At 46.2% G+C, this 56,226-nt stretch carries 62 protein-coding genes (1 of these 62 only partly in view); 37 read left to right on the plus strand and 25 right to left on the minus strand.

All coding sequences use genetic code 11. From position 1 onward, the window contains the following. The 3 genes from purU to ppnP all read left to right on the plus strand — a co-directional run. Positions 1 to 274: the final stretch of a formyltetrahydrofolate deformylase gene (gene purU, locus QFZ77_RS09755; RefSeq protein WP_307438908.1), read on the plus strand. It extends 626 nt beyond the left edge of the window; only the last 274 of its 900 coding nucleotides appear in the window; its start codon lies beyond the left edge, outside the window; it ends in the stop codon at positions 272 to 274. A gap of 189 nt (positions 275 to 463) precedes the next feature. Beyond that, positions 464 to 2,485, plus strand: a complete 2,022-nt coding sequence (gene tkt / locus QFZ77_RS09760) for a transketolase (protein WP_307438910.1) — start codon at positions 464 to 466, stop codon at positions 2,483 to 2,485. 80 nt (positions 2,486 to 2,565) lie between these two features. Then, positions 2,566 to 2,883, plus strand: coding sequence for a pyrimidine/purine nucleoside phosphorylase (gene ppnP, locus QFZ77_RS09765; protein ID WP_029199427.1), 318 nt, complete (start codon positions 2,566 to 2,568; stop codon positions 2,881 to 2,883). An 85-nt stretch (positions 2,884 to 2,968) separates the two neighbouring features. On the opposite strand, the gene QFZ77_RS09770 is transcribed toward ppnP, so the two are convergent. From QFZ77_RS09770 to QFZ77_RS09780, 3 genes are all read right to left on the minus strand, one after another. Next, complete coding sequence (locus tag QFZ77_RS09770; RefSeq protein ID WP_307438913.1) at positions 2,969 to 3,346, minus strand: hypothetical protein; 378 nt, start codon at positions 3,344 to 3,346, stop codon at positions 2,969 to 2,971. Then, positions 3,339 to 3,863 carry an ImmA/IrrE family metallo-endopeptidase gene (locus QFZ77_RS09775; RefSeq protein WP_307438915.1) on the minus strand — a complete coding sequence of 175 codons (525 nt, stop codon included), beginning with the start codon at positions 3,861 to 3,863 and terminating at the stop codon, positions 3,339 to 3,341. Before QFZ77_RS09775 ends, QFZ77_RS09770 begins: the two co-directional genes overlap by 8 nt. Positions 3,864 to 4,068: 205 nt before the next feature. Next, positions 4,069 to 4,476: a helix-turn-helix domain-containing protein gene (locus QFZ77_RS09780; protein WP_307438917.1), complete on the minus strand. Its 408-nt coding sequence runs from the start codon at positions 4,474 to 4,476 to the stop codon at positions 4,069 to 4,071. 165 nt (positions 4,477 to 4,641) lie between these two features. Between QFZ77_RS09780 and QFZ77_RS09785 the strand changes: the two genes are divergently transcribed. The 5 genes from QFZ77_RS09785 to QFZ77_RS09805 all read left to right on the plus strand — a co-directional run bounded on the left by QFZ77_RS09785 (position 4,642) and on the right by QFZ77_RS09805 (position 7,451). After that, positions 4,642 to 5,061, plus strand: coding sequence for an ArpU family phage packaging/lysis transcriptional regulator (locus tag QFZ77_RS09785; RefSeq protein ID WP_307438919.1), 420 nt, complete (start codon positions 4,642 to 4,644; stop codon positions 5,059 to 5,061). Positions 5,062 to 5,593: 532 nt separating this feature from the next. Then, the gene (locus tag QFZ77_RS09790) at positions 5,594 to 6,418 is read left to right on the plus strand and encodes a minor capsid protein (protein ID WP_307438920.1); all 825 of its coding nucleotides are present in this window, start codon (positions 5,594 to 5,596) and stop codon (positions 6,416 to 6,418) included. A 57-nt stretch (positions 6,419 to 6,475) separates the two neighbouring features. After that, the gene (locus tag QFZ77_RS09795) at positions 6,476 to 6,874 is read left to right on the plus strand and encodes a phage holin family protein (RefSeq protein WP_307438921.1); all 399 of its coding nucleotides are present in this window, start codon (positions 6,476 to 6,478) and stop codon (positions 6,872 to 6,874) included. Then, a complete protein-coding gene (locus QFZ77_RS09800; RefSeq protein WP_307438923.1) occupies positions 6,871 to 7,059 on the plus strand; it encodes a glucosaminidase domain-containing protein in 189 nt (62 codons plus the stop codon). The genes QFZ77_RS09795 and QFZ77_RS09800 overlap by 4 nt, the downstream gene beginning before the upstream one ends. Before the next feature lie 20 nt (positions 7,060 to 7,079). Further along, on the plus strand, positions 7,080 to 7,451 hold the full coding sequence (locus tag QFZ77_RS09805; RefSeq protein WP_307438925.1) for a glucosaminidase domain-containing protein: 372 nt from the start codon (positions 7,080 to 7,082) through the stop codon (positions 7,449 to 7,451). Between the two features lie 332 nt (positions 7,452 to 7,783). Here the strand turns inward: QFZ77_RS09805 and QFZ77_RS09810 are convergent, their stop codons facing one another. Together QFZ77_RS09810 and QFZ77_RS09815 are read right to left on the minus strand one after the other, a co-directional pair. Continuing rightward, complete coding sequence (locus QFZ77_RS09810; RefSeq protein WP_307438926.1) at positions 7,784 to 8,449, minus strand: DNA-binding response regulator; 666 nt, start codon at positions 8,447 to 8,449, stop codon at positions 7,784 to 7,786. 93 nt (positions 8,450 to 8,542) lie between these two features. Continuing rightward, positions 8,543 to 9,826 (minus strand): NAD(P)-binding domain-containing protein, encoded by a 1,284-nt coding sequence (locus QFZ77_RS09815; RefSeq protein WP_307438929.1) that lies wholly within the window; start codon positions 9,824 to 9,826, stop codon positions 8,543 to 8,545. Positions 9,827 to 10,028: 202 nt separating this feature from the next. On the opposite strand from QFZ77_RS09815, the gene QFZ77_RS09820 reads away from it, so the two are divergent. The 7 genes from QFZ77_RS09820 (at position 10,029) to QFZ77_RS09850 (ending at position 14,531) form a co-directional block, all read left to right on the plus strand. Beyond that, positions 10,029 to 11,384, plus strand: coding sequence for a glucose-6-phosphate isomerase (locus tag QFZ77_RS09820; RefSeq protein WP_307438931.1), 1,356 nt, complete (start codon positions 10,029 to 10,031; stop codon positions 11,382 to 11,384). A 169-nt stretch (positions 11,385 to 11,553) separates the two neighbouring features. Next, complete coding sequence (locus tag QFZ77_RS09825) at positions 11,554 to 12,195, plus strand: YigZ family protein (protein ID WP_307438934.1); 642 nt, start codon at positions 11,554 to 11,556, stop codon at positions 12,193 to 12,195. A 61-nt stretch (positions 12,196 to 12,256) separates the two neighbouring features. Then, entirely contained in the window at positions 12,257 to 12,898 is a 642-nt protein-coding gene (locus QFZ77_RS09830; RefSeq protein WP_307438936.1) for a TetR/AcrR family transcriptional regulator, read from the plus strand. Between the two features lie 209 nt (positions 12,899 to 13,107). After that, the gene (locus QFZ77_RS09835; protein WP_307438938.1) at positions 13,108 to 13,332 is read left to right on the plus strand and encodes a DUF1128 domain-containing protein; all 225 of its coding nucleotides are present in this window, start codon (positions 13,108 to 13,110) and stop codon (positions 13,330 to 13,332) included. Positions 13,333 to 13,522: 190 nt separating this feature from the next. Further along, positions 13,523 to 13,843, plus strand: coding sequence for a hypothetical protein (locus QFZ77_RS09840; protein ID WP_307438940.1), 321 nt, complete (start codon positions 13,523 to 13,525; stop codon positions 13,841 to 13,843). 165 nt (positions 13,844 to 14,008) lie between these two features. After that, entirely contained in the window at positions 14,009 to 14,251 is a 243-nt protein-coding gene (locus tag QFZ77_RS09845) for a spore germination protein (RefSeq protein ID WP_063860172.1), read from the plus strand. A 19-nt stretch (positions 14,252 to 14,270) separates the two neighbouring features. After that, positions 14,271 to 14,531 (plus strand): hypothetical protein, encoded by a 261-nt coding sequence (locus tag QFZ77_RS09850; protein ID WP_307438943.1) that lies wholly within the window; start codon positions 14,271 to 14,273, stop codon positions 14,529 to 14,531. Positions 14,532 to 14,553: 22 nt separating this feature from the next. On the opposite strand, the gene QFZ77_RS09855 is transcribed toward QFZ77_RS09850, so the two are convergent. From QFZ77_RS09855 to QFZ77_RS09885, 7 genes are all read right to left on the minus strand, one after another. Beyond that, entirely contained in the window at positions 14,554 to 14,889 is a 336-nt protein-coding gene (locus QFZ77_RS09855) for a hypothetical protein (RefSeq protein ID WP_307438944.1), read from the minus strand. Positions 14,890 to 14,915: 26 nt separating this feature from the next. Further along, the gene (locus tag QFZ77_RS09860; protein ID WP_307438946.1) at positions 14,916 to 15,446 is read right to left on the minus strand and encodes a hypothetical protein; all 531 of its coding nucleotides are present in this window, start codon (positions 15,444 to 15,446) and stop codon (positions 14,916 to 14,918) included. An 8-nt stretch (positions 15,447 to 15,454) separates the two neighbouring features. Further along, the gene (locus tag QFZ77_RS09865) at positions 15,455 to 15,673 is read right to left on the minus strand and encodes a hypothetical protein (protein ID WP_047681240.1); all 219 of its coding nucleotides are present in this window, start codon (positions 15,671 to 15,673) and stop codon (positions 15,455 to 15,457) included. Positions 15,674 to 15,847: 174 nt separating this feature from the next. Then, positions 15,848 to 16,291, minus strand: a complete 444-nt coding sequence (locus QFZ77_RS09870; protein ID WP_307438948.1) for an Hsp20/alpha crystallin family protein — start codon at positions 16,289 to 16,291, stop codon at positions 15,848 to 15,850. Positions 16,292 to 16,391: 100 nt separating this feature from the next. After that, a complete protein-coding gene (locus QFZ77_RS09875; RefSeq protein ID WP_029199178.1) occupies positions 16,392 to 16,685 on the minus strand; it encodes an alpha/beta-type small acid-soluble spore protein in 294 nt (97 codons plus the stop codon). A 20-nt stretch (positions 16,686 to 16,705) separates the two neighbouring features. Beyond that, positions 16,706 to 17,152 (minus strand): GtrA family protein, encoded by a 447-nt coding sequence (locus QFZ77_RS09880; protein WP_307438952.1) that lies wholly within the window; start codon positions 17,150 to 17,152, stop codon positions 16,706 to 16,708. A gap of 7 nt (positions 17,153 to 17,159) precedes the next feature. Further along, positions 17,160 to 18,182: a glycosyltransferase family 2 protein gene (locus tag QFZ77_RS09885; protein ID WP_307438956.1), complete on the minus strand. Its 1,023-nt coding sequence runs from the start codon at positions 18,180 to 18,182 to the stop codon at positions 17,160 to 17,162. Between the two features lie 206 nt (positions 18,183 to 18,388). Here QFZ77_RS09885 and QFZ77_RS09890 point away from each other — a divergent pair, with 206 nt between their 5' ends. Then, entirely contained in the window at positions 18,389 to 19,654 is a 1,266-nt protein-coding gene (locus QFZ77_RS09890) for a mannosyltransferase family protein (RefSeq protein ID WP_307438958.1), read from the plus strand. Between the two features lie 137 nt (positions 19,655 to 19,791). Continuing rightward, positions 19,792 to 20,145 (plus strand): VOC family protein, encoded by a 354-nt coding sequence (locus QFZ77_RS09895; protein ID WP_307449377.1) that lies wholly within the window; start codon positions 19,792 to 19,794, stop codon positions 20,143 to 20,145. Positions 20,146 to 20,221: 76 nt separating this feature from the next. Here QFZ77_RS09895 and QFZ77_RS09900 read toward each other — a convergent pair whose 3' ends face one another. Next, a complete protein-coding gene (locus QFZ77_RS09900; RefSeq protein WP_307438959.1) occupies positions 20,222 to 20,836 on the minus strand; it encodes a DUF2087 domain-containing protein in 615 nt (204 codons plus the stop codon). A gap of 196 nt (positions 20,837 to 21,032) precedes the next feature. On the opposite strand from QFZ77_RS09900, the gene QFZ77_RS09905 reads away from it, so the two are divergent. The 3 genes from QFZ77_RS09905 (at position 21,033) to QFZ77_RS09915 (ending at position 24,144) form a co-directional block, all read left to right on the plus strand. Next, positions 21,033 to 22,571, plus strand: a complete 1,539-nt coding sequence (locus QFZ77_RS09905) for a multicopper oxidase family protein (protein ID WP_307438961.1) — start codon at positions 21,033 to 21,035, stop codon at positions 22,569 to 22,571. Between the two features lie 66 nt (positions 22,572 to 22,637). Next, entirely contained in the window at positions 22,638 to 23,276 is a 639-nt protein-coding gene (locus tag QFZ77_RS09910) for a futalosine hydrolase (RefSeq protein ID WP_307438962.1), read from the plus strand. Between the two features lies 1 nt (position 23,277). Next, positions 23,278 to 24,144: a 1,4-dihydroxy-6-naphtoate synthase gene (locus tag QFZ77_RS09915; protein ID WP_307438964.1), complete on the plus strand. Its 867-nt coding sequence runs from the start codon at positions 23,278 to 23,280 to the stop codon at positions 24,142 to 24,144. A gap of 467 nt (positions 24,145 to 24,611) precedes the next feature. Here the strand turns inward: QFZ77_RS09915 and QFZ77_RS09920 are convergent, their stop codons facing one another. From QFZ77_RS09920 to QFZ77_RS09930, 3 genes are all read right to left on the minus strand, one after another. Further along, positions 24,612 to 25,568 (minus strand): D-2-hydroxyacid dehydrogenase, encoded by a 957-nt coding sequence (locus tag QFZ77_RS09920; protein WP_307438966.1) that lies wholly within the window; start codon positions 25,566 to 25,568, stop codon positions 24,612 to 24,614. 22 nt (positions 25,569 to 25,590) lie between these two features. Then, positions 25,591 to 26,484 carry an RluA family pseudouridine synthase gene (locus tag QFZ77_RS09925; RefSeq protein WP_307449379.1) on the minus strand — a complete coding sequence of 298 codons (894 nt, stop codon included), beginning with the start codon at positions 26,482 to 26,484 and terminating at the stop codon, positions 25,591 to 25,593. Between the two features lie 269 nt (positions 26,485 to 26,753). Continuing rightward, complete coding sequence (locus QFZ77_RS09930) at positions 26,754 to 27,791, minus strand: LacI family DNA-binding transcriptional regulator (RefSeq protein ID WP_307438967.1); 1,038 nt, start codon at positions 27,789 to 27,791, stop codon at positions 26,754 to 26,756. Positions 27,792 to 27,931: 140 nt separating this feature from the next. On the opposite strand from QFZ77_RS09930, the gene QFZ77_RS09935 reads away from it, so the two are divergent. The 4 genes from QFZ77_RS09935 (at position 27,932) to QFZ77_RS09950 (ending at position 33,309) form a co-directional block, all read left to right on the plus strand. Beyond that, entirely contained in the window at positions 27,932 to 29,275 is a 1,344-nt protein-coding gene (locus QFZ77_RS09935) for an FAD-dependent oxidoreductase (RefSeq protein WP_307438968.1), read from the plus strand. Between the two features lie 155 nt (positions 29,276 to 29,430). Next, a complete protein-coding gene (locus QFZ77_RS09940; protein WP_307438970.1) occupies positions 29,431 to 29,655 on the plus strand; it encodes a hypothetical protein in 225 nt (74 codons plus the stop codon). A 91-nt stretch (positions 29,656 to 29,746) separates the two neighbouring features. Then, the gene (locus QFZ77_RS09945) at positions 29,747 to 31,510 is read left to right on the plus strand and encodes a B12-binding domain-containing radical SAM protein (protein ID WP_307438972.1); all 1,764 of its coding nucleotides are present in this window, start codon (positions 29,747 to 29,749) and stop codon (positions 31,508 to 31,510) included. A 299-nt stretch (positions 31,511 to 31,809) separates the two neighbouring features. Further along, on the plus strand, positions 31,810 to 33,309 hold the full coding sequence (locus QFZ77_RS09950; protein WP_307438974.1) for an IMP dehydrogenase: 1,500 nt from the start codon (positions 31,810 to 31,812) through the stop codon (positions 33,307 to 33,309). 714 nt (positions 33,310 to 34,023) lie between these two features. Here the strand turns inward: QFZ77_RS09950 and QFZ77_RS09955 are convergent. The 4 genes from QFZ77_RS09955 to mnmL form a co-directional block, all read right to left on the minus strand. Continuing rightward, positions 34,024 to 34,989 (minus strand): type I phosphomannose isomerase catalytic subunit, encoded by a 966-nt coding sequence (locus tag QFZ77_RS09955; RefSeq protein WP_307438976.1) that lies wholly within the window; start codon positions 34,987 to 34,989, stop codon positions 34,024 to 34,026. Between the two features lie 75 nt (positions 34,990 to 35,064). Then, positions 35,065 to 35,643, minus strand: coding sequence for a tRNA 5-(aminomethyl)-2-thiouridylate-methyltransferase MnmM (mnmM, locus tag QFZ77_RS09960; RefSeq protein WP_307438977.1), 579 nt, complete (start codon positions 35,641 to 35,643; stop codon positions 35,065 to 35,067). Between the two features lie 31 nt (positions 35,644 to 35,674). Further along, on the minus strand, positions 35,675 to 36,262 hold the full coding sequence (locus QFZ77_RS09965) for a c-type cytochrome (RefSeq protein WP_307438979.1): 588 nt from the start codon (positions 36,260 to 36,262) through the stop codon (positions 35,675 to 35,677). 81 nt (positions 36,263 to 36,343) lie between these two features. After that, the gene (mnmL, locus tag QFZ77_RS09970) at positions 36,344 to 37,315 is read right to left on the minus strand and encodes a tRNA modification radical SAM protein MnmL/YtqA (protein WP_307438981.1); all 972 of its coding nucleotides are present in this window, start codon (positions 37,313 to 37,315) and stop codon (positions 36,344 to 36,346) included. Positions 37,316 to 37,464: 149 nt separating this feature from the next. On the opposite strand from mnmL, the gene QFZ77_RS09975 reads away from it, so the two are divergent. The 3 genes from QFZ77_RS09975 (at position 37,465) to trmB (ending at position 39,108) form a co-directional block, all read left to right on the plus strand. Then, a complete protein-coding gene (locus tag QFZ77_RS09975) occupies positions 37,465 to 37,968 on the plus strand; it encodes a WGxxGxxG-CTERM domain-containing protein (RefSeq protein ID WP_307438983.1) in 504 nt (167 codons plus the stop codon). A 102-nt stretch (positions 37,969 to 38,070) separates the two neighbouring features. Continuing rightward, positions 38,071 to 38,301 (plus strand): hypothetical protein, encoded by a 231-nt coding sequence (locus QFZ77_RS09980; protein WP_307438985.1) that lies wholly within the window; start codon positions 38,071 to 38,073, stop codon positions 38,299 to 38,301. A gap of 75 nt (positions 38,302 to 38,376) precedes the next feature. After that, complete coding sequence (gene trmB / locus QFZ77_RS09985) at positions 38,377 to 39,108, plus strand: tRNA (guanosine(46)-N7)-methyltransferase TrmB (RefSeq protein ID WP_307438986.1); 732 nt, start codon at positions 38,377 to 38,379, stop codon at positions 39,106 to 39,108. Between the two features lie 71 nt (positions 39,109 to 39,179). On the opposite strand, the gene QFZ77_RS09990 is transcribed toward trmB, so the two are convergent. Further along, the gene (locus tag QFZ77_RS09990) at positions 39,180 to 40,310 is read right to left on the minus strand and encodes an MGDG synthase family glycosyltransferase (RefSeq protein WP_307438988.1); all 1,131 of its coding nucleotides are present in this window, start codon (positions 40,308 to 40,310) and stop codon (positions 39,180 to 39,182) included. Between the two features lie 4 nt (positions 40,311 to 40,314). After that, the gene (locus QFZ77_RS09995) at positions 40,315 to 40,842 is read right to left on the minus strand and encodes a phosphatase PAP2 family protein (protein ID WP_307438990.1); all 528 of its coding nucleotides are present in this window, start codon (positions 40,840 to 40,842) and stop codon (positions 40,315 to 40,317) included. Between the two features lie 188 nt (positions 40,843 to 41,030). Here QFZ77_RS09995 and QFZ77_RS10000 point away from each other — a divergent pair, with 188 nt between their 5' ends. The 5 genes from QFZ77_RS10000 to rplT all read left to right on the plus strand — a co-directional run bounded on the left by QFZ77_RS10000 (position 41,031) and on the right by rplT (position 45,163). Further along, entirely contained in the window at positions 41,031 to 42,215 is a 1,185-nt protein-coding gene (locus QFZ77_RS10000) for a glycosyltransferase family 4 protein (RefSeq protein WP_373462581.1), read from the plus strand. Positions 42,216 to 42,564: 349 nt separating this feature from the next. Then, positions 42,565 to 43,800, plus strand: a complete 1,236-nt coding sequence (locus QFZ77_RS10005) for a glycosyltransferase family 2 protein (RefSeq protein WP_307438994.1) — start codon at positions 42,565 to 42,567, stop codon at positions 43,798 to 43,800. A 226-nt stretch (positions 43,801 to 44,026) separates the two neighbouring features. Continuing rightward, positions 44,027 to 44,527 (plus strand): translation initiation factor IF-3, encoded by a 501-nt coding sequence (infC, locus tag QFZ77_RS10010; protein WP_047681158.1) that lies wholly within the window; start codon positions 44,027 to 44,029, stop codon positions 44,525 to 44,527. A gap of 32 nt (positions 44,528 to 44,559) precedes the next feature. After that, on the plus strand, positions 44,560 to 44,763 hold the full coding sequence (gene rpmI, locus QFZ77_RS10015; RefSeq protein WP_171692578.1) for a 50S ribosomal protein L35: 204 nt from the start codon (positions 44,560 to 44,562) through the stop codon (positions 44,761 to 44,763). Positions 44,764 to 44,803: 40 nt separating this feature from the next. Further along, complete coding sequence (rplT, locus tag QFZ77_RS10020) at positions 44,804 to 45,163, plus strand: 50S ribosomal protein L20 (RefSeq protein ID WP_028553998.1); 360 nt, start codon at positions 44,804 to 44,806, stop codon at positions 45,161 to 45,163. Positions 45,164 to 45,227: 64 nt separating this feature from the next. Here rplT and QFZ77_RS10025 read toward each other — a convergent pair whose 3' ends face one another. Genes QFZ77_RS10025 through QFZ77_RS10035 form a run of 3 tightly spaced genes read right to left on the minus strand, consistent with a single transcriptional unit; the run spans position 45,228 to position 49,141 of the window. After that, positions 45,228 to 46,328, minus strand: coding sequence for a GerAB/ArcD/ProY family transporter (locus QFZ77_RS10025; protein ID WP_307439003.1), 1,101 nt, complete (start codon positions 46,326 to 46,328; stop codon positions 45,228 to 45,230). Between the two features lie 23 nt (positions 46,329 to 46,351). Then, positions 46,352 to 47,599, minus strand: a complete 1,248-nt coding sequence (locus tag QFZ77_RS10030) for a Ger(x)C family spore germination protein (protein ID WP_307439005.1) — start codon at positions 47,597 to 47,599, stop codon at positions 46,352 to 46,354. Between the two features lie 15 nt (positions 47,600 to 47,614). Then, positions 47,615 to 49,141 (minus strand): spore germination protein, encoded by a 1,527-nt coding sequence (locus QFZ77_RS10035; RefSeq protein ID WP_307439007.1) that lies wholly within the window; start codon positions 49,139 to 49,141, stop codon positions 47,615 to 47,617. A 517-nt stretch (positions 49,142 to 49,658) separates the two neighbouring features. Here QFZ77_RS10035 and ilvB point away from each other — a divergent pair. The 5 genes from ilvB to QFZ77_RS10060 all read left to right on the plus strand — a co-directional run bounded on the left by ilvB (position 49,659) and on the right by QFZ77_RS10060 (position 56,194). Beyond that, positions 49,659 to 51,404 (plus strand): biosynthetic-type acetolactate synthase large subunit, encoded by a 1,746-nt coding sequence (gene ilvB / locus QFZ77_RS10040; RefSeq protein ID WP_047681146.1) that lies wholly within the window; start codon positions 49,659 to 49,661, stop codon positions 51,402 to 51,404. Beyond that, positions 51,401 to 51,889, plus strand: a complete 489-nt coding sequence (gene ilvN, locus QFZ77_RS10045; RefSeq protein WP_057305082.1) for an acetolactate synthase small subunit — start codon at positions 51,401 to 51,403, stop codon at positions 51,887 to 51,889. The genes ilvB and ilvN overlap by 4 nt, the downstream gene beginning before the upstream one ends. Positions 51,890 to 52,043: 154 nt before the next feature. Further along, positions 52,044 to 53,036 (plus strand): ketol-acid reductoisomerase, encoded by a 993-nt coding sequence (gene ilvC, locus QFZ77_RS10050; protein WP_047681140.1) that lies wholly within the window; start codon positions 52,044 to 52,046, stop codon positions 53,034 to 53,036. A 317-nt stretch (positions 53,037 to 53,353) separates the two neighbouring features. Continuing rightward, complete coding sequence (locus tag QFZ77_RS10055; RefSeq protein WP_307449384.1) at positions 53,354 to 54,901, plus strand: 2-isopropylmalate synthase; 1,548 nt, start codon at positions 53,354 to 53,356, stop codon at positions 54,899 to 54,901. A gap of 96 nt (positions 54,902 to 54,997) precedes the next feature. Then, complete coding sequence (locus QFZ77_RS10060; protein ID WP_307439013.1) at positions 54,998 to 56,194, plus strand: aminotransferase-like domain-containing protein; 1,197 nt, start codon at positions 54,998 to 55,000, stop codon at positions 56,192 to 56,194. The last annotated feature ends 32 nt before the right edge of the window (positions 56,195 to 56,226 follow it).

The following is a 56,226-nucleotide window of genomic DNA, read 5'->3' on the forward strand; positions in this document are numbered from 1 at the left end:
CTTCTTGCCTGCCTTTGTCGGCGGGAAGCCTTATGCGCAAGCCCATAATCGTGGGGTAAAAATCATTGGCGCTACTGCACATTATGTGACGGATGAATTGGATGGCGGCCCGATTATTGAACAGGACGTTCAAAGGGTTAGCCACCGTGATAACGTCGAAGATTTGAAAAGAATCGGTCGGCATATTGAACGGATCGTCCTTGCTAGAGCGGTAGCATGGCATGTAGAAGATCGAATTATTGTGCATAATAACAAGACAGTTGTATTTAATTAGGCTAGATTAGGCTGTGTCCATTACTGGATGCAGCCTATTTGCTAGTAACTGCTTAGGCTGATGATGTTTTAGCGGGTTATTGTGGCAAAGCCTTAAAGCAAATGGTACAATAATGCAAGCGAGAAAAGTCACTTGTATGTACAAGTCATTGATTGACGAAAATACAGAAATATAGGAGGGAATTTTCGAATGACAGTAACAAACAAAACAATTGAACAATTAGCGGTCGACACGATCCGTACTTTGGGTATCGACGCCGTTGAGAAAGCCAAATCAGGTCACCCAGGTATGGTTATGGGGGCTGCGCCAATGGCTTACGTGCTGTGGAAGCAGCATATGAAGCATAATCCATCTAATCCTAAATGGGTCAATCGTGACCGTTTCGTGCTTTCAGCCGGCCACGGATCCATGCTGCTATACAGCCTTCTTCACCTTTGCGGATATGATCTGCCAATGGAAGAAATCAAAAACTTCCGCCAATGGGGAAGCAAAACACCAGGACATCCGGAATACGGTCATACAGCAGGTGTTGACGCGACTACGGGTCCACTTGGACAAGGTATTGGTATGGCAGTTGGTATGGCCATGGCGGAAGCTCATCTGAGAGAGACTTACAATAAAGAGAATTTCCCTGTAATCGACCACTATACATACGCAATCTGTGGTGATGGCGATATGATGGAAGGCGTTTCATCTGAAGCGGTTTCCTTGGCAGCTCACCTTAAATTGGGCAAACTAATCATGTTGTACGATTCCAATGATATCTCGCTGGATGGCGAGCTTAACATGGCATTTTCCGAGAACGTTGAGAAGCGTTTTGAAGCTTATGGCTGGCAAGTGCTGCGCGTAGAAGAGCAAAATGATCTTGCTGCAATTTCCAAAGCAATTGCTGAAGCGAAAGCTGATACAACACGCCCAACACTGATTGAAGTGAAAACGACCATCGGTTTCGGCAGCCCGAACAAAGGCGGCAAAGGCGGACACGTTGGACCTCACGGATCTCCGCTTGGCGGCGAAGAAGTGAAGCTGACGAAGCAAGCTTATGGCTGGCCTGAAGAGCCGGACTTCTTAGTTCCGGACGAAGTTAGAGCGCACTATGCAGAAATTCAAAAAGAAGGCGCTGCAGCTGAACAAGCTTGGAGCAGCCTGTTGAATGACTACATTAAGGCATATCCAGAACTCGGCAACCAGTTCAGCGCGGCAGTGAGCAATGAATTGCCAGCAGGCTGGGACGCAGATCTTCCGGTTTACAGCACTTCAGACAAGCCTATGGCTACTCGTGTTGCATCCGGTAATGCGATTAATGCGATTGCACCTAAATTGCCGCAATTGATCGGCGGTTCCGCGGATCTGGCAAGCTCGAACAACACCATGATCAAAGGCGAATCCAATTACAGTGCCAGCAACTATGCAGGCCGCAATTTATGGTTTGGTGTTCGTGAGTTCGGTATGGGTACAGCGATGAACGGTATGGCTCTACATGGTGGAGTTAAAATATACGGGGCTACATTCTTCGTATTCTCTGATTACCTACGCGCATCGATTCGTCTTGCTGCTCTTATGCAGCTTCCGGTTATCTACGTTCTAACACATGACAGTATCGCTGTTGGTGAAGATGGACCGACGCATGAGCCGGTAGAGCAATTGCCTGCGCTTCGTGTCATTCCGGGTATCACTGTTATTCGCCCTGCAGACGGAAATGAAACATCAGAAGCCTGGCGTTACGCGATTTCTGAGGCTAAAGGGCCAGTTGCTCTCGTATTGACTCGCCAAAACCTGCCGATTCTCGAAGGAACTGTCCAAGGTGCGAAAGAAAACCTAAGCAAAGGCGGCTATGTTGTATCCGATGCTACAAATGGCAAGCCAGTTGCACAGATTCTGGCAACAGGCTCCGAAGTACAATTGGCTGTCGCGGCGCAAAAGCTTCTTGAAGCCGAAGGCATTAACGTTCGTGTCGTAAGCTTGCCAAGCTTGGAGCTGTTCGAGAAACAGTCCAAAGAATATAAAGACTCCGTCATTCTGCCGGAAGTGAAGAAACGTCTAGCTGTTGAGATGGCTTACCCGCTTGGTTGGGAACGTTATGTTGGCGACCAAGGATCCATCCTTGGTATCTCTACATTTGGAGCATCCGCACCAGGGGATTTGGTTCTCAAAGAGTACGGCTTCTACCCAGAGAACGTAGCAGCTAGAGTGAAAGCTCTATTGTCTTAATTAATTGAAAGCAGCCACTGCCCACCCCCGCGTGGGCTTTGGCCTTATTCTTAGTTATTTTTGAGGGGGAACTATTCATCATGTCCAGCTTTGAAAATGTAACTGTATTAACGAAAGCCAACGTTTATTTCGATGGTAAAGTGACTAGCCGCACAGTTCAATTCGCCGATGGCACCAAAAAAACACTCGGCATTTTGCTACCGGGTGAGTACGAATTCGGAACAGATGTTAAAGAAATCATGGAAATCCAAGCTGGTGAGCTGAACGTTTTGCTTCCAGGCAGCAGCGAATGGATTACCATCAGTGGCCAAGGTGAATTCACTGTTCCCGCTAATGCAAAATTCAAGCTCGAAGTGAAAACAGTTAGCGATTATATTTGCTCTTATATTCATGAGTAATTAAATAGGGAAGAGATATCCCTTCAGATCCCATACATCTATCGGACAAAGTGCCCGATAATGTACGGGATTTTTGCGTCTGGATTTATTTGGATGACCAGGGGTAGAGGGAGCGGATATTCATATGCAGCACTTCCTCAATATCGCTCATGCGTATCCATAGCTGTTGGATGCTTTGTAGAATATCAGTTGGAAGCGCCAAATGTCGCTGTTGAATTCTGGAGATGCTGATACCGATGCATTGGGGGTGTCCTAGATTGACGACAAGGTCATCCAGCAAAACAGTGATTCCAGCCTCTAAGTCGGGGATTTCTTCCATCTTTAGCTTCTGAAACGGAGCGTCTAATGGCACGTACATCGAAGTTTTGTTCCAATCTAGCTCGTGAGGTCGAAAATGCAGCGACATGAGAAAGGGCTGGATGCGCTCTTCATGGAAGTCATAAAAAACAGTAAACTTAGCCATCAGAGGGCGCCCCTTTTTGCTTCAGATGCTCCAGCTTGTCCATGATAAGGCGAGTTGCATCGGACCAATTGGCTGGATTGTATTTGCTAGCTTGACTTTGTGTAAATAGCTGATATTCATGATCCATAATGCCTTGCAGGACACGTCGCTGAATTTGCTCTATGCGAGCTGCTGCAAGCCGATGGGTTACTTGAAATTCTTCGGATAGAAGGGCAATCATTTCGTTCTTTTGCTCGGGCAGCGGCAGTTTCTTAAGCATAGAAATGGGTATTGCCGCGTAGAGCTGGAAGGCCGATGCATCCTGCTCCTGCCAATCGACATAGCGATCTGGCATAATCATTTGGTTGCCGGAATGGCGAAGCACATGACATAGCTCGTGAAGGAAGTCTTCCCACTGCTCTTTGGCAGATAATCGACGGTCTACGTTGATGCTGAATTGTCCGTTATTTTCAACAGCCATGCTGCTCATATCCATCGCATAAACCCAAATATGCAGTTTAGCAGCCAAATTGGTCATGCTAAGCTGAGATGGCTCTTTGATATCATGTTGGAGATATAAAGCTTCGACCCATTGTTCCAGAGGGGTGGTTTGGTAGTGAGTGAACAGGACAAACACCTCATTATAGGAATATATGTTCGTTCATTTAAGGTAAAGAAAAGCCCATTAGGGCTTGGCTTTATTGTAAAAGGATAAGTTCATCAAGATGGCGCTTAAGCCACTGTTACTGCTGACTATCTGGTTTGCGGGTCATCTGCTGCTCTTTGATGAAGTTCCAGAAGCGGAGCATTTCGTCCCGGCGCTCTTTGGGCGCATTTTTGAAATCTTTGAAAAATAAGCTGACTTCAGGATCATCGACTTCCACGGAACTGCTCGGTCCAAATGGTCCTTCTAGCGCCTCTTCTTCCGTTGGAGCAAATCCGGCGAGCAGTAGAAGCTCGTCCTTATCAGCACTTCTAAGCGCATCGGCTAAGGCGATAACCGTTTCCCTGGATGGATTGAAGCGGTTATTTTCTATGGAGTTAATAAACGAATAACTGACACCGGATCTTTCTCCGAGTTCTCTAAGGGAGAAATTGTTCTGCTGACGCAAATGCCGGATTCGAATGCCGAATTGCACCATATCTTTCATCGCTTCATCACCTGTTTCTATTGTAAAGGGTTGGTGGTACAAAAAACAAGAGGGTTCGGAAAGAAGGTTTTGATTTTCAAAACATTTTGTGTTGAATTTTAAAACAAGAAGACGTATGATTTGTTTAGAAATTCAAAACGACAAATTTTAGGAGATGGTCGGAGAATGGTGGAACGTATTTTACACATAGTGCAAGAACAAATTGATCGGCGGGCAACGCGCAAGCGGGTGGAAGAAGTGCTCGAAACGGTTCGTATGTACCGGTTGATCGGGGATGTGCGGAGAGAGAGAGGAGCGATTACGGGCTCGAATCAGTTGCTCAAGGTGAAGGAGCGGACAGCTGTGTACCAGGCAGACACGGAGGAACAACTGGTTGGTTTATGCGCTGAGGTAGAGCAAGCGTTGTTGCTGCTTGATGAACTTGAACAGGAAATGATCAGCAAACGTTATTTGCAAAGGGACAAGTTGTTCGATTTCTTACTGTTCCATGAGCTGAATTTGAGCGAGCGCACGTATCGCCGGGTGAAGGCTAAGGCGATAGCTAAGCTGGCTTACATGCTGCGGCTAGAGGTAATACTTTCTTAATAAATAATGTTGATATGGGGCTTGGGGCTATGGGATGTAGGAAGCAAAGGTATATAAGAGTCGTACAAACAGCTAAGGGATTGTGACCGTAAGTTGGCCGCTTGTTGGCAGTTCGTTAGATTGGGACCGTGGTAAGATCGTTGTGTAGAGTAGTAAGGGAGGTGATTATGCTGAACAGGGCGCATGGGATAATGTCCGGATCGAGCAGATCTAATAGGGCTGCTTACGGGACAATTGGAAGGAGTGAAACGAGTGTTAGTTAGGTCTTTTAGGCAGCGACCGTTTTGAAAAGAAAAAAATGTTTTGAATTTCAAAACACTTAATACCAACACTCAACACTTTAAGACTTAGTGGTAAGCGAGAACGTTGGAGTGAAGTGCTTTAACGATGTTTTACATCGTTACGGTGGGCTCCAGCGGTGATATCGTCGCTGAGACGATATAAACCATGCTTACAAATGAGACAAGAGGCGGAAACGACAGGATGAAGTGTTGTAACGATGATATACACAAGAAGGAGGTGAGAGAAGCGAATGATTAACATGGCAAATCAACTAGCGTTATATCTTAAGTCCGAAGGTATGGGAGCACTCGGGAGAGACATGTTCGTGGATGGTGTTCCATATACCCCCGATGAGGCCATCTGGCTCAGTCACGTTGGTGGCAGCGCAGAGTTCAAGCTGGACACGCCGAGTAGCTGGCGCAAGCTGAGTTTGAACGTGAGAAGCACAACGTCGGCGGGGGCGCAGGATCGCATCTGGAGCGCTATTAACAAGCTGCTCGATCCAGATGACGGTGTCATCGAAGTGGACGGGCAAATCTACACGGTGCAAATTACCGCGCTTCCTGCTGTGCAGGACAAGGATGGGGCAGGCAGGTGTCTCATGAAATCTGTCCTGATCCTTCGGCAAGTAAAGCCTGTTCTAGAAACTTGGCTGAAAGCTATATCCGTATTTACGGAAGCGGCTTTAGGCTCGCAGTGGCGTGTATACCGTGGATTCAACGGTACGTGTCGACCTAGTGTCTCATGGCAGTGTTTGAGCGTACAGAGTGCGTCGGCGTCAAGAGGTGCTTGCCAGCTTACGAAACAATTCGTTGGACAGATTGCTGCGAGGTCGGCAAATGAATATCAGTTGGCCGCTCAAATATTACTGCTGGGACTGGCTGAACAAGCTAAATTGCCAATGGGAGGCGCTGAAAGCAGGTGGTTAACGGTGATTAATTCCAGCGCAACGCTGCGCTCGGGGGATTTGTCCACGGGAATACTGACCGTTATCTTAATGGGAGCCGCTTCAGTTCCGCAAGGTACGTTATCTCTCATGGCTGGCGTACACACAGTATCACAAATTCATAATTGAGGTTTCTTAATCCCTACAGCCTCCCCAACCAATCTCAACAGAAAGGAGCAAAAACGAATGAACCAAATCGGTTTTAACCTGATTTCTGCCACGCTCGGAGGGTTCGCAACCTATGCCTTCGGCGAGTGGAACGAACTTCTTAGCCTATTTCTAATGGCGATACTCGTCGATTATGTAACGGGCATTGCCGCCTCGATGAGGGAGCAGCGTGGACTTAATAGCCAAGTTGGCTACTGGGGACTTGCCCGCAAAGGGCTAATGCTGCTCGTGATTATGCTGGCTCATCGCATGGATATTCTGATGGATACAGACCTGATGATGACGGGAGCGATTTATTTTTACTTGGCGAATGAGTTTATTTCCATTACAGAAAATTACGGACGATTAGGGCTGCCGTTGCCCAGCTTTTTGAAGCAGATGATTCAAGTGCTGCGAGGCAAGGAGGAAGGGTTATGAGCAAAGAAAGCTTTATTGATCAATTAGCTCCAGCCGCACAAGCGGATATGCGGGAGTTTGGTATTTTAGCTAGTGTCACGATCGCTCAGGCTATTCTGGAAAGTGGCTGGGGTCGATCTGCTCCCGGTAACAATTTGTTTGGGATCAAGGAAGAGATCAGCAGCAAGTTACGCAGGAATCCATAAAAGGCAAGTGGATACAAATTGTGGACGGCTTTCGAGTATACGACAACTGGCGCGATAGCGTTCGCGAACATTCGCTGCTGCTTGCTCACAATCCCAGATACGCAAATGTACTACATGAAAGAGACTACAGGTGCGCTAGTCAAGAGCTGCAGTGCGCAGGTTATGCAACAGAACCGCAATACACGGACAAGCTGATTCGGATTATTGAAGGGAGCGAGCTAACTTGTTTTGATCAGATAGAGGAGAAAAGGGGGTATATGATGAGTTCTGATGATGCATATAAGATTATTAACTTCTTATCCGCTGCTTGGATGAGCACAGAGGATGTAGAAGCTAGAGTGGAGTTACACCATTTGGCTGACGAGCTTCGGAAAGCGTCTGGGCAGCAATAGGCTTCTGATACTCAGCAAAGGTCCGATAATCATCATGTTGCTGACTTAACACGTAAAATGCCAATAACGCTTCAGCTCGAACCAAAATAAGAGTCCCTGGGGACTCTTATTTTGGCACTTTCTCTTCACTTGAGGTAAATAGAAGCCTCCAAAGACTCTTATTTGCGTAGATATTCCAATCTGGTGCCGCTTTTTTAACAAATAGAAGTCTTTAAAAGCTTCTATTTTCACTTAAACTCTAGAATTAGCACAAATAGAAGTCCCAAAAGACTTCTATTCTGGGTTCCGTGGGAGCACCAACCAATTTTGGCCGTAACCCCCTCAATATTAGCCTAAACGAACAATTTCCGCCCTGCAGGGTCCAGAATGTAAGAGCGAATTCTCTGCTCTCCACTGGCCGGCTTTATTATCCCTTTCCTGTGCAGGCTATGAAGCCACTTTCTTGCGTGTTCAACTCGGATGCCCAGATGGTCAGCAACTACATGCGGTTTAAGCGGATCTATGGTACTTGCGGCCAGCCGAGCGATTTCTTTTTCTCGATGAGTGAGTGATATAAGTTGAGTTTGATCGCCATACCATCGCGCCATGATGTTGAGGACGACTTGTTGGCAGCGTCGCGGATGCTGGGTGATATCATCAAGTGAGAACCGAAAAACCTTCCATTCGTCCAAAACCAACTGATTCTGCCGCATCAGGTTATCCCCGAAACGAGAGCGGTCAACATCCCGAGCATGCGGACCGTAACCGTCGATCTCGAAACAAATCCGATGTGGCGGACGGAGATGTACAAAGTCGACAAATCTGGTGTTGTCCTGAAAATCCCTAACTTCATATTCCGGATGAAGATGGAGAAAATGTCCAATGAGCGGCCACCAGATTTGCTGCATAAACTGTTTTTCAGCGTAGCCATGTCCCTCTCTTAATCGGCGCAGACGCTCTCCTGTTCGTTTCTCCTCATGGAACCTAACGAAATTTTCATGTTCTCTAAGAAAATCCATTGCGCCAACCTCCCTGGAAATCAAAATACCGCCTCTCCCAAAAGGGAAAGACGGCATGTTCTTCACGCGTCATTTTATGTAAATTATTATCTCCTACAAAGCATACTCAATATGATCCTCAATATACTGCTCCAGCTTGATCCGCACATAAGGCGGCAAGGCGGAGAGCATGCAGCCATAACGGAAGTTGCGGCCGTCAGGGTCAATGCGAATCACGCGAGCGGTGATTGGAGGCAGCTCCGCTTCTTGCGGGAAGTGGATGACGATGAACATGTCCGGCGCAAGCGGGGCGGCAGATGTGATCTGCAGTCCGCTCTCGGACAAGTCGAAGAGGGTGCCGTCGATGTTTTGGCCGGAGAAGGAACCTTCCTGCTCCCATTGGTAAATGGACAGCTTCAGGTTGATGTCCAGCTTCACGCGCGTGTTCCGGCGGCGTTCGCGGCCAGAAAGCGGCGATGCCGGCCTCTCTGCAGCAACGATAGGCTCGCTCGGTCTAATGACCTGCTGACCCATCCAGTCTTCATAACACTGAATGACGGAACTCAAGTCTTCCTCGCCTAGTCCTTTGCTTAGGCCAATCTGGAATAGGCTTGTAGCTGATTGAAGCATAGGCGTCGGCAGCTGGAACTTGCCCGTAATTTCCTGAGCAAGCTGCAGATCCTTCAGCATCAGCTTCAGGGAGAATTGATTGCTGAAATCGCGATCGATCATTTTATCGCCTTTTAGCTCAACTTGCTTGCTGTTCGCTCCGCCGAAGCGAACAATCTCTAAGAATTGAGCAGGGTTCACCCCTGCTTTAACCGCAATCGATAAGCCTTCGGCTAAGCCGGCTAAATTAATGCCCACCATCGTGTTGTGGGCAAGCTTGGCGTACGAGCCGGAACCGCTCGGCCCGAGGTAAAGTGCTTTGCTGCCAAGTGCGAGGAATACATCGTGATGCTCATCGAACACTTCTTGGCTGCCGCCGACCATGAAAGTTAGCGTGCCTGCTTCGGCAGCAGGTTTACTGCCAGTGACAGGCGCGTCGAGGAAGTCGACGAAATGTGCCGCGAGTTCCTCAGCCAGCTTTTGACTTGTTTGTGGGGCTACGGTACTGGAGTCTATAATCGTGAGTGCTGGATGAATGCCACTCAGAATGCCCTGCTCACTGTAGAACGTTTCTAATAGTGAAGCATCATTGCTAAGCATTGTAATCAGAACATCCGAGCTGCGAGCTACATCAGCAGGGGACAACCCCACTTCAGCACCAAGACGGGCCAGCTCGTCCGCTTTTTCAGCAGTCCGATTATATACAGTTACCATAAAACCTTTTTGAATAAGGTTAGCAGCCATGGGTTTGCCCATAGTGCCAAGTCCAATAAAGCCGATACGTTTCATGATCCTTCACCTCTAGATTCATTTTATCATGGTAAATATAACCTGTGAATTCTTTTATAGGGATCTTTGGTCGGAGACCAAAGTCTCTCCACTTACGCGATCGCTCATTGAATGTCATCCAATATATGATCGCTTACTTGCTTTTGGACAGGCAAATAAGTATGCTAGGAAAAGGAAAAAAATAGAGATGGAGGCGAACATAGTGAGTAAGAAACTACAATTTGATTACAGTAAAGCACTATCCTTTTTATCCCAGCATGAGGTTGATTATTTGGCGGCTCAAGTAGAGCTAGCGCATGAACAGCTGCATAACAAAACGGGTGCAGGTTCCGATTATTTAGGATGGGTTGATCTTCCTGAGAATTATAATCGTGAGGAATTTGCTCGTATTCAGGCTTCCGCTAAGCAAATTCAATCCGACTCCGAGGCGCTTGTTGTTATCGGTATCGGCGGTTCCTATTTGGGAGCACGCGCGGCGCTGGAGATGTTGTCTCATTCTTTTTATAACATTTTGCCAAAAGATAAACGTAAGACGCCTGAGATTTATTTCGTTGGAAATAACATCAGCTCTACATATGTTACGCATTTGCTTCAACTGCTTGAAGGCAAAGATTTCTCAGTAAATGTGATTTCGAAGTCCGGTACGACAACAGAGCCAGCGATTGCTTTCCGTATTTTCCGTGAATTGTTAGAGAAGAAATATGGTAAAGAAGCTGCGCGCAAACGTATCTATGCTACAACGGATCAAGAGAAGGGTGCTCTCAAAACACTCGCTACAGCAGAAGGTTACGAAACCTTTGTCATTCCAGATGATGTAGGCGGACGTTATTCGGTATTAACTGCTGTTGGTTTACTGCCAATCGCGACAGCTGGTATTGATGTGGAAGCGATTATGAAAGGCGCGGCGGATGCGCAGCATGAGTTCTCTAATCCGAAGTTGAGTGAGAATCAAGCCTATCAATACGCTGCTGTTCGAAATTCGCTCTACCGCAAAGGGAAAACGATCGAAATTCTCGTTAACTACGAGCCTTCCTTGCATTTCGTATCGGAATGGTGGAAGCAGCTGTTCGGTGAAAGCGAAGGAAAAGATTACAAAGGTATTTATCCAGCATCGGTGGACTTCTCGACGGATTTGCACTCCATGGGTCAGTTCGTTCAAGATGGCAACCGGATTCTGTTTGAAACGGTCATTCAAGTTGATCAAGTGGCTGATCATATTACAATTGGCACAGATCCTGATGATTTGGACGGACTCAACTTCCTGAGCGGGAAAACGATGGATTTCGTGAACAAGAAAGCTTTCCAAGGCACAATGCTTGCTCACACGGACGGTAACGTACCGAACCTGATCGTGACGCTGCCGGATATGACGCCATACTCCTTCGGATATATGGTGTATTTCTTCGAAAAAGCATGCGGTATCAGCGGTTACCTGATGGGTGTGAATCCATTTGACCAACCAGGCGTTGAAGCGTATAAAAAGAACATGTTTGCCCTCTTAGGCAAACCGGGTTATGAGAAGGAAAAAGCTGAGTTGGAAGCACGCTTGCAGAAGTAATTCAATGAATGCCAAGCAGAGAAACGATCAATCCTATCGGATTGGTCGTTTTTTCCATTGAAAATTTCCATTATTTATGTGGTAAATTTTCTTTCTATATTGTCGAAGTCAAAGGATGTGTGTAGAATATAATGAAACAGATGTTTCCTTCTACCAAGAAAGGTCGGCTATGCTAGCACATTTCAAAACTATCCAATCGTACGGATCGTCGGAAATCATCATCAAGAAGTCGCGTTTCATCGGTCATGCCAAACCGGTAGAGTCAGAAGAAGAAGCTACCCTATTTATTGAAGCTATCAAGAAGGAACACAGGTCGGCCACACATAACTGCAGCGCTTATGTCATCGGAGAAAAGGATCAGATTCAGAAGCAATCTGATGATGGGGAACCGAGTGGTACAGCAGGAAAGCCGATTCTGGAAGTGATTAAGCATCAAGGACTTAAGAATATCGTTATCGTCGTTACCCGTTATTTCGGCGGCATTATGCTTGGCGCGGGCGGACTCATTCGGGCTTATACGGATGGAGCCGTGGTAGGCATTGAAGCAGGACTTCCAATTTATAAAGTCAATCATCAGCAAGTGTTGATTGAGGTGGATTATACGTGGTATGGCAAACTCGAGAACGAACTGAGAAGTCAGGGGATGCTCCTAGGGGACATTCAGTTTACGGATAAAGTGACTGTAGCATGTTATCCTTTGGCAGCGGCAGCGGAAGCATTTATCAACTGGGCAACAGATTTTACACAAGGTCAAGGCATTGTTATCGCAGGAGAGAACGAATACATGGTTCATAAGAGCTTGCCGGAATAGGCAGGCTTGGGGTACAAGGCACAACTAATTTCATAGAAGCTAAGGATGCGGAGGGATAGGAATGGCTAGGAAAGCAGTCGCGCAAGAGCTTAGCAGAGAACGAATACTTGCGGAAGCGCGGGAATTATTCGCAACTTTCGGCTATCGTGCTTTAACGATGCGCAGCATCGCAAAAGCAATGGGGTACAGCCATGGTGCGTTATATTACCATTTTAACGAGAAAGCTGAACTGTTTTATGCGTTAATTAAGGAAGATTTCTCCGAATTAGTACAGCGTCAGCGGGAAATGATCGTTCGTGAGCAAGGATATAGCGTGAATCTGCTTCAAAAGCTAATGATGGAGTTCGTCTGGTTTGGTTTAAACAATCCGCATCACTACGAAATGATGTTCATGATTAACGAGCCAGAGCTGCAGCAATATTCGCGTACCGAGCAAGCACAATCCATGGAAATGTTTGCTATTGTCATCCGCCAAGTGATGGCCGGGCAACCCGGATCCGAGAGCAGGAAGTTTACGCTTCCGTGGAATTTGTTTATGTCCTTACATGGCCTAATTTCGTATTGCATTCAGTTTAAACAATCCTTCGAGGAAGCGCGGAAACTGGCTGAAGAGCATATCCGTCTCATCTGTGTCAGCTTAGATTTAGATTCCTATGAACAACAGCGTCCGCTTGTGACACTTGTCAATACAGAATCTGCATAAATTCACCTAGATATACGCACGAAAAAAGCCCCTGTTTAGTTGCTTCATAGCAACCAAACCAGGGACTTTTTCATTCATTTTGGAACTATACTCAATCCGTCGTAAATGGATTTCATTTTACAACATCCGATAAGTGCTTTAGAATAACAGAAGGGGAGCTTGCTCCTTAATGTGGCACACGCGCTTAGAGGAAGGAAGAACATAAAGCTATGGATTTGAACAATTGGTCGGAAGAAAACGTGGAATATATGTTTGAAGAAATTAAGAGAAAGCTGCGCATGGCTACCGGTGGGTCGATTAAAGCCTCGAACGTCAAGCAGGAAGTATACGAGGACTTGAAGGACTTGTACGACTTGGTCGTCAGCAAAAATAATTTCAGCATTAGCGAAATCGATGCGATTACCACAGAGCTTGGTAAGATTCGTAAAGCATAAGCACTTTTTATCAATAAAATTGTCGTTATCTTGGTCTTAGGGCTGGAGATGCGGCAATTTTTTGCGTTGAACGGAGAGAGGGCAACTGCGTATTTTTACCGGAGAAGGGACAGCTATCCAAGCGATGTTACCTACACAGTCGTACACTGTAGAGCAATGTATCTCTGTTGGCTGAAGGAGGTGGACGTTCGTGGCATCCAAAATTCGTAAAGATGACGTTCGGAAATTGGTCGGGAAAAATATCGTGGCTCTTAAGAAAGACGGAACTCAAGTAACTGGTAAATTGGTGCGAATCAGCGGTAACACGTTGATTGTTGCTCCACAAAAAGGCAAAAAGGTTCAAGTAAAAGCCATTATTCCATTGGTTTTGTTTGATCTGTTAGCGATTGGTACATCACCTTTTGCTTTTGGTGGATTTGGTGGAGGATTTGGCTATGGCGGTGGCTTTGGTGGTTACCCATATGGCGGTAACTTCTATGGCGGTGGCTTCGGTGGTCCAGGATTCTGGTAAAGGAGGACTCTTTCCCAATTAGGGAAAGGGTCTTTTTTTTATGGAACTTGAAGTTAGGCACCATTTCAGCTCTGTATGAATAGGCTAACATACAAGTCTCCGGCCAAAGTCCCTCAAGCTGGGCAGAAGAAGCTGGAAGTTAGCCAAGTATAGGGAGTGAGCAGTGTGCCGAGTTCCATCGTTTTTAACATGATTAATATTAATAACCAGAATACGAATGCAACCATCGGGATCGGTGAGAATGCGCAATCCAGCTGGGATTCACACAGCAAAAATAATTACGGAACCGGTCAATGGATCGGAAATTCCGTCTCTGCCAATATTGTTAATTTCATCTATGACAACGACTTTATTGATTCACCAATTAATGATCAGGATTTTAAACCAGCTGTCACTAACCAAGTATAGTTGAATGGTGGGTGAAACCATGTTGAAATTACCGTGCCCACTAGATCCGCCGCTCATTGAATTCGATTCTATCCATGTTAATTCCATATCCGAGGCATCCGGTATTTTTATTGGCACCAATACACAAGTGAATTGGTCTACAAGTGGGAAAGGGAACCTCGGCCTTGGAGAAATAAACGGTGATTATAATTACGTACTTTATAATATCAACACGGTTTACGATAATGACATCATCGATGCACCTTATACCAAAGGGGACTTGATCATTGGCCGTGTATAAAAAAGAATACTCCGCAGCTGCTTCAATCAGCAGTTTGCGGAGCCTTTGTCGTATGTTCCGCCTGCGGGCTGGTGGGAGCTGAGGTGTAGCCGGATGTCTGAGCCTGGTTGGTAATCATGTCCTGCAGCCAATCGGGCGTTTCGTTATCGCCGATATTGAGCATATCAAGGAAATCGGAGTCGTTGAGCATAGAACGAGTTCCGACTAACTGATTGTTGTCGCCTTCGACAGCGCCAAAGCCTTGGACCGTTTTCTGATTGCTTTGAAAATCGGTCGGCCAATTATTGCCCATATTGATGCAGGACGCGCTTTGTACCGATCCGATGCGGATTGAGCCGATAATGAACGTTGGGGACATGAAGGAGGACACCTTGTATCACCTCTTTACGATTTGGACTGTGGTGGTGTGTATTTATAACCGGTCGAGGTTCGCTCGGTTTTCGGAGTATCAGCAGCTTGTGAAGCAGCTTCTACACCTTCAGCAGCTGTACGAGAATCGGCGGCCTTACTTTCTTTTGACACATGAGCACGTTTAAAAGCTTCATCAACCGGTACACTTTTCTCACTTGGCTTGGCACCGAAATTGTTACCTAAATTCAAAGAACCGCTCAGTTCCTTGATATCGAGTTGATCCAGCCGAAAGGTTAAGTTTTCTAAAACAGGTTGATGGATATGCAGGGTATCTATATGTATCTTCGGGTGTTTGGCAGTGAGATCAGCCAATTCTTCTTCCAATTTGCGAAGACGCCGTTCTAATTGTTGAACATGCTGATCATGAACGGGAGACACGGCTTTAACTTCTGATCTACCTCCAGAACTAGCTTCAGTTCTAGCTGGGGTTGATGCTTTAGCTTTAGCTGTTCCTGTAGTTGGCTGCGTTTTGGGCGGGGACGTTTTCTTTTTTTGAAACCACATGAGTATTCTCAGCTCTTCCGTGTAGATGGTTTAACATCAAAGGTGTCGCCATCTTGGACAGTATGCTTGCCACCCAGAATAACATTATGCTCCCCGCTTATTTCCCCGAGCCCCTGATTAAGCTTCTCGGAATGACGTCTTCCGATGATCCGATTCGTACCCCTATTCACACTGGATGTTTCGGCGATTCCATCAATATGTATAGATTGAAATTGTATGCGCACCACAGTAATCCCTCCAATCCTGCATCTCCTAACGATCTCTTTTATTTATATGGGGACAAAGGGAGATTCATTTCTCTTTTTGGTAAAGATTAATTTTTGGATATGAAAAAGATTACCAACCAATCAGCCAGTAAGGCTGGTTAGAAGGTAATCTTTATTTGGTTTACAGTGTGCTCGTTACGTGAACTGTATAGGGATAACTTTCTCTCCATCCGGAGGAGCAAGCGGGATTCGAATGATGAGCAAACCGTTGTGATACTGCGCCCGCATTTGATCGGTCATAGCGTTACTGGGCAGGCGGAAAACTCTCTCAAATGCTCCAAAGAATCGCTCGGACAACCGCATTTGCTCATCGATTACTTGGTAAGGCCGAACGAGCATCCCGCGCATAAGCAGCGATTGGTCACGGAAAGAAAGCTGAATCTGCTCGGGCGAAGACAATCCGGGAACTTCAGCCACAACAACAAGTTCCTGTGGTGTCTCATACATATCAACTCTTGGCCCGGTTAGCGGGATGATACTGGCAATATCCTGCCAGAATTCGGGGCCCAGCACATCACCAGCTTGCGCCGACAGCCCTTTCCAGTCGGGCTTAGGCGTTCGGTTGCCTGGGGGATTCATCAGCCATCATCACCTGACTTCTACATAGAAAGTAGCGCTGCGAGCAGCTTGCTACTAGTTTATGTACACCCGCGGCGGAATATGGCTGTCTGTCACGAACCTATCGCTGTGGTGGCCGCTGATTCGCGAGCTGCTGCTGCGCCATTCGCACAAGCTCACGCACCATTGCCCCGCCAATTGGACCACCGACCTTGCCCGCGTCTTCCGAGCTAAGCTGTCCGTTGTAGCCTTGCTGAAGGGGAACGCCAAGCGTTCGGGCTACTTCATATTTTACGAGATCAGGTCGTTCTGGGTTGACATTATACCCCTGATTCTTCATGACTTGCGCCTTGAGCAGTCCCAGGCCGTGTTCCGATCCGGGCACGATGGCCCGGTTGCTTCTTCTTCGTGCCATTAGGCATCACCTCTTGGTGATTAGGATGCCCTAGGGTTGCTCGTACCATGAGTACGGAATGTAAAATATTTATGTCCCAAATAATTTCCAATCGTATACAAGCCATTTCCAACCAAAATGGCAGCATTGTGCAGCCAATCTGCCCGCACGGATGGCATGACAGAGCTTGCTGCTTCTGCAAGCACCCAACTTAAACCATAAGAGACGCCATAACAGCTCAAGATAACAACAGCAAATTTCCACCAACTGCTGCCGACGCTGACATTGGAACGAAACGTAAATGTACGATTCAGCGTGTAGCTTACTATAGCGCCTAGGGTATTTCCTGCGAAAGTGGAAACCCAATAATTTAGGTGAAGCAGATTAAAGAATGCAAAACTGGCTGACAGGCCAACCAACGTATTGAACAGACCGACAAGTAAGAAGCGCGCGAAGCTGCTAGTCAACAAAGCTTTTATCCGGTTCATCGTATGATCACCGTGTGGAGCTTACTTGGGTGGATGGCGTATGGACCGCTTCCTGATCTTGTCCAGTTGCTGTCAAATCTTTCTCAATGACGAAAAGCGGTCGCTGCTTCACTTCTTTATATATTTTACCTATGTATTCACCAATTAAGCCGAGAGCGAGAAGCTGAACGCCTCCAATGAACCAAACCGAAAGAATAAGCGATGTCCAACCGGTAACGTTCGCTCCGAGGATTTTGCCTACAATTGCGTATAAGCCGGCAACGACACTCAGCGCGAATAGGAGGAAACCCATCAAGGTGACGAAGCGAATAGGGGTTACACTGAACGACGTGATGCCATCGAAGGCGAATGCGAGCATTTTGCGAAGCGGATATTTGGATTCTCCGGCAAAGCGTTCTTTACGGTCGTAATAAACCTGAGTGGATGGGAAGCCAAGTAATGGCACCATACCGCGAAGAAATAAATTGACCTCTTGAAATTTCTCCAAATTTTCGAGGGTACGCTTGCTCATTAAACGGAAATCCGCATGATTGTAATGAATTTTCACACCAAGCGATGTCATTAATCTATAAAAGCCTTGAGCTGTGGCTCGCTTGAAAAACGTATCCGCTGAGCGATCCTGTCGGATGCCGTAAACGATATCGTATCCTTCGTGGAATTTGACGATAAACTCGCGAATCACATTCGTGTCATCTTGCAGATCGGCATCGATGGAAACGACGCAGTCCGAATAGATTTTGGCTTTCATAAGCCCTGCAAGCAAAGCGCTTTGATGGCCGGCATTTTTCGCAAGCTTAAGCCCAGTAATAAAGGGACTGGAGGCGTGGAAGCGTTCAATAAGTGTCCAAGTCGCATCCTTGCTGCCATCGTCGACAAACAGCACTGTGCTTGTGGTAGCAATTAGTTTATCAGAGATGAGAGTTTGTAACACATTGGTAAGTTGGAATACCGTTTCTGGAAGTACTTCTTCTTCGTTATAACAGGGGACCACAATGGTCAAAACGGGATAAACCACAATTCTCGTCTCCATTCTGAAAAGAGGATTAAAAGGTTGATATATGGATTTCATTATATCGTAATGTATGTAAAATATTAATTTTTAACGAAAATTAAACATTTTTAACAAATGAACGTCCATATTAATAAGCTCTTTACGAATCCTTAACTTGGTAAAAGAGGAGGAATCAGGTAAATTTACAGAAAAGATAAATGATGCTCGGATAGGAGAGATGGAGGATGGAACTACTGAAAGAGAAAGCGCCAAAAAGAGGAAAGGTCAATGTGATTCTATCAATTGTTTTGCTTGTCCTTATTTCTCGTGCACTCATGCTATTTACTGGATATATCGGGATGAATTTGTTCAGTAAATCTTCTCAGGTACCGGTATATATGCAGAATGTGCCAGGTACCTTGTCCAAGTGGACGGTGAAGCTTCCTGGAGAACTAGCTTCTACAGAGAAGCCGAAGTTAGAGGATTTTATCAAGTTTGATACGTATTCTTATTTAAAAATAGCCACACAAGGTTATGATAAGTTTCGGATGGACGAACCGCATACGGCCGCGAATTGGGTGTTCTTTCCACTCTTCCCGCTGCTGATTTTCTTGGTTGGTAAAATATTTTGGTTCGAACCTGCGATAGTCGGAATGATCGTTTCAAATCTATGTTTGCTTGGAGCACTTATTTATATCTATTTTATTGCCCTGCAGAGGGGACTCAGTGAGCGTCAGGCGGGAACCGTACTATTGCTAATTGTGATCTATCCATCGTCGCTTTACTATACCCTACCGTACACAGAGAGTCTATTTCTGCTGCTTTCGGCAGCCTCCATCTATTATGCAGGCAGTAAAAAGTATGCAATCGCCTTTATAGCTGCTAGCTTATCCACCGTAACAAGGGTGCCTGGGTTTATCAACCTTGCTTTGGTTATGGGTACCGTGTTTATGGACGAAGGGTTCAAATGGACCTGGCGTTACCTGAAATGGTCGTTATATAGCATTTTGTCCCTTATCCCAATGGGTATTTATCTCCTACATATGAAAAGCGTCACCGGTGATTTCTTGGCACCTTTCCATGAACAGAGCTTGCACTGGTTCCGGTATACAACCATACCATTTATCAATTATTTTGGTTATTTGAAAAGGCCTTACTTCTCCACGCCAGATGGCTGGGATAACGGCTTCATTGCTTTTACCGTATCGACGGCTGTGTTTGTAGTTTTTTTGAGTTACCTCATTGTTCATTTGAAAAAGCTTTTGACAAATAAGCATGAGCTGCTATTTTTCGTTTATGGCTTGCTCCTAATCGTCATCCCATTTTCAAGTCAACCCTTATTTCTCGTAAGCGTCGTACGCTATATGATGGTGAGTATACCGCTTTATTTCTACTTAGTGAAGTTAACCGAAAAGTGGGAAAATGCCCGGATTTTCTATATGATGCTGTTTATGATTCTACAGGTTTTCGTGACGATTGGCTTTTTTAATGGGTATTATTTTGTTATCTAAACAGGGGTGAATACGAAAAGCGGCCGGAACATGAATCATCGTCCCAGCCGCTTATTACTTCATTACCATCCAAATCCGAAAGTACTAAGAACGATAACCAAGAGGATGTATAAAACGAGGACTACAGATGTGCCTGTATAAGGTACAGCAGGACCGCAACCACAACTCATGTCAATCCTTCCCTTCACTTTTGGACCGAAAAAGTTGGATTTGAAGTCGTTCGTGAAACGCCAATGGGTCCTAATTCCTTCTGGTTAGAGGTAGCGCCGCAAGGAGCGGAGTCCGCACTAGTCATTTATCCGAAGAGCATGATGAAAAATTATGCCGAACTGAAGCCTTCTGTCGTCTTTGTAACGGATAATATTCAGACGACCTACGCGAACATGAAGTCCAAAGGCGTTGAATTCGAAGGAGAACTATCAGAGATGCAGTGGGGAACTTTTGCCACATTTAAGGATGAGGATGGTAATACGTTTCTTTTAAAAGGATAAGGATTTAAAGGAAGGACGAGTTCTTAGGTCGTGTAATCGACTGGGAACCGTCCTTTTTTTACAGATCCAATCTGAATTAGGATAAATTCTCCCATTTGGCCCACATCTCCGCTGGATTGAGTTCGTATATCTCGTTCTCGCGAAACATGAACTGGTGCATAATGAATTCTCGTCGAATCGTTGCGAAATCAGGGTGGTATTTCTTAATAAATGCATTCAGTTCCTTCTCTGTGTAGGTGCGTCCTTTTTCGAGCTGCTCTACTAGATGTTCTAGGACGATAAGTTTTTTCTTGAGCTGAGCAGGGATATGCTTGAGTTTGCCATCTAAGGTTATAAAGTTTCGAATGACAGATTGCTTGAGGTTCTGATTTCGGTCTTTAAGGTCTTCATCCTTCATAGGTTCTGTATCTCCCTTCTTATTTTTGAAAATGAGATCAGCCGTCGCGGTGGCATTACTGCGAATGAAATACTCATTTAAAGTGAAGTAAATGGTGTTCTTGTCTCTACGCTCATTGATCAGACTGGCTTCGCGAAGCTTAGAGGCGTGATGGGTAATGGTTGCTGGGGTAACACCCAGTTTCTCCGCAAGAACTTGACCGTTCAGCTCTCCATCGGCTAGTAAAATGAGCATGCGTATACGTGTTGCATCGGCGAGGGCCTTGTGATAGGTAATGATTTTATCTAATTGCATGGCGGGTACACCTCCTTAGAAGAATATCTGATTTGATTAATGTCTAATTAGATACTAATTAAATTAGATGAGATTGTCAACACGATGATCCCCAATCTTAAAGAGGCAGTGGCACTGGCAAGGATTTACTAACATAATGAACAAGTTCACATTCATAAACTTACTCAGTTGATCCTAACAATGGGGAGGATTTCTTATGCCTGAGAAGATAAAGTTGCAAAAATTCGTGGATGAACTGCCTATTCCAAACACGATATCTCCCAAACTGCGAAGTTATCATAGCTCATATTACGAAGTGACCATGACGGAGTTTTCTCAGAAGCTGCACAGAGACCTCGGACCAACCCGTTTATGGGGTTATGAAGGAACATTTCCGGGTCCTACGATCGAAGTGATGAGGAATGAAACCGTGTTTGTTAAATGGATGAATGATCTACCCAACAAGCACTTTCTTCCAGTTGATACAACGATTCATGGTTCCGAAATAACGCTTCCAGAGGGTAGAAGCGTTGTACATTTACACGGTGGAAGAACGCCTGCCCATAGTGATGGTTACCCTGAAGCATGGTTTACGAGGAATTTTGAACAAACGGGACCTTTGTTTGAACGAGAGGTTTATACGTACCCGAACATTGAACGAGCCACCATGTTATGGTATCACGATCACACCGTAGGAATTACAAGATTGAACGTCTACGCGGGACTGGCGGGATTGTATCTCATTCGCGACATGCATGAACAGTCTCTTAATCTTCCAAAAGGGAAATATGAAATCCCTCTTTTAATTGTGGACCGCTCATTCAACGCAGACGGATCACTTTACTACCCCAGCAAACCTGATCAAAATGATGCTGGTCTTCCTCATCCGTCTCTTGTCCCACCTTTTGATGCGGATACGATTCTGGTAAACGGGATGGTTTATCCATTTTTGGATGTAGAGCCAAGAAAATACCGGTTTCGAATTTTAAACGCATCAAACAGTCGAATCCTTACGTTAAAATTGGAATCCAATCAGCCTTTTTATCAAATTGGTACGGATGGCGGTTTTCTTGAGACAACGATAAAAATAAATGAATTCATACTTATGAGTGCTGAGCGTGTAGATGTGATCATTGATTTTTCTCAATACTACGGTCAAACCATTGTTCTCAAAAATGTCACCAAGAGTGCAACGCCCGAAACAACAGCCGTCATGCAATTCAGAGTAACCGTTCCGTTAAAAAGTGCAGATACCAGCTCCCTTCCTTTTTATTTAGGAGGAATCAACCGACTCCAAAGAAGTATGGCAAATAGAACAAGAGATTTAACACTCATCAGAATCAAGGATCAATATGGTCGATCTTTGAATTTATTAGATGGAAAAATGTGGATGGATCGAATATCCGAAAGAATTGAACTACATACCGTTGAAGTTTGGCGAATCATCAATCTGATCGATGATGATCCTCACCCCATCCATATCCATTTGGTTGACTTTCAAATTCTTGATCGCCAGCCCTTTGATGTGTCTCATTTTCAAAAAACAGGAAACCTTATTTTCACGGGACCTCCCACTCCTCCTGATCCCTATGAAATGGGATTAAAAGATACGGTTCGGACCCCTTTTGGTTACGTTACATCCATTATTGCCCGTTTTGGACCCTTCACCGGGCGTTATGTGTGGCATTGTCACATGCTGGAGCATGAAGATTACGAAATGATGCGTCCCTTTGAGGTTTTTAAAGCACACTGGTGAAGGGGAGCATGGTCATGTAAAATAATCGTATGTAGGTTATTTTAATAAAAGGGGATAGGAACAACGATGCGCGTACTTGTAATGACGGCCGTGGCCCCTGAAAGGGATGCTGTTCAGCGCGGCCTAGGCCATGACAGCAGGTTTGAATTTGCCTTAGCTGGCGTTGGGCTTGCTGCGGCAGCAGTTAACGGAGCAATAGAGCTTGCGAAGGCTGAATATGATTTGGTTGTAATCGCCGGTATTGCCGGCGGATTTGTAGGACAAGCGGAGATAGGATCGCTTGTTGTGTCAAGCGAGATCATCGCCGCTGACCTTGGCGTGGAGCTGCTGGATGGCTTCAGCAGCTTGGACGAGCTTGGCTTCGGCTCGACGCGCGTTAGCGTTGCCGCAGATGTAGCCGAGCGAGTAACGGCGGCGTTGTTAGCCGCTGGTCTGCAGGCACAGATGGCGCCAGTGCTCACGGTGGCAACGGCCACCGGGACGGCAGCAACAGCGGCCGCGCTGGCTGCGCGTGTGCCTGGAGCCGCTGCCGAAGCCATGGAAGGCTTCGGCATTGCGACAGCTGCGCAGCAGCGCGGCGTGCCTGTGCTGGAGATCCGCGCGATCTCCAACGCGATCGGTCCTCGCGACCGTGACGCTTGGCGTATCGGTGATGCCTTGAAGGCTTTAGAAGCAGCAAGTTCAGTCCTAGCGGAGGTGCTTTAATATGAAGATCGCGTACTCACCTTGTCCGAACGATACATTTGTTTTCCATGCTTGGGCGCATGGATTAATCCCAGGTGCCCCCGAGCTGGATGTCTTATATGCCGACATCGACATTACGAACAAGCTAGCTGCCGAAGGCAGCGGGCCGGATGTCCTTAAGATCTCTTACGCAGCACTGCCTTGGGTGCTGAAGGACTACGCCCTGCTGCCCTGCGGCGGCGCCTTGGGCAGAGGCTGTGGGCCGCTGGTGCTGATGAAGAACAGTGGCACAGAGGGAACAGCGGGAATAGAGGGAACAGTGCCAGACCCGGCAATGCTCAGCGGCAGCAGGGTCGCTGTGCCGAGCGAGCGCTCGACCGCGTACTTACTGTTCCGCCTCTGGGCGGCACAGAACGTTCCGGGCGGCGTTGGCGAAATCGTGGTCATGCCGTTCCACGAGATCATGCCCGCCGTGCGGGACGGCCTCATCGATGCCGGCCTCGTCATTCATGAAGCGCGCTTCACTTACCCGTCTTACGGGTTAGCGCTTCTCACAGATCTGGGCAGTTGGTGGGAGTCGGACACCAACCTGCCGATCCCTCTGGGCGCCATTATTGCACGGCGCTCCATGGATCTTGAGGCGCTTGCGGGCTGGGCCCGCGCCTCGGTCGAATACGCGTGGGCGCATCCGGAAGCATCGCGCGACTACGTCATGGAGCACGCGCAGGAGATGGACCCGCAGGTCGCTGGGGCGCACATCGACCTTTACGTGAACGAATTCACCGCTGATCTAGGAGAGAGCGGCTATGGCGCCGTCTTGACCTTGCTCCAGCGGGCTGCGGAGGAAGGGCTTGTGCCACAAATGGATTATGCGGCATTGCTGAAATAACGCTATGAAATCGAAAAACCGCTTAAGTGCGCTAACACTTAAGCGGTCAAAATAACGAGGCTGTGGATACCCGCAGCCCGTATGGTTTTGAACGTAGAGAAGACCACCGTTTAGGGAGTGAACCCTATCACGGTGGTTTTTTCGTCCTTATAAGGCTGATTTCGTTTATGTTTGCGGGGCGCGAGAGCAGGCTAGATCAGCTGGTTGGTTTTCCCAATTCAAGCCCCGTAGCGATGTTTTTCATCGTTAAAGTGTGCATGAATAGGAAAATGAGCTTCGTTAGCGATATAAAACATGCTTAAAACTTCCGTACCCAAGTGAAATGGTCTAATCTGCTCGCTGTAGTGATGCTTTTCGTCGTTAAAGTGTGTACGAGGAGGGAATGTGCTCGGTTAGCGCTGTAAAACATCACTAAATTCACAGCACAACAGGGATACACGGAACGATTCCCAGAAGTCACTCACTCACTACCCAATCACATTTACCGGACGCCCATCTAGATAAGCACATACATTACCGATCGCCGTACCCATCAGTCTAGCTCGTGCTTCTTTTGTAGCCCACGCGATATGCGGGGTAATGATCACATTTCTCGCATGCAGCAAGGGATTGTCAGGCCGTGGCGGTTCTACTGTCAGCACATCGAGCCCAGCTCCTGCTAGTCTGCCTTCGTTCAAAGCATGAGCGACATCCTCCTCGTTGAGAAGACCGCCTCGTGCTGTATTAATTAAAATAGCCGTCGGTTTCATCTGAGCTATCTTTTTAGCATCAATCAGTTGATTCGTTGCCGGTGTCAACGGACAGTGGAGACTAATAACATCAGAGCGCTGCAGCAGCTCGTCGAGCTGTACCCACTCGATACCCTCAACAAGTTGAGGGATATTTCTTCCGCTGCCAGTCGCGATAACCTTCATCCCCATCGCCTGTGCTATCACCGCGGTTTGTTTGCCGATTTGCCCTAAGCCAATCAGTCCCATGGTTTGACCACTTAACTCCACAAGCGGAGATCGGCTGTAGCTGAAATCAATCGACCCAGACCAATCCCCACTAAGCACGCTGTCACTATGCTGCTGCACCCGATGGCAAAACTCCAATAACAAAGCAAAGACCAATTGAGCAACAGAATGCGTGCTGTAAGCAGGAACGTTAGCGACAATGATGCCACTAGCCTTGGCAGCTTGAATATCAACGATATTGAATCCGGTCGAAAGTACGCCAATATAGCGAAGCTTGGGCAGCTTATGAAGTATTTCAGCGGAAAGCGGCGTCTTATTCGTCAACACAATCTCCGCATCAGCAGCGCGCTCAACGATTTGCGACTCAGCAGTTCGATCGTAGACAACAAGATTGCCGAGTGAATCTAATCCGCTCCAGTCCAGATCGCCGGGATTTAGTGTGTAGCCATCAAGTACAACGATTTGCATCTCTTATCGCTCCCCAAGCCAATTATTTCTTCGCAGGTAACTCTTTAAATGGATTCAAAAACAACTTCGGAATATGCGTCTCAAATCGCAATAGCTGACCCGTTGTCGGATGCAAAAATGCAAGCACACGAGCATGAAGTCCAAGACGGCCGATTTCCTTCGTTTTTGAACCGTATTTCTTATCGCCAACAACGGGGTGGCCGATGTCCTGCATATGAACGCGGATTTGATTTTTGCGGCCGGTTTCGAGATTAACCTCTAACAGCGAAAAGCTCTTGTTAGATTGCAGCGTTTTATAATGAGTAACTGCGTGCTGTCCATCATTCGGATACGGAGTCGAAAACATTTTAAGCGACTTCGTATGCTCTTTGAGCCATGAGGAAATGGTCCCTTCGGGCTTTTTCACCATGCCTTCAACCAAGGCAACATAAGTGCGCTCTTTGACACTCTCCTGCCAAGTGTTCTGTAGGTGCTGTTGAGCCTCCTCGTTTTTGGCAAACATCATCACGCCGGATGTATCTCGATCCAGTCTATGTACAACGAAAATCCGAGCCTTCGGATCGTGGTTTCGAACATGTGCCGTTAGCTGACGATAGGCTGTAATCTCATTTTCTTTCGTATTTGTGGCGATAGATAATAGCCCGGCATCCTTTTGAATGACAATCACATCTTCATCTTCGTGCAAAATCGTCATGCCAGCGAGCGGAATATCTTCGACGATTTTATCTTTGTTAATGGTGACCGTTTGCTCTGGCTGCAATGGATAGTTGTAAGCTGTTACGGCTTTGCCATTCACTGCGACTTGTCCACGGGCAAGTATGGCTTTTACCGAATTCCGGCCCAAACTCGAAAGCTTTTCTATTAAAAAAGGAAGAAGCTCAGAGGACTCCTTGACGGTGTACTGGCGAGTGCTCATCTCTTGGTTTCCTTTAGTTGGAGTAGGATTTTGGCTCTGACTCTTATTTTGCTTGAATTTGGGAGTCTGGTTCTGGTTTTTATTTGGACTTTGAAACTTACCTTGCTTCTTTTGCATAAAAAAGACCTCCTATTACGATCGCTTACCTTCCGGTCAGATCATTCACCTTACAATATACCACGTTCGCAAAAGCAAATGAAACGCTGTGAGGGAAGATCCTATATAGCGCGCGATGTTCAAGGTACATCCCAAGGGAAATTACTAATCCGCTACACCTGTCCCGCCAGTTTCTGAATCGTGCTCCCCGCGAAAAATTCTCCCTGTAACCGCACATGTTCAAAGGGTAAATGCGGATTCGCAATTCGCCAAAGCATCCGATCTGCTGCGCGATAGCCGGTTTCTCGAATCGGCAGCTGCGGACGCGAGCACAGTGGAAGCATGTCACTTTGTTCATTGAGCAGTGCGACTAACGAGCATTGCTGTGGAACAGCAACCCCTAAACGGCGCAGCGTGTGATATATAGGCGCAGCTTCCTCATCGATACCGCAAATAACGGCAGTAGGCTTGTGCGTCCTATAGAGCACTCCGAAATTCTGCAGCCACCGATCTGTGCCGTCTCGTTCCGTTGCGTGTTCTTGCGGATCCGCCGCAAACCCGGCTTCTTTCATCGCCTCGCGAAAGGCCTGCCACCGGATAACGAAGCCACGTTGATCCAGGGCATCTCCTACATACATTATCTTCCGATGCCCCATTCGCACAAGTCTTCGAACAGCTTGAAAAACAGCCTCGTATACATCCCAAATCACACTATCCACCTTGGTCTCCGGCGGTGGGAAGTTCAGCAGAATGCGAGGGAGCGGAAGCTCCAACAATTTCAGCTCCAGAAGGTCCAAATTCATCCGCGGCGCAATGAACACACCTTCCGCATACATCAGCTCTTGCTCCTCAGCCCATGCTTCAAATTGCGATGGCCTTAGGTGTGGAGGAATGAGGAGAGGCTGTACTGTGTGGCCGAATTCCATGAATCTTTCGTGCAGTCCTTGCAGCAATAGTCGATTGAAGTTTAAAGACTGTTTATTTTGGACCAGCACAAACCGTCGCTTTACAACAGGATAGGGTGAGATATGATCCAACTGCAGCGTTTGTTTCTGATCTTTGGTCATATAGCCAAGCTCGCGTGCAAGCCGGAACACTTCACTTCTTGTCTGTTCGGACATTCCGGGGAGTCCACGCAGCGCTTTAGACACCGTTTGTATCGTAAGACCGAGCTCAGCGGCCAAAACATGAAGCGTAATTCGTTTGCGCATAGGTCGGTGAATTCCTCATTTCATTTACTTTGTATCTGCAATTTTAAACTAAATTTAAACTTAAAAGAAGGTTAAATTTAAACTACACTAAGGGGGAAGCAAGGAATTCAGAAGAACATAAACAAAGGGAGCGAATACAGATGAACAAAATAATAGAAGCAGATATCGTCGTTGTAGGCGGAGGTCCAGCCGGTGTCAACGCAGCCATTGCGGCAGGACGGAGCGGGGCTAAGACGGTATTGATAGAGAAATACGGCTTTATTGGCGGGATGTCAACCGCTGCGCTTGTTTATCCATGGATGACATTTCATACAACAGATGGCAAGCAAGTCATAAAAGGACTTGCGCAAGAGATAATCGACCGCCTCATAGCAATGAATGCATCCCCCGGCCATCTTCGGGACACGGTGGGCTTTGTTAATACAATTACCCCATATCACGCTGAGATTTATAAAGTGCTTGCTGTTGATATGTTGAAAGAAGCGGGTGTTAAGCTTCTATTCCATAGCTTTGTTGATCATGTAGAGACCGTCGACAACCGTATCCAGTCCGTACAATTAACGTCCAAGTCGGGTAGAATTGATGTGAAGGGCAAAGTATTTATCGATACAACAGGAGATGCGGATCTTGCTTATTTATCAGGAGCACCTTGTTTACAAGGGCGTGACGGTGATAAACTCACTCAACCGATGACGATGAAATTTCGGATGCGCGGTGTGGATTTGGCAGTCGTCAAACAGTACATGATCGACCATCCAGATGAATTTTATAAAAAGACACCGATTGATGAGCTTGCTAATCTGCCTTTATCTGGTGTTTTGGGTTATTACAAGCACTGGAAGGAAGCGAACCTGCCGATTAATCGAGATCAGGTGCTCTTCTTCACAGGTCCTGAAGCCGACGAAGTACTGGTCAACACTACGCGTGTACAAGGGCTCGACGGGACTAATGTTGAGGATTTGACAGAAGCTGAAGAACTGGGTCGTAAGCAGGTATTGATGGTAGCAGAGTTCATGAAGAACAACCTGCCTGGCTTCGAAAAAGCCTCGATTTCATCCGTAGGCGCTCAAATCGGTATTCGTGAGACGCGCCGAATTGATGGTCAGTATGCTCTACAGGTTGACGATGTCGTGCAAGGACGCCATTTTGAAGATGTTATCGCACGCAGCGGCTATCCGATCGACATTCACGACCCATCCGGCAAAGGTGTGACTGCTGCTTGGGTCGAAGGTGACGGAGCATACGACATCCCATACCGCTGCCTGCTGCCGCAAAAAATCGAGAACCTGCTGACCGCAGGGCGCTGTATCTCAACGACGCATGAAGCACTAGCAACAACACGTCTCACTCCAAGCTGTATGGCAACAGGGCAAGCAGCCGGTTCAGCAGCAGGACTTGCTGTTAAGCATGGTATGCAACCTGCGAAAATTGATATTGCGGAGCTGCAATCTGTTCTCGTTCAAGGCGGAGCGGTGTTGAAGTAGCAAAAGGCCTTCTCAGCGAAAGCAGAGTAGCCTCCCCGCCGAATAGGGGCGGAAAAGGCGCTTAAATGCTAACAACTGTATGCCCACCTCCAAATAAGGGAACACTTCTACTTACATGCTGCAAGACTACATGTGAGAAAAGGTGGGAATTCCTTATGCTTTTATATCAGTTAACGCAATGGTTTGAAGAGCGCACCACCCTGCAAAAGGCTTTGCAAAATGGAGCAGCTGAAAGTACTGGAGAATTGCAACAAAGAATGCAAGAAGTCGAAGATCAGCTGTATTCCCATGCCGAACGCTGGAAAAATGCGATTCAGGAAGCCTCCTATTTGCAGTTTCCTTATGAGAATCCTCAGTTGGATGATGATATGGTTCTTTAGTCTTCTTGGGAGGGCTTACCTTTGTATTTCCTCGGTTTTCGTGTAGAATTAGATTGTACGAAAAACGAGAACAGAACGAGGTTTTTTGATAATGAAAGTACTTGTATCCACACTTAATGCCAAATTCATTCATACATCCTTGGCCTTACGCTATCTGAAAGCGTTCTGCGAGAAGGATTTTGACGTTGAAATTACAGAATATACGATCAAAGACCCAGTCATGAACGTCGTTTCGGACATTTACCAAAAGGCCCCGGATGTATTGGGTTTTTCTTGTTATATTTGGAACATTGAAGAAACGATTACGATTATTAAAATGATCAAAAAGATTCGGCCAGATCTCCTGATCATGCTTGGCGGCCCCGAAGTCTCCTATGATACCGAGTACTGGATGAATCGCATTCCTGAGGTCGATTTCATTGTGATGGGCGAAGGGGAAGAGACCTTCCACCAACTGCTGACGGAAATTTCAACGACTCGCAAATATCATTTTGTTTATGGACTGGCTTATCGCAAAGGCGAGGAAATCGTACTGATGCCGGGCAGACCTAAGCTGAAGCTGGACGATATCCCGTCTCCGCATCGTTTTGCAGAAGATGTGCCAAGTCTGGCTAATCGTGTTGTGTATTTCGAGACGAGCCGTGGCTGCCCTTTCTCTTGCCAATTCTGCTTGTCGAGTATTGAGGTCGGTGTGCGGTATTTTGATATGGAACGCACCAAGTCAGACCTGCTGTACTTAATTGACTCCGGCGCAAAGCTAATCAAGTTCGTGGATCGGACGTTTAATATTAAGCGTGATTATGCTATGGAAATCTTTGAGTTCCTCATTGCCAATCATCGCGGCACCGTGTTCCAGTTTGAGATTACTGCGGACATCATGCGTCCAGAAGTACTAGATTACCTAGCAGAGAATGCCCCTCCGGGTACATTCCGCTTCGAGATCGGGGTTCAATCTACGAATGACACGACCAATGATTTGGTGCAGCGCAGGCAGAATTTTTTCAAGCTGAGCCGTACGGTATCTAAGGTGAAAAATAGTCTGAAAATCGATCAGCATCTCGATCTTATCGCCGGCTTGCCGGAAGAGGATTATAATTCGTTCCGCAAAACGTTTAACGATGTCTTTGAACTAGGTCCGGAAGAATTGCAGCTTGGATTCCTGAAAATGCTGCGCGGCACGGGTATGCGCAATGACGCGCATAAATACGGCTACGTCTACATGGACCACGCGCCATATGAGATTCTCGGCAATGACATTCTGCCGTTCACTGATTTGATTCGCATCAAACGGGTGGAGGATGTTCTGGAGAAATATTGGAACGCGCACCGCATGGATCATACGGTCAAATATTTAATCGCCAAAGAATTCGCTTCTGCGTTTGATTTTTTTCAAGAGTTCGGCGACTTCTGGGAAGGCCGCGGTTGGCAGAAGATTGGGCATCAGCTCGAGGATCTGTTTACCCGTTTGCGCGACTTCCTGATGCATCGTGAAACGATAAACATGCACGTCATTGAAGGCTTGATGAAGCTGGATTATTTCCTGGGTCATAAATATAAGCCGCGCAAAATCTGGTGGGACTTCACCTTGGAGAAGTCCGAGCAGAACGCACACCTAAGGCTGCTGGCTGAGCAGCCTGAGCTCGTCAGCGGCGACTTCCAGAGCCTCCGTATCAATGAAAAAGATCTCCACAAGCACGCGATGCTTGAGGTGCTACCCTTCACTTTGCAGACGTATCTGCAGAGCGGAGAGATCGACGAAAGCAGCAAAGAGCTGCTTGTTGTTCACTTCCCGCCGGACGCGCAGCAGCCGGCCAGCTATTACACCATGCCTCTGCAGCAAGTGGCAGCCGTATAATCGAAGCCTCGCTCCCCGTACGAATAGGGAGTGGGGCTTTTTAGCTTAGCCCGGATAATATGGTTTAATCAAGATTCCGCCTTCCTATATCGAATGTATGAACGGAAATTCTGATCCGCAGGTTTGGACGATATAGCTTCATGAACCTTTTTACATCCCATCGAAGGATTTCCCTGAAAAATCCATTGACCACAGGTAAGGTTCAGTGATAAGATTGAAAAAATTTACCTATGGATCAAAAATAAATGAGAGACTTTGAGCTACGCTCAAAGATCCCTATATTAGGAGGAAATCGTAAAGTGGCTACGTATTACTTAGAACCATCCCGTACGTTTAGTGAATTTTTGTTGATTCCTAATCTTACAACGAAGGAATGTACACCGGCGAATGTGAAGCTTAAGACACCATTAGTTAAATTCAATAAAGGCGAGGAGCCTGCGATCTCGCTCAATATCCCGTTTTCATCTGCTGTCATGCAGGCCGTATCCGATCATGGAATGGCAATTGCTTTGGCGCGGAGTGGCGGGATTTCATTTATTTTTGGCTCGCAATCGATTGAAGAAGAAGCACTTATGGTGCGTAAAGTAAAAGGGTACAAGGCAGGATTTGTAGTTAGCCGCTCCAACTTAACTCCTCAGCATACGCTAAGTGATGTACTGGCGTTGAAAGAAGAAACAGGTCATTCTACGGTTGCCATTACCGACGATGGTACAGCGAATGGCAAATTGCTTGGTATTGTAACGGGGCGTGATTATCGGACAAGTCGCGACCCTCTGGATCGCCAAATCCATCATTTTATGACGCCTTTTGATAAATTGATTTATGGCAAAGCAGGAATTACTTTATCGGAAGCAAATAACTTAATTTGGGATCATAAGCTGAATTGTTTACCAATTGTGGATGAGCATCGGAAGCTCGACACTCTCGTTTTCCGCAAGGATTATGATGAGCACAAAGAAAATCCGATGGAGCTTTTAGACGGCAACAAAAGCTATATTGTTGGTGCGGGAATTAATACGAAGGATTACAAAGAGAGAGTGCCTGCGCTTGTTGAAGCGGGAGTAGACATTCTGGTCATCGATTCTTCGGACGGTTATAGCGAATGGCAGCGGGAAACGGTTCAGTATGTGAAAGAGAATTTCAATGTGAAGATCGGTGCAGGTAACGTTGTAGACCGTGAAGGGTTCCTTTATCTTGTGGAATCAGGAGCGGACTTCATTAAAGTCGGTATCGGCGGCGGATCTATCTGTATCACTCGGGAGCAAAAGGGGATTGGTCGCGGACAAGCTTCTTCCCTCATGGAAGTTGTTGAAGCTAGAGACCAATACTTCAAAGAAACAGGTACCTACATTCCTATCTGTTCCGATGGTGGTATCGTACATGACTACCATATTACATTAGCTTTAGCGATGGGTGCTGACTTTGTTATGCTGGGCCGATATTTCGCGCGTTTCGATGAGAGCCCGACTAGAAAGCTAAAAGTTGGCAACAACTTCGTGAAAGAATACTGGGGAGAAGGCTCCAATCGTGCCCGCAACTGGCAGCGTTATGATACGGGTGGCAAAAACAAGCTCCTGTTCGAGGAAGGTGTCGATTCGTACGTTCCTTATGCAGGAGGTCTGCAAGAGAACTTGGACAAGACGCTTGGCAAAATAAAGTCCACGATGTGCAACTGTGGATCATTAAGCTTGGACGAGCTGAAGAGCAAAGCGAGAATTGCGCTCGTTTCCGCAACCAGCCTTGTTGAAGGCGGAGCGCACGACGTTATTTTAAAAGAGAGCAGCTTATCCGAAGAATAATAGCTGAGAATAGGGGCTGTCTCTAAAGGGTGGGTAACACCTGAAAGACAGTTCCTCCTAACTAAACAAGCCTCCAAAACCACGATGAAATTGGTTTTGGAGGCTTGTTTTCATTTCGAGGATCGCACTCTGCTTTTTGAGAGATACTCAACTCAGCTGAGAGACGTCACTGTAACTCAACTTAACTGAGAGGAACCTCACTATAACTCAACTTTACTGAGAGAATACTTCATTTTATTTACTCTGTCTCGATTAACTGAGTTGTACATCATACAACAATGTTCCATCCTAATTCGATAAAAACGTATTAAAGTTGCATTTTGTACAACAGTTTCGACTGATTTCCAAAGAAATCAACGTATTTAGGAGAAATTGTTGCACTCTTTACAACACTCCCTACTCTCAATTGCTTATTAAGCTACAATTGTTGTATTTTATACAACGATCAAACACTTAGAGGGAGAGGGAAAGGGTAAGGGCCAAGGATAAGGCAAAGTCATAACAAAGTCAGAGCAAACCAGAGAAATCCAAAGCAGTCAGGATAAAATTAAAGTTAAAAGCAAAGTCAAGGTCAAAGTCAGAGCAAAGTCAATGCAAGCCAGAACAAAGCCAGAGCAGAGTCAAAACAAAGTCAAAGCAAAGTAAAAGTAAAATAAAAGTCAAAGCCAAAGGTACATTCCCTGTAAGCAATAGGATTTATCGCAAAACGTACAATTAAGGCAAGTAGCTGCGAATAACCGTCATGCTGCCTTCTAGTGCATAGCTGCCAAGATTGGCAGGAAGCAGGAAGCAGTCGCCTGGTTTCGTGGAGATGCTGCCATCGGCCCACTGGAGGGTTCCGTTACCGTCTGCAATAACGAGGATGACGAAGCTTTCTGGAGAAGTGCTTAGCTCCCATTTCGGTCCTACAAGACCTTTTTCCACGGTAAAGAAAGGAGATTCGGCAAGCGTTAACCAAGTACCAGCTTCACTCAAATCTGTTTTCATGCGAGTGGAGCCGGAGCCTTCATACGCGATAACGTTGAGCGAATCTTCAATATGAAGATCACGAGGCTTACCGTCCAGTCCAGGACGATTATAATCGTACAAACGATAGGTTGTATCGGAATTTTGCTGAATCTCGGCAACTAGGACGCCAGCGCCAAGAGCATGGACAGTTCCTGCTGGGATGTAAAAGGAATCACCGGCTTCAACAGGCACTTCCTGTAAGCAGTCCAAAATGCGGTTCTCTGCAATTGCTTGAGCTAAGCTTTCACGTGTAACGCCTTCTTGCATGCCATATATAATTTTGGCGCCGGGCTTGGCATCAAGGATGTACCACATCTCTGTTTTGCCGAGCTCGCCGGAAGCCAAATTCTTGTAATGATCATTCGGATGTACTTGTACGGAAAGATCGTCTTCGCAATCCAATAACTTGATGAGTAGTGGGAAACGGCCGTTTTTCTCGGAAAATCCTTTCGTGCCGAACAACGTTTTGCCGTATTTCTCGCGAATTTCGTCTAGACCAAGGCCTGCTAATTCGCCATTAATAACCTTCGTCGTTCCATTCGGGTGATCGCCAATCATCCAGCCTTCGCCAATAGCGCCTTCTGGAAGCTGAAAACCAAACTTTTCTAGGGCTCTTCCTCCCCAGACACGTTCTTTCATTTCAGGTTGAAATTGAAGCGGGTATGATTTCACTAACTATCCCTACTTTCTTCTCTAATTTCTCCTACAAAAGAATGCTAATGCACTCTCTAGCATTATATCATGCGTCTACCTTTTTTCTAGAGCTAAGAGATAGGGAGCATTCGGGCTGGTATTCATGAATTGGTATCGCAGCACCTGAAAGGCTGCGAGCGGAAGGCGCTGGGCCCAGTTTTCGACGGCCGCAGCTTCTTCCGAGCCTCCATCGTGTCCGCTGTAGAGCACGATGGTCACAATACCGCCTTTGCGGAGCAGGCGGAGGGCGGCATCGAGAGCAGGAATCGTGGATTCCTGCTTCGTAATGGTTGCCGGATCGGCGCCGGGCAGGTAGCCGAGATTGAATGTGACCGCGGCGACCTTGCCGTGGCGGTCCTGCGGCACAGCCGCCTCCATGAGCGCATGGCTGCATAGGCTCATGTGCACACAAGAAGATGCGTCTGGAAGTTCTTTCTCCAGACGCATCTTTGTTTGATCCAGTGCTTGCTGCTGGATATCGAAGCCGTAAACGCTGCCGCGGGTGCCTACCAGCTTCGCTAAGAACAAGGCATCCACACCGTTTCCAAGGGTCGCGTCGACGACAGTATCGCCCGGCTGAGCCCGCTGATTAATAAGTTGATGAGCAAAACTTAGTACCGAAACAAAACCCATGCGATGAAAGCCCTCCATGCTGCTTATACGATCATTTTTTGTCTGCTAGCCATGCGGCTAGCACTTCGATTTCTTCGGATTTCAGTGCGCTTTTGAAAGGTGGCATATCGCCTTTACCTCCCATGATCTGCGCAATGATCTCATCCTTGGTTTTGTGCGAACCGACCTTCGTCAGGTTCGGCCCGAAGTCGCCTGCAAGCCCTGCCCCGTGGCAGGACATGCAGTTGTCCTTATACAGCACCTGCGCCTGCGCTGCGGTGCTGGTGCCGCCATCCGCAGGCTTAGCGGATGGGGATGGCGCCGCGCTGGCAGGCGCAGGCGTTGCAATCGGCGCCGGCTTCGCCGTAGCCGCCTCTTTCACTGCTGGCGTCGCCGCTGCAGCAGTCGGCTTCGCTGTCGCCGCTGCGCTCGGCTGCGGAGTGCTGCTTGCCGGTTGCTGCAGCGTAGCGGCTGCCGGTGTTGCCGTCGCTGCAGCAACCGGCGACGGACTTACTACCACCGTTGGTGACGTTGACGGCGCCACGGTACTCACTTCTACTGGTGTCGCCGGCTCCCCTCCACATCCAGCGATAACTAGCATCATCCCAACAATGGCTGCTTGAGCCCGTTTCATCATCATGATCATCCATCCCCTTTAGTCGTTCTACCTATATAAAGGAAACGGATAATAATCTATTTTGGTTTTATAATTATCTTTTCTTTAAACTTTTCCTTCGTCAGTTTTACCCTTCCAAAGTTTACCCTGCCAAGTATTTCTTTCCTTCAAAAGGCTATCAAAGGCATTCAGCACTTCCCACTTTTTGAGGCTCCACATCGGGCCAATTAGCAGATCGCGGGGAGCATCTCCTGTAAGGCGATGAACAATCATTTCCGGTGGCAGAAATTCGAGTGTATCTACGATAAGCTTCACATATTCGTCTTTTTCCAGGAATTGAAGCAAGCCAGCTTCGTATTGTTTCACCATAGGTGTTTTACGCATTAAATGAAGTAAATGGATTTTAATGCCCTGAACATCCATTTGAGCGACTGCTCGTCCGGTGTCCAGCATCATTTCGTGGGTCTCCCCAGGTAATCCATAAATAATGTGTGCACAGGTGCGGATATTATGCTTTCGAAGCTTGGCAACCGCATCTACATAGCATTGTGTGTCGTGAGCACGATTAATGAGTTCAGAGGTTGATTCGTGGACGGTTTGAAGGCCCATTTCGACCCATAGATAGGTACGTTCATTCAACTCCGCCAAGTATTCGATCACATCATCTGGTAAACAATCCGGTCTGGTCGCAATGGATAAACCTACAACGCCTGGCTGCTTTAAAATAACTTCATAATATTCCCGCAGCTCCTCAACTGGTGCATACGTATTCGTATAAGCCTGAAAGTAGCCGATGTATTGGGCTTCCGGCCATTTCTGATGCTGGAGATCACGAATCTTATTAAACTGGGTAACCAGATCATCGCGGCGGCTTCCCGCAAAATCACCCGATCCTCGCGCACTGCAAAACGTGCAGCCGCCGGTTGCGATACTGCCATCACGATTGGGACAAGTAAAACCTGCATCCAGCATGACTTTAAAAACCTTCCCGCCGAAAGCTTCACGCATTTCATAATTCCATGTATGGAAACGTTTGTCCCCCCATAATTGAGGCGACTCCTGAGTAATTGTAGACATAGGGTTGCTCCTTTCTTTCCAACCTATTGTAGCGAAATTGAAGCATGAAAGCGACCCCTGCCTTTCCAAGAAGTTCCCCGTTTAAAGGGAGCGATACGGAGCATGATAACTTTGCATAACTATTACATGCCGAAAGGGGATTTGAACAAGTGAAAAAGTTTCGTACAATTACTTTGGCGGTAGCTTTGACAACGGCATTAAGCTTTGGGGCAACTGGTGCACTGGCTATGGGAACTACAGGAACTACAGGAACAATGGGGACAGGAACTACGACAACATCGGGGTATACAGGAAGTAATTATGACGCTACGGTAGGTACTGGTACTACAGGTACTATAGGTACTACAGGTACTACAGGTACTACAGGTACTACTGGTACCTATACGGGGAGCGGTACTGGTACAGGTTCCTATTCTGGGACAGGAACGGGTACCGGCGTTATGGGTCAAATCAGTGGTTATGGCAACAATATGATGGATCGCATGAGTACTACGGGTACACACACTGGAAATTATGACACTTCATCTTATCGAACTTACGCGACTACCGCAGCAAATGGCAATCGTACGAACTGGGGATGGCTTGGCCTTTTAGGTTTGTTGGGCTTAACTGGCCTTAGAGGAAAAGACAAACGTAGAGATGATGTTAGATAAATAGATACTATAAATGCGTCTTCCAATTGGAGGACGTTTTTTTCTTTTATTAGAATGATCTGCCATTCATAAAGACCATCATCATAACGGAAGCTATTATTAATGAGACAAAAAGGAAAGCAGGTGAATGAGTTGGTTAAGATGTCCCTAGCGACCGATACGTTATCCGTCGAGTTGACCATTAAAGAAGCATTCGCTTTGAGCAGTGGCGTGAAATTCGCTGCAGACCCGAGCATATCGAAGGACGCAAGACGAAAAGTACTGCGTTCTTTGGATCAAAAGTTGTTTCCAGCCACATCGAATACGATTGATTATTATGCCCTGGAAGTGTAATTCCCTTTGATTTTTTTTCTCGAATCGTCTATGATTTGTATTCGATAGCTTGTACGTGTAGGAGGCAAAAAGTAGATGCGTTTACGGGGAAGAAAAGGAATTCGAGAAGATATAGAACGTCAAAAGGAACTCGTTGTTTTAAATGCCAAGGATTATCAAGGCAAATGGGCCGAGTTATTCGGTAACAACAACCCGATTCATGCCGAGCTTGGGATGGGCAAAGGGCGCTTCATTAGTGAAATGAGTAAGAAATATCCGAACATTAATTTCATTGGTGTTGATATGTATGACGAGTTGATTCGCAAAGCGAGCGAGAAAGCAAAGAATGCTCATGAAATCAAGACGGATGAAGAGGCGGAGTCTGCGCCAAGCATTCCGAACTTGAAGCTAATGCTTTTCAATATCGAACATATTGAGGAAGCTTTTGCTGAAGGTGAATTAGAGCGGGTTTATTTGAATTTCAGTGATCCATGGCCGAAGAAAAAGCATGCTCGTAGACGTTTAACACATCCGGGCTTTGTTGAAAAATATCAGCAAATATTAAATGCGAACGGCGAGATTCATTTGAAAACCGATTCGCAATCATTGTTCGAATTCTCGCTTAATTCTTTTGCAGATATGGGACTGAGAATGCGAAATATTTCCTTAAATCTGCATGTGGATGGGATTCATCCTGACCATGTTATGACAGAATACGAAACGAAGTTTGCAGGACAAGGCATGAACATTCATCGCTGTGAAGTGGTAATTGGCGAAAATGTGCTTGCTTCTCATCTGGAGCAGTTAAACAAAGCTAAATCAGAATAGGTCTATACACAAAAAAAGCTAATCCCCCACTGCATAATGGTAGGAATTGGCTTTTTTCTATTTTACTCGAATCAACCAAGCAATTGCATAATAACCTCTGAGCAATCGGCTGAAGGCAGGTACATCTTCTTTTTATGATAATTAGAAACGCGCTTAGCCTCCACATCGGTATACCGGCTAGCCAACATCGATAACCAGTTCGCAATTGTATCTGCAGATCGGATCGGCTCGCCAAAGCCAAGCTGTGTAAAATAGTGGACATTCTCTTCTTCCTGACCCGGTATCGGATCATAGAACAGCATGGGAATTGACTTCGCAAGCCCTTCCGAGCAGGTCATACCCCCAGGCTTCGTAACGAGCAAATCGGAAGCTTCCATCAGCTTGCCAATTTCTTGGGTGAAACCAAGCAAATGAATATTGGGATGCTGATAACGGGCGTCCATCGCCAGCTTTGCTAATGCTTTCTCATTATTGCCTAAGCAAAATATGAATTGGATCCGATCTCTCCATGCTATCAGGTGCTCACTGAGCGAATCGCCGCCGATTAATCCCCAGCCGCCTCCCATAACTAGTACGGTAGGCAGAGATGCCAGCTCGAATTGTTGTCGAATCATCGCTTTATCGTGGGCAACACGAAAGCTTGGATGAACTGGAATTCCTGTGATTTCGACTTGGGCTGCCGTAATACCGCGGCCCAGCAGTTTATTTTTGACGTCTTCTGTCGAAACCATATATTTATTTACTTCTCTACTGACCCAAGTCCCATGGACATCGTAGTCCGTAATGACCGTGCATAGCGGGATGTCTAAGCCAGCTCTTTTCAATCTAGATACCACAACACTGGGAAAAGGATGTGTGCAGACAATAGCTTGAGGAGCCCACTGCTGGATAATGGCCGCTGTCTGTGCATAAAAAATGCGATGTAAGGCCAATTGCGTCAAGCGGTTGAGCGATTTTTTATATTGAGAGCGGTACAATCGGCCGTAAAGCTTGGGCTGAGAGGTTAGTGTCTTTTTGTAAGCATGGATGATCCAAGGTGCTAAGGTCGGGTGCAGGAATGAGCCTAATTCTAAAACACGTGTTTCGATTGTAGAACAACGCTGCTCTAAGTTTACGGCAAGTGCATAAGCCGCTTGCGTATGTCCGGCTCCGAAGCCTTCTGAAAGAATAAGAACCCGTTTTTTAACATGCAAGACATTCATTCGTTTACCCCCAGATAGCTACTGTCACTAGAGAAGCCGTCGTTCCAATTAAACATCCAACGATACAATCGGAAGGATAGTGCAGCCCTAGGTAGATACGTGATATACCAACGATTAATGCGAGCGGTATGAGGATAAGTCCAAGAGCAGGTACGGCTGTAACAAAAGGGAAAATGATCGAGAAGATGGCAGTTGTGTGCCCGGAAGGAAAGGAATGATCCGTCAGCGGGTTTTTATAAGTAATGGTTTGAGGGTGTACCAGGTAAGGCCTAAGTCTTGGGTATTTCTTTTTAATAATAGCAACTGGAATATGACTGATGGTTAAGGCAAGGAGAGCTTGGATACCTGCAGTACGCAGTGGGTCTTGCCCGAACAATGCAAAGCATAAGGATATCGCAATGGAGGCTGTGGCCCCGCCTAAATGTGTTATTTTATTAAAGAAATGATCTAGGAAGAAGTGCTGGATACGTTGATTCACAAAGTGGAATACGCGTGTTTCATGATGCTGAAGCCAGTGTACGACCCTGCTCATGAGTAGTAGCCTCCTTCGCTGCTGGATACTTTCTTAACTCTTATTATAAAGAACATTTATTAAAGGAAGATTAACGCAGTAATAAATTTTAAGAAATTCAATTTAACGTTCATCTGATCTCCCGATAACAATCCTGTGCTAGCATGATGTGAAATAAGGGAATTGAAGGTAAATAGTAAAAGGGGCTGATGAGGTTGAGAGTTGCCTTATTTACAGATACATTCCTGCCAGATGTAAATGGAGTTGCCAAGACACTTGGCAGATGGACGCGGTTTTTGGAATCCAAAGATGTGGCTTGTAAAGTGTTTGCTCCTACTAGTATGACAGAAGGTGACAACGATCCGTTCCGTGTAGAACGTTTTTACAGTATTCCCTTTTTATTGTACCCCGAATGTCGCTTAGCTATCCCAAATCCTCTCAATGTTCGCAAATCTCTCCATGCCTTTCAGCCTACAATCATTCATTGTGCAACCCCTTTCAATTTGGGACTTTTTGGCTTACACCATGCTCGCAAACACAAAATACCATTAGTTGCGTCCTACCATACTCACTTCGACCAATACTTGAGTCATTATAAAATCCCTTGGGTGGAGCCTACGCTCTGGAAATACATGCAATGGTTTCACCAAAGCTGTCAGAAGGTGTATGTGCCTTCTAAGTCTACCTTGCAGCATCTGCATGCCAAAGGGTTAAGCAATCTAGAGATTTGGAGCCGCGGTGTCGATGCGGAACGTTTCCAGCCAATTGTCGATCGAAAGTCAGTACTCGGGACATATGGCGTAGATCCTGCAAAGTTCGTTATGCTTTATGTCGGGCGTTTAGCCCCTGAGAAGAGTGTAGAGGTCGCACTAGACAGTTTTACTGCACTGCCAGCTGCGATCAGAGATGATTGTCGTCTAATTATTGCTGGTGACGGACCGTCTGCCGGAGTGTTACGCGAATGTTATGGAGGGGCATCGGGAGTTACTTTTACCGGTTTCGTTCAAGGGACACAGCTAGCTGAGCTCTATGCGGCCGCAGATGTGTTTCTTTTTCCTTCGGCTACAGAGACGTTCGGCAATGTTGTTCTAGAGTCAATGGCTTCTGGGACAACGGTGATTGGAGCTGCTGCCGGCGGGGTACAAGATACTATTGAGCATGAAGTGACGGGTTTACTCTGCCCGTCTGGCGACGTAGCTGCTTTCACACAAGCCCTCGTAAGATTGTATGAATCACAGGAGACTCGTCACAGACTTGCCATTGCGGGTAGGGAGTTTGCCCTGCGTCAATCTTGGGATCACATATTTAACCAATTGTTGACCAGCTATGAAGAAGTAGTCTTTAGGACATCTGCCAATCAGTCCCACATTTATGCAACCCGTATGATCCGTTAACAGGGGCAGATGAGCAAAAGTTGTCAGGGAGAGCTCAGGTGAATTATAATAAACCCCGTATCACATGGGGGACGGCTAGTTCGTCTAAATGGTGAACTTTTGGTACACAATAAAATGAAAAACGTTGAAAACAGGACTTTAACGATCTGATTTCAAGCACATGCTGCATAGTCTGTGCGCGTTCCGCTCAAATCTCAGAGAAATGGCTTATATTCGCCATTGTGAACTTTGACAAATGAGTGGAAAGAGAGGAAAATCAAGAACGGTTATTCACTTGGTACATAAAACTGCGCATACGCGTATAAAAAGATAGCTTGTGTGCATAAACAAAAAAGGGGGACTTTGCTTCATGCTTGACAATATTATGCTTACCTTTCAAATTGGCTTGGCCTTGGTCGGTGCATATCAGTTGTTTTTGACTTTTTTCGGATGGTACCGTCCCAGAAACAAACAGAAATTTGCTCCCCAGAAATCGTTTGCCGTATTGGTTGCCGCTCATAATGAGGAGCAGGTCGTTGGTGCATTGATCGAGAATCTGAAGGCTTTGGATTACCCCAAAGAGCTTTATGACATCTTCGTGATTTGTGATAACTGTACAGACAATACAGCGGATATTGCACGCAGTCATGGTGTTAATGCCATGGAACGCCATAACCCGAACCTGAGAGGGAAAGGTTACGCGATCGAATGGATGCTGAAAGAGCTTTGGAAGCGGGAGCGTCAGTACGACGCCATTGTCATGTTTGATGCCGACAATCTTTCCAGCCCGGATTACTTGATTCACATGAACAATGATCTTTGCTCCGGTTCTAGAGTTATTCAGGCTTACCTGGACAGCAAGAACCCGACTGATTCCTGGGTTACTGGCTCCTATGCAATCTCCTATTACTTTGCAAACCGCTTCTGGCAAATGCCCCGTACGAATTTAGGGCTTGCTAACTACTTGGGTGGCACAGGAATGTGCTTTGAATCCAAGCTGCTTAAACAGATCGGATGGGGAGCTACCAGCCTTGTTGAGGATCTGGAGTTTTCGATGCGCTGTATCAAACTCGGTATTCGACCGACTTACAACTACGAAGCGATTGTTTACGATGAGAAGCCACTAACGTTTAAAGTATCTGCCAAACAGCGTTTACGCTGGATGCAAGGACACTTTGATGTGGCCAAGCGTTATTTCTTCCCTCTATTGTGGCAAGGTATCAAAGAGGGCAGTTGGACGAAGATTGACGCGGCTATCTACTCTGCTAACGTATATAATTTCTTTTTCGGTGCGATTATCTCCGTGCTGCTATGGATTAAATCCGTGACTCCGGGCTGGTCGGACGCGCCTATGCTTGCCGACATCAATCCTGTTTTCTTTAACACCGTAAGCATAGCGATTTATGTGCTGCTGCCTATTTCCATGTTAGTTGAGAAGGCTCCTGGCAAGGTATATAAATATTTAATTCTTTATCCAGTGTTTATGCTTTCTTGGTGGCCAATTACGTTCTATGCGTTCTTCACGCAAAACAACAAACAATGGAGCCATACGGAGCATACCCGTGTTATTCGTCTAGACGAAATGAAAAGTAAACAAGTGAGTTGACTTTCTCTGGATGAGATGATATTATATTTCAAGTAAAAGCAGAAGCGCCCGCTTCTCACCTGACCGACACAGTTGGCTGGTTTGAATGAATCGTCATGAATGTACAATAGGTTTGCATGAACCTGTTATTGATGAAGATGTGGGCCACTGCGCCCGCATCTTTTTTATATTGTTAGAGAGAGCGTTACATACTTTTTGGAGGTGGAATACTATTAGCAAAGACCATATGATTAATGATGAGATTCGTGTGAAGGAAGTACGCCTGATTGGGGCGGACGGAGAACAACTCGGCATCACGCCGATTCGCGAAGCTCTTCAAATCGCACTTGACGCGAATTTGGATTTGGTAAATGTGGCACCGACGGCTAAGCCGCCAGTATGCCGCATTATGGATTACGGTAAATTCCGTTATGAAACACAGAAGAAAGAAAAAGAAGCTCGCAAGAACCAGAAAATCGTGGATATCAAAGAAATTCGCTTAAGCGCGACTATCGATGAGCACGACTTCCAAACGAAGCTTCGCAATGCCGTAAAGTTTCTTGGCGAAGGCGATAAAGTGAAAGCCAGTGTCAGGTTCCGTGGTCGTGAAATAGCGCACTCGGAGATTGGCCGTAGAGTACTTGAACGTTTAGCTACTGAAACAGCTGACATTTCCTCACAGGAGCGCGCTCCTAAGCTTGAGGGAAGAAGCATGATCATGATCTTAACGCCGAAAGTCACTACCTAGGCGTTATACTAAATTAGGAGGAACAAAACACCATGCCGAAAATGAAAACACACAGCAGCTTGAAAGGCCGTTTCAAAATTACTGGCACAGGCAAAGTGATGAGATACAAACAAGGTAAAAATCACTTGCTTTCCGGTAAATCTTCACGTACTAAACGTGTTCTTGGAACAAACCCAGTTATGGCTCCAGGCGATGTACGTCGTCTGAAACAACAACTTTCTAACATTAAAGGTTAATATTCGAACATTATTTATACATCCCAGGAGGTAGTTAACAATGGCAAGAGTCAAGGGCGGATTTATTCGCGCTCACCGTCGTAAGAAAATTTTGAAACTAGCAAAAGGTTATTTCGGTTCCAAACATCGCTTATTTAAAACAGCTAAAGAACAAGTAATGAAATCTTTAGTGTATGCTTACCGTGACCGTCGTCAAACGAAACGTAACTTCCGCAGACTGTGGATTACACGTATCAATGCAGGCGCTCGTCAAAACGGCTTGAGCTACAGCAAATTGATGCACGGCCTGAAATTGGCTGGTATCGAAGTTAACCGTAAAATCTTGGCTGATCTAGCTGTGAATGATTCCAAAGCGTTCAACGATTTGGCAACAGCTGCAAAAGCAAAAGTAAACGCGTAATAGCGTTCTTAGAAGCCTGTTCCCTTTAGGGAGCAGGCTTCTTTTTGCATGAAATGGACGAGATTTAAGCGTTGGATGGTGTTTCTGATCGACGATGTTTACGAAACAGTACAACGAAGAACATTAACAGCGGGATAACAACTTGAAAGACAGGGAAAAACTTTACACTAACATTCAAGCCAAGCCACACGTGATAGGTATAGTTCGGTTCTATAAAAGATGTGATAAAAATAATAAAACCCACATAGAAAATCCACAGGCGTCTACTTGTTCTGCTCGATAATCGGGTACATGCATAAACGGCCCCCCAGTAGAAAGCGGTCATTTTCACAAATAAACCCATAAATAAAAGCAAGGTGACCATAACATCTAGTCGCTCTAGAATATCACCAACCTGTATTAACTGAACTGCCTGCAAAAAAGGCAAGGTACTATTTGCAACAAGGGTTGTCCCAAGCACCATCAAGTTTAATATATTCATCAAAATTAAAAAAGCGGCAACGCTGAGATAAGATAGTATACTGATTCGCTTAATCTTTTGCTTCTCAGACAATAGGTGCCATACCATGAAAAAAAGCACCATTTGTCCAAATGGAAACGATATAATGTCAGGGAACGCCGCTTTGATAACCGGACCAAGTCCATTATCAAGAATAGGTAACAGGTTGTCTTTGTGGAGGATTCCAGAAATCAAAATCAATAATATCAATGCTCCATAGCTTACGAAAATAAGCGGTAACAGGGCCTCATTCACTCTGGAGAATGTTTCGATACCCATGGCAACCGCGTAAGTAGCAAGTAATACAATAATAAGCATAGTCACGTATTGGGGTGTCGAGCTTAGCAGTGTTAAATTCGTTATTTCTCCAAAATCACGGACGTTTCTCATGGATTCGTAGGCAAAATAAAGGGCAAAGAGGATCCCAATCCCTGTTCCTATTTTGGTCCCGAAACACAGTTTTAAGAGCCCGATCAGACACTCTTCTGGAGCTGTTCGTTGTATATACAAAAACATGATTAATAAAAGCAAACCAACTGCAGCGGCGAATAGCATGGCAAGCCAAGAATCCTGCTTAGCGCCGCTGCCTAATGCAAATAAAGGTGTACTACCTATTTCAAAAAGAATGATCGTGACGGCTAGTTGGTAATTGCTGATGCGCTCCATAGCAAGCCTCCTTCCATAACTTACTATTCGTGGTCATGCAGTAGTTGATTAAAAGGCTTATTACTCATTCCTATTCGGTCAATTTTAATATGAACACTGGGCTCTAATTGGAGGGTAGGAAATTGTTCTTCCCAGTCGTTCTTTATTTTCTTCCATACCTTAGGATATTTTCTGTGAATCACATCTGCAAAACCAAATACATCCGTATTTTTCTCGATAGCAGATTGAAAGGCTTTGATCATTAAGTTTTTAACTTCCTCATTCGCAATGTCTTCCGTGGCTTTAATACCCTTTATCTTTGAGAGGTCGTCATTGCAGCCATTCTCAATAAGAACACCAGCAGCATGTACTTCCACTTTCATTATCCATTGCCCGTCATTTGCAAGGATTGGCTTCAATTTGCTTGTCGCTTTGGTGATTCGAATCGCCGATTTATGATCTTTGCTGCGTTTGGAACAGCCAAAATGCAAAACGGTCTGTTTAATTGAGTCCCGGATCCAATTAATTCCGTATCCTTCATCGGATGTAAACCAGCCAACGAGCTTATCCTGTTTGAAAATACCAAGTCTGCCCAATTTTAATTTGTTTGCAGATGTAGTTTTCTTTAATTCAGCAATAGAAGCGTTAGGGCCAACGCCAGTGCCAGAAATGATCACTTCAGGAATCAATGTATAGGAAGAGTCACTCGTCATTCCCATCATGACATTTTGAATCATCATTTGATTTAAATTAGAGCCGTTTTTTTCTTCATTGCGAATCATATTACGAACGGCAGCTCCAGGCAGCTTCTCAATGGACGCAACTTGCTCCAGGATTCTTCTTCCTTCCCCATTCGTTACTAATACGCTGACAGTCTCTCGAGCATCCGAATTGCGCAAATAGATTTCCATGAGCTGGGAAATGCCGTGCTTTGCCGCCTGTTCACCAATGACAACAATTCGATTATGGGCAAAAAACAAAGCACGCGGCATTTCCAAACTTGATTTTTGAACTGCACCTCGAAGGGTACCGCCGCTCGTAGAGAATACGCTGACAGGTGCTTGCTGGCCGGCATTTCCACCCATGCTTTGACTCGAAATCGATTGTGGAATGACGATCTGATAAGAAACAGTCCAGTCTTTCCCGTTCCAATCAATGGCTGTTGCTGCTGTAATTCCGAGTTGATTTAACTCGATCCGATCCCAGCATCCGGATAGCAGTAGGCATAAGAAGATGCTTGTCAGTAAGCGAAGCCAACCGTGAAGGAAGTTTTTTTCCCATTCACATAGCACCTCCTTAATGGCATATCAGGGATTATCCCTCTTTGGTGGAGACTTCTTCATGTTCGGTGCTTGTCTGGTGTAGTTTTTGCTTAAGGGGCGACCAGCCATTTTGGCCCAAGGAACTCGGATGAGAATATCTCTAAACTTTGGTAAAGCTAAAGGGGCAATAGGCGTTAGATAAGGGACTCCGAAAGAAAGGAGAGAGGCCAAATGGATCAAGATGGCCATGCATCCTGCCATGATCCCGAACAAGCCAAATGTGCCAGCTAGCAGCATAAGGATGAATCGGATTAATCGGGCAGCTATTCCCATATTTAACGCCGGCGTAACGAAATTGGAGATGGCCGTGAAGGAAACGACAATGACCATAGCTGCCGAAACAAGACCAGCTTGCACAGCAGCTTGCCCCAGTACGAGTGCACCAACGATGGATATGGCTGAACCGATGACACGGGGCATTCGTATGCCAGCTTCCCGAAGAACCTCGAATGTAATTTCCATCAGGAAAGCTTCCACAATAGCGGGGAAAGGGACGCCTTCCCGCTGTGCAGCCAGGCTGATCAGCAGGGTTGTCGGCAGCATCTCTTGATGAAAGGTTGTGACGGCAATATAGCAGGACGGGAGCAGCATGGAAACAAAAAAAGACATATAGCGAATACAGCGGACGAAAGTAGCAATATCAAAACGTTGATAATAATCTTCACTCGATTGTAGAAATCTAAAAAAGGTTACCGGAGCAAGGAGGACGAAAGGAGTTCCATCGACGATTATGGCGACTTGTCCTTCCAGAAGGCCGGCTGCTACGGCATCTGGCCTCTCTGAGTTCATAATAGTAGGGAAGGGGGTGTAGGTTCTATCCTCAATGAATCCTTCAATGTACCCGCTCTCAAGGATGCTGTCGACGTCAATCCTGTCTAGGCGATTCTTAACTTCCTGAACGACCTGATCTTCAGCAATTCCATCCAAATAGGTGATGACGACTTCAGTTTGCGTATATCGACCTAATCGCAGGCTAATAAACCGAAGATCGGGGGATTTAATTTTCCTCCGCAGCAAGGAGGTGTTGGTTCGCAAGTCTTCTGTAAAGCTTTCTTTCGGACCTCTTACAACGGTTTGTGTTTGAGGCTCCTCTACGGCACGCTTGTCCCACCCTGTTGTACCGGCGATTAATGCTTCATTGTAGCCGTCAGCAATAATGGCGGTGTTGCCGTCCAAGAGAGCTGCCAAGAGGTCTACGCCTTCAATCGTAGCGGTCAAATTACTAATGGTTAAAGCTTGTCTCAATAAGTCATGAAAACAGATTTCTTGGTTCCAGTAAAACTGGGTTTCTTGAGAGCTTAGAAGGGGCTTGATAATATGCTCATTAACCGCTTCCGATTTAACGAGACCATCTATGTACACAAGAGCAATCGCATTGGTATCGGGAAAGATGCCAATATCCATACGGCGAATGATGACATCAGAACTTGTCCCAAGCCTTTGCAGGAGCTGTTCAATATTCTCTTGCAGGTCTGTTGAAAGCGGGAAAGGGATTGGCAGGGACGATTTCATCAGTAGCCCCCTATTTTCCTAGATTGGTATTATCTTCTCTCTCATGATTTTGTTTTATTCAGTTTTGACTATTGACTATTCTTCAGGGGATGCATATAATAATCTCTAAATCATATTATATATGGTGATCTACACTAACGAATCGGCTATGAAGAGGAAGAAGTAATAAGGGCACTTATGCGCAGAGAGCGTTGGACTTGCTGAAACCATCGCCTTAATCCCTTACGTACGAAGTCACCTCGGAGCTGTTTTCCTGAAACATGCGGCACAGCCGTAGGTAATAGGGGGAATCGGAAGAGCACACGTTATCGTGCTGAGGGTATTGTTCTTCATGAACATACCTGCTAAGGCTATGGGCTGTGAGGCGCGTAGCAAATTTGGGTGGTACCACGGAAGCTTGAACCCCTTTCGTCCCGTTTACACGTTACGTGCGTGTATGGGATGAATAGGGGTTTTTCTTATTGTCTAAGAAAGCTCGATGATTTACATGAACTTACTTTTTGAGAGGAGGATCACAATGAATGTTCAAACTGAACCAAAGAGGTCAAAAGAAGAATTGATTGAGAAGCTTATGAAGCCGGACCTGATTACAGGCTCCGAAATTCTACTAAGAAGCTTATTGCTGGAGGGTGTGGATTGCGTCTTTGGATATCCGGGCGGCGCTGTTTTGTACATCTACGATGCTATGCATGGTTTTGATGATTTTAACCACTTATTGACTAGACATGAGCAAGGCGCTATTCACGCAGCTGATGGATATGCGCGTTCCACAGGCAAAGTTGGCGTATGTATCGCAACTTCCGGACCGGGGGCAACGAACCTCGTCACAGGAATAGCTACAGCATATATGGATTCCGTTCCGTTAGTCGTCATTACAGGTAACGTTGCTACAAACTTCATTGGTACGGATGCTTTCCAAGAGGCTGATATTACCGGTATTACAATGCCGATTACGAAGCACAGCTACTTGGTTAGAGACGTAAACGATCTACCACGCATCATTCATGAAGCGTTCCATATAGCGAACTCAGGTCGTAAAGGTCCGGTTCTCATTGACATACCAAAGGATGTCTCCGCTCATAAAACGATATTTAAACCCGTAACGGATGTAAGTATCCGCGGTTATAACCCAACGGTGCAACCGAATAAACTGCAAGTGGATAAGCTGATCAAAGCTATCGAAGAAGCAGAGCGTCCGGTCATTATTGCAGGCGGCGGTGTTGTATACGCAGACGCATCCAAAGAATTAATCGAGTTTGTCAATAAAACACAGATTCCGGTTGCAACGACCTTGCTCGGATTAAGCGGCTTCCCAAGCGCGCATGAGCTATGGCTCGGAATGCCAGGGATGCACGGGACGTTTACAGCGAACACAGCCATTCAGAATGCGGATCTCTTGATTTCTATCGGTTCCCGATTCGATGACCGCGTGACGATGAATTTGAACGGCTTTGCTCCAAAAGTGAAGAAAATCGCTCATATTGACGTTGATCCTGCGGAAATTGGCAAGAACGTGAAGACCGATATCCCATGTGTTGGCGATGTGAAAGCTGTTCTGGAATATGCGAACACCAAAGCAAAGCCTGCGAAGAGCGGAGCGTGGATTACTGAGCTTCAGGAAAGCAAAGAGAAGTTCCCGCTGAAATACGGCAATACCGAGACGGAATTGAAGCCACAATTCGTTATCGAAATGATTAGTGAGACGACGAAAGGCGAAGCGATTATTACAACAGACGTTGGACAGCATCAGATGTGGGCTGCGCAATTCTATCGTTTCAAAAACCCGCGTTCCTTGGTTACTTCCGGTGGTCTTGGTACAATGGGCTTCGGCTTCCCATCAGCAATTGGTGCTCAAATGGGGAACCCTGATAAACTCGTTGTTTCCATTAATGGCGACGGCGGCGTTCAAATGTGTGCGCAAGAGCTTGCGATCTGTGCGATTAACAACATTCCGGTGAAGGTTGTTATTATTAACAACCAAGTGTTGGGCATGGTTCGTCAATGGCAGGAGATCATTTATGATAACCGCTATAGCCACATTGATTTGGCTGGCAGCCCAGATTTCGTGAAACTGGCTGAAGCTTACGGCGTAAAAGGCTTGCGTGCCACGACGAAGGAAGAAGCAAGAAGAGCATGGCAGGAAGCACTCGATACTCCGGGTCCTGTCGTTATTGATTTCGTCGTGCCAAAAGGAGAGAATGTGTTCCCAATGGTTAAAGCGGGCGATACAATTAGTGACATGTTAATGGGGGATTCGGAATGACAACAAAACATACAGTTTCCGTACTCGTAAACAATCAGCCTGGTGTCCTGCAGCGTGTATCCGGTTTGTTCGGACGCAGAGGCTTCAATATTGAAAGCATCACCGTAGGGGAGTCCGAAGAACTCGGACTTTCTCGAATGGTTATCGTCACCACAGGGGACGATAACACGCTTGAGCAAATTTCCAAGCAATTGTATAAGTTGATTGATGTCATTAAAGTCATCGACCTAAGCTCGAACCCAATGGTTGCTAGAGAGCTTGCACTCATTAAAGTAAATGCAGAACCGATTATGCGTCCGGAAATACTCGGTATTGTTGAGACATTCCGCGCAGCGGTTGTAGATATTGGGCCAGCCTCGATTATCGTGCAAGTTGTTGGAGATTCAGATAAAATAGATGCTATGGTCGAATTACTTCGTCCTTATGGCATCCGTGAGCTTTCCCGCACGGGAGTTACAGCGATGATTCGCGGTTCAGTCAAATAAGAAACAAGCAGTTGTTTTGGACATTGAGGTAAAGCCTCCTTGAGTGGGGCTTTCAGCGGTGTACTCTTTAGCGCTTGAAAAGGGTAAATCGTTGAAACACCCACTCAAGGGGTAGACAATACGGATTCATCATATTAAAGGAGGATTTATTCGAATGGCAGTTACTACTTACTATGAAAAAGATGCAGACTTAGCGGTACTTAAAGGTAAAACGATTGCAGTTGTTGGTTATGGTTCCCAAGGACACGCACAAGCACAAAACTTGCGTGACAGCGGATTGAACGTTATTATCGGACTTCGTGAAGGTCGTTCATGGAACTCTGCAAAAAATGATGGTTTCGAAGTTGTATCCGTTGAAGAAGCAGCAAGACGCGCTGACGTGATCCAAATTTTGATGCCGGATGAAACACAAGCTCGCGTTTACCGTGAGTCCATTCAACCGAACATGAAAAAAGGCGCAGCGATCATGTTCTCCCATGGTTTCAACATCCATTTCGGACAAATCGTAGCTCCTGAAGGTACAGATGTATTCTTAGTAGCTCCTAAATCCCCAGGTCACATGGTACGTCGTACGTATGTTGAAGGCTTTGGCGTTCCTGGCTTGATCGCAATCGAGAAAGACGCTACTGGCAACGCAAAAGCAATCGGTCTTGCTTATGCAAAAGGTATTGGCTGTACACGTGCAGGCGTTATCGAAACTTCTTTCCGTGAAGAAACAGAAACCGATTTGTTCGGTGAGCAAGCTGTTCTTTGTGGCGGTGCTTCTGAACTGGTTAAAGCAGGTTTCGAAACATTGGTTGAAGCTGGTTATGCACCTGAAATGGCTTACTTCGAGTGTCTACATGAGCTGAAATTGATCGTTGATATGATGTATGAAGGCGGACTGGCTTCCATGCGCAGCTCCATCTCCAACACAGCTGAATACGGTGACTATGTAACTGGACCACGTATTATCACAGCTGAAACGAAAAAAGCAATGAAAGCTGTTCTTACTGATATTCAACAAGGTAAATTCGCTCGTGACTTCATCTTGGAAAACCAATCCAACTTTGCTTTCATGAACGCAACTCGCCGCAATGAAGCAGAGCACCCAATCGAAGTGGTTGGTAAAGAACTGCGCGAAATGATGCACTGGATCAAAAAGTAATCAAAAGTACTAATTTATAGCAATACCTTCCACAGGGAGTGATTGAGGAGAATTTCCCAATCACTCCCTGTGAATACTATAAAGACGAGTAAAGGTGTGTCTTTTAAAACTACGAAGAACAGCCTAGTGCAGGGCTCAGTGTTTGCTGGAGAAGCGTAGCGTTCGTATTTGAAAACGTGTCCCTACCTTTTGTTTATTCAGATGAGGGGACATGTTTTCAAGAAACGATCGGAAGTAAATGCTGAAGACCGGAACGGTCATTGGGCTCTGCTTCATAGGTTTAATAGAACAACAAAAATCTCTTAGGAGGTGACATGGTGCGCAAAATTTACATCTTTGATACAACGCTCAGAGACGGAGAGCAGTCGCCGGGTGTGAACTTGAACACACAGGAAAAGGTTGAGATCGCGCTGCAGCTTGAAAAGCTAGGCGTTGATCGTATGGAGGCTGGTTTCCCGGCCGCATCGCCAGGTGATTTGGCTGGTGTGAATGCCGTTGCGAGAGCCGTCAGGAATGCCTCTGTTATCGGATTGTCCCGCTCGAAGGAGAGTGACATCGAGGCCGTTCGTGAGGCGCTACAGGGCGCTCAGGACCCGTGTATTCATCTATTCTTAGCGACGTCTCCTATTCATCGCCAGCATAAGCTGAAGATGGAGAAACACCAAGTGCTTGAGACAGCTGAAGCAGCGATTAAATATGCGAAGAAGTATTTCAGCAAAATCGAGTTTTCACTCGAAGATGCTGGTCGTACCGAGCTGGATTTCATCGCGGAAGTAACAGCAATGGCTATTCGCGCTGGCGCGTCCGTCGTGAATATTCCGGATACAGTCGGATTTATGACGCCATACGATTACGGTAATATTTTCAAAATGCTGAAGGAAACCGTGCCAGGCATTGAGAAGATTCAGCTGAGCGCGCACTGCCATGACGACCTCGGAATGGCTACGGCTAACGCGCTAGCGGCGGTAATCAATGGTGCTGATCAAATCGAAGGCACCATCAACGGCATCGGCGAGAGAGCGGGCAACACCTCGATCGAGGAAGTTGTAATGGCGCTCGAGACGCGCCAGGACTTCTACCAAGCGAAAACTTCGCTTGTGCTGAAAGAGATCTACCGCACCAGCCGTTTGGTCAGCAAGCTGACCGGCATGGTGGTGCCAGGCAATAAGGCGATCGTCGGCGCTAACGCGTTCGCCCATGAGTCTGGCATCCATCAGGATGGGATGCTCAAAGAGAAAACGACTTACGAGATTATTTCCCCTGAGACCATCGGGGTCAAGGAAAGTAAGCTCGTAATGGGTAAACACTCCGGACGCCATGCGTTCCGTGAGAAGCTAATTGACCTCGGCTACGACCTCGGAGACGAGCAAGTGAACGCGGCTTTTGCCAAGTTCAAAGATTTGGCAGATCGCAAGAAGCAGGTAGAAGACGAAGATATTCGCGCATTGATCGAAGAGAAACTGATCGAGACGCCGGAAATTTTTGCGCTAGGCACGCTTCAGGTTGCTTATGGTAACCAGATGACACCAACGGCAACGGTTCATGTTCGCTTCCAGGACGGAACCGAAGTGGCGGAAAGTGCAGTCGGTAACGGCTCAGTTGACGCGATTTATAATGCGATCGATAAAGCAACGAAGGAAGACGTCGAGCTGGATGACTACTCCATCAAATCCGTATCTCACGGGAAAGATGCATTAGGTGAAGTTCACGTTGTTCTTAAGCAGAATGATGTGTCCGTTCAAGGTCGCGGTATTTCTACGGATATTCTGGAAGCAAGCGCCAAAGCGTATTTGGACGCTGTGAACAGGCTCATTGATAAACGCAAAACCCCAACAAGCAACAGAAGCAACGTTACGTTGATTTAATAACCTTGAGTCCACGGCACCACCCAGATAAGCACCTCACCTCCAAGCATAGCGAGGAGGGGTGCTTTCTACAAATGCGAAAGGATGCGTCCATTTATGAAATATCGATTTTCTAAATCGCTTGAAGGTTTCTCATCCTCGGCGGTAAGAGAAATTCTCAAGCTGACACAAGGCAGCTCGATTATTTCTTTTGCTGGCGGATTGCCTGCTGAAGAGTTTTTTCCTTTGGACGCGGTTGCTGAAGCGTTTCAAAGAGTGATTGGCGGCGGGAAGTCAGCGCTGCAATATGGTTTGACCGAGGGCTACAAGCCACTTCGCGAATCCTTATGCAAGCGGATGGCTGCTAAGAATATGCAAGTAACACCTGATGAGATGCTGCTGACGACGGGTTCTCAGCAAGCGATTGATCTTCTTACACGTGTTTATATTGATGAAGGCGATGTCATTCTTGTTGAAAGCCCGACGTATTTGGCGGCGATTCAAGTATTTCAAGCCAAAGGCGCTAAGATTTATTCGGTTGATAGCGATAATGACGGTATGATTCTTGAAGATCTATCGGTCAAAATTGCGAAGCACAATCCGAAGATGGTTTATGTCATTCCGACCTTCTCCAACCCGGCAGGCCGGGCATGGAGCTTGGAGCGTCGTCAAGGCTTATTAGATATTTGCCGCGGCGCTGAAGTACTTATTCTGGAAGATGATCCGTATGGAGAAATTCAGTTTGACGAAAATGAAACCTATCCAACGATCTTTTCCCTAGGCGGTAAAGCGGAAGGTGGCAATGTCGTTTACACCAGCACCTTCTCCAAAACCGTCGCGCCTGCGTTCCGAACAGGATGGGTAATGGGCGACGAAACCATTATTCGCCAAATTGCTCGTTTTAAGCAATCTGCGGATCTGCACTCCAGCACGATTGATCAGCAAACGCTGTATCATCTGCTTGAGCACTTTGATCTCGACGCACATATCTCCTTAATTCGTGAGCAATATCTGGATCGGATGAAATTCATGTCAGGCCTATTGAAAGATTTAAACTGGCCTGGACTGAAGTGGGAAGAACCGAAGGGCGGCATGTTCATCTGGGTGGAGCTGCCAGCGCATATTCGTGCAGAAGATCTGCTGAAAATCGCGGTAAAAGAAGGCGTAGCCTTTGTTCCAGGATCCACATTTTACGCCGAAAATCCACAATACAACACAATGCGCCTGAATTACACACATACGGATCGTGCGAACACGATTCTCGGTATGCAGAAATTAGCTAAGGCTATGGAATCATATCTACAAAATGCATAAAAGATAGCACACGCACCCTCATGCAAATTGGT

Origin of the sequence: Paenibacillus sp. V4I3, from assembly GCF_030817215.1 — a bacterium.
In the GTDB taxonomy this organism is placed as follows: domain Bacteria; phylum Bacillota; class Bacilli; order Paenibacillales; family NBRC-103111; genus Paenibacillus_E.

Coding starts and splice junctions, on each gene's coding strand:
- QFZ77_RS09875 (WP_029199178.1), bottom strand. CDS start 16,685: ATGGCACGAAGAAGAAGCAACCGGGCCATCGTGCCCGGATCGGAACAC.
- QFZ77_RS09830 (WP_307438936.1), top strand. CDS start 12,257: ATGGCTAGGAAAGCAGTCGCGCAAGAGCTTAGCAGAGAACGAATACTT.
- QFZ77_RS09775 (WP_307438915.1), bottom strand. CDS start 3,863: ATGACCAATTTGGCTGCTAAACTGCATATTTGGGTTTATGCGATGGAT.
- mnmL (WP_307438981.1), bottom strand. CDS start 37,315: ATGTCTACAATTACTCAGGAGTCGCCTCAATTATGGGGGGACAAACGT.
- trmB (WP_307438986.1), top strand. CDS start 38,377: ATGCGTTTACGGGGAAGAAAAGGAATTCGAGAAGATATAGAACGTCAA.
- QFZ77_RS09915 (WP_307438964.1), top strand. CDS start 23,278: ATGAAGATCGCGTACTCACCTTGTCCGAACGATACATTTGTTTTCCAT.
- tkt (WP_307438910.1), top strand. CDS start 464: ATGACAGTAACAAACAAAACAATTGAACAATTAGCGGTCGACACGATC.
- QFZ77_RS10060 (WP_307439013.1), top strand. CDS start 54,998: ATGAAATATCGATTTTCTAAATCGCTTGAAGGTTTCTCATCCTCGGCG.
- QFZ77_RS09815 (WP_307438929.1), bottom strand. CDS start 9,826: ATGAAACGTATCGGCTTTATTGGACTTGGCACTATGGGCAAACCCATG.
- QFZ77_RS09890 (WP_307438958.1), top strand. CDS start 18,389: ATGGAACTACTGAAAGAGAAAGCGCCAAAAAGAGGAAAGGTCAATGTG.
- QFZ77_RS09855 (WP_307438944.1), bottom strand. CDS start 14,889: ATGTCCCCAACGTTCATTATCGGCTCAATCCGCATCGGATCGGTACAA.
- rplT (WP_028553998.1), top strand. CDS start 44,804: ATGGCAAGAGTCAAGGGCGGATTTATTCGCGCTCACCGTCGTAAGAAA.
- QFZ77_RS09965 (WP_307438979.1), bottom strand. CDS start 36,262: ATGATGATGAAACGGGCTCAAGCAGCCATTGTTGGGATGATGCTAGTT.
- QFZ77_RS09825 (WP_307438934.1), top strand. CDS start 11,554: ATGCTAGCACATTTCAAAACTATCCAATCGTACGGATCGTCGGAAATC.
- QFZ77_RS09850 (WP_307438943.1), top strand. CDS start 14,271: ATGTTGAAATTACCGTGCCCACTAGATCCGCCGCTCATTGAATTCGAT.
- QFZ77_RS09990 (WP_307438988.1), bottom strand. CDS start 40,310: ATGAATGTCTTGCATGTTAAAAAACGGGTTCTTATTCTTTCAGAAGGC.
- ilvB (WP_047681146.1), top strand. CDS start 49,659: ATGAATGTTCAAACTGAACCAAAGAGGTCAAAAGAAGAATTGATTGAG.
- QFZ77_RS09880 (WP_307438952.1), bottom strand. CDS start 17,152: ATGAACCGGATAAAAGCTTTGTTGACTAGCAGCTTCGCGCGCTTCTTA.
- QFZ77_RS09905 (WP_307438961.1), top strand. CDS start 21,033: ATGCCTGAGAAGATAAAGTTGCAAAAATTCGTGGATGAACTGCCTATT.
- QFZ77_RS09940 (WP_307438970.1), top strand. CDS start 29,431: ATGCTTTTATATCAGTTAACGCAATGGTTTGAAGAGCGCACCACCCTG.
- QFZ77_RS10000 (WP_373462581.1), top strand. CDS start 41,031: ATGAGGTTGAGAGTTGCCTTATTTACAGATACATTCCTGCCAGATGTA.
- QFZ77_RS09860 (WP_307438946.1), bottom strand. CDS start 15,446: ATGTGGTTTCAAAAAAAGAAAACGTCCCCGCCCAAAACGCAGCCAACT.
- QFZ77_RS09870 (WP_307438948.1), bottom strand. CDS start 16,291: ATGAATCCCCCAGGCAACCGAACGCCTAAGCCCGACTGGAAAGGGCTG.
- QFZ77_RS09795 (WP_307438921.1), top strand. CDS start 6,476: ATGAACCAAATCGGTTTTAACCTGATTTCTGCCACGCTCGGAGGGTTC.
- QFZ77_RS09800 (WP_307438923.1), top strand. CDS start 6,871: ATGAGCAAAGAAAGCTTTATTGATCAATTAGCTCCAGCCGCACAAGCG.
- ilvC (WP_047681140.1), top strand. CDS start 52,044: ATGGCAGTTACTACTTACTATGAAAAAGATGCAGACTTAGCGGTACTT.
- QFZ77_RS09910 (WP_307438962.1), top strand. CDS start 22,638: ATGCGCGTACTTGTAATGACGGCCGTGGCCCCTGAAAGGGATGCTGTT.
- QFZ77_RS10025 (WP_307439003.1), bottom strand. CDS start 46,328: ATGGAGCGCATCAGCAATTACCAACTAGCCGTCACGATCATTCTTTTT.
- QFZ77_RS10005 (WP_307438994.1), top strand. CDS start 42,565: ATGCTTGACAATATTATGCTTACCTTTCAAATTGGCTTGGCCTTGGTC.
- QFZ77_RS10035 (WP_307439007.1), bottom strand. CDS start 49,141: ATGAAATCGTCCCTGCCAATCCCTTTCCCGCTTTCAACAGACCTGCAA.
- QFZ77_RS09995 (WP_307438990.1), bottom strand. CDS start 40,842: ATGAGCAGGGTCGTACACTGGCTTCAGCATCATGAAACACGCGTATTC.
- QFZ77_RS09930 (WP_307438967.1), bottom strand. CDS start 27,791: ATGCGCAAACGAATTACGCTTCATGTTTTGGCCGCTGAGCTCGGTCTT.
- rpmI (WP_171692578.1), top strand. CDS start 44,560: ATGCCGAAAATGAAAACACACAGCAGCTTGAAAGGCCGTTTCAAAATT.
- ppnP (WP_029199427.1), top strand. CDS start 2,566: ATGTCCAGCTTTGAAAATGTAACTGTATTAACGAAAGCCAACGTTTAT.
- mnmM (WP_307438977.1), bottom strand. CDS start 35,643: ATGGGTTTTGTTTCGGTACTAAGTTTTGCTCATCAACTTATTAATCAG.
- QFZ77_RS09790 (WP_307438920.1), top strand. CDS start 5,594: ATGATTAACATGGCAAATCAACTAGCGTTATATCTTAAGTCCGAAGGT.
- QFZ77_RS09885 (WP_307438956.1), bottom strand. CDS start 18,182: ATGGAGACGAGAATTGTGGTTTATCCCGTTTTGACCATTGTGGTCCCC.
- QFZ77_RS09935 (WP_307438968.1), top strand. CDS start 27,932: ATGAACAAAATAATAGAAGCAGATATCGTCGTTGTAGGCGGAGGTCCA.
- QFZ77_RS09780 (WP_307438917.1), bottom strand. CDS start 4,476: ATGAAAGATATGGTGCAATTCGGCATTCGAATCCGGCATTTGCGTCAG.
- QFZ77_RS09980 (WP_307438985.1), top strand. CDS start 38,071: ATGAGACAAAAAGGAAAGCAGGTGAATGAGTTGGTTAAGATGTCCCTA.
- QFZ77_RS09920 (WP_307438966.1), bottom strand. CDS start 25,568: ATGCAAATCGTTGTACTTGATGGCTACACACTAAATCCCGGCGATCTG.
- QFZ77_RS09785 (WP_307438919.1), top strand. CDS start 4,642: ATGGTGGAACGTATTTTACACATAGTGCAAGAACAAATTGATCGGCGG.
- ilvN (WP_057305082.1), top strand. CDS start 51,401: ATGACAACAAAACATACAGTTTCCGTACTCGTAAACAATCAGCCTGGT.
- QFZ77_RS09945 (WP_307438972.1), top strand. CDS start 29,747: ATGAAAGTACTTGTATCCACACTTAATGCCAAATTCATTCATACATCC.
- QFZ77_RS09900 (WP_307438959.1), bottom strand. CDS start 20,836: ATGCAATTAGATAAAATCATTACCTATCACAAGGCCCTCGCCGATGCA.
- infC (WP_047681158.1), top strand. CDS start 44,027: ATGATTAATGATGAGATTCGTGTGAAGGAAGTACGCCTGATTGGGGCG.
- QFZ77_RS09810 (WP_307438926.1), bottom strand. CDS start 8,449: ATGGATTTTCTTAGAGAACATGAAAATTTCGTTAGGTTCCATGAGGAG.
- QFZ77_RS09925 (WP_307449379.1), bottom strand. CDS start 26,484: ATGAGCACTCGCCAGTACACCGTCAAGGAGTCCTCTGAGCTTCTTCCT.
- QFZ77_RS09835 (WP_307438938.1), top strand. CDS start 13,108: ATGGATTTGAACAATTGGTCGGAAGAAAACGTGGAATATATGTTTGAA.
- QFZ77_RS09770 (WP_307438913.1), bottom strand. CDS start 3,346: ATGGCTAAGTTTACTGTTTTTTATGACTTCCATGAAGAGCGCATCCAG.